Below are 43,243 nucleotides of genomic sequence, written 5' to 3' on the forward strand. Positions count from 1 at the left end.
CCCGCACAGCTTCCACGACAACAACTTCTGGGAGCTCACCGTCCCGGTCCAGCTCCGCAAGGGCAGCAACACGATCCGGTTCTCCTCGGCCGAACTGCCCAACTTCGACGGCACCACGTACGCGTCGAACGTGTGGCCGGGCATCCTGCTCCGCTCGGCGAATGCGCCGCTCCTCGATCGGCTGACGCTCGTTCCCTACCGCAAGCAGCTCCGCTGAACACGTAGGGTGCTTGTCAGTCCCACGGATTGGGGAGTGATGTGACGGTTTCGTTTGAAGATCTCCTGTTCTTCGACTGCTATGTGGATCAGGTCGGCCCGAGCGAGGACGGTTCGATCGCGATCCTGTTGTCCGACGTCAACGGAGAGTTCACCCAGGTCTGGTTCGGGGTGCTCGAAAACATCCGCCCGGCGGTGTTGCAGACCGCGCTGGCCGCCGTGCAGAACAACCTGACCTGCCGGGTCGCGCTGACCGGGACGGAAGAGAACAGCGAGCTCTACCGCATCCACGCCATCAACGCCGCGGCGAAGGGCGGCCGCGGCCGGTACTGATCGGGCGAGTCCCCCGGCGGCGAGCCGCCGGGGGACTATCTTGGCGGGGACGCCCATCACGAGGGGATTACCGCCATGGCGAAGATCATCTCTACCCTGTTCATCTCGGCCGACGGGGTGGCCGAGATCGACCCGGACTGGCACTTCCCGTACTTCGACGAGAACATGGGCCGCGCGGTCGGCGAGGACTACGAAACCGCCGACGTGCTGCTGATCGGGCGCGAGACCTACGACAGCTTCGCCGGCGCGTGGCCCGGCCGCGAGGAGGCCGGCGGCGAGGACGCGGGCTTCGCCAAGCAGCTCGGCGACATCCGCAAGGTGGTCGTCTCCCGGCAGCCGCTGGAGTTCACCTGGCGCAGCTCCGAGCTGATCGACGGTGACCTGGTCGCGGCGGCGGCCGCGCTCAAGGCCGACCCCGGCATCAAGGGCATCCTCATCCCCGGCTCGATCTCGGTGGTGCAGCAGCTGCTCGCGGCCGGCCTGATCGACGAGCTGCGGCTGCTGGTGCACCCGGTCGCCGCCCGCAAGGGCCGCCGTCTGTTCGACGACGGCGACACGCCCTATCACCTCGAGGTGGCCGCCACCGAGGCGTTCCCGACCGGTGTCATCCGGGTGATCTACACCCCGGCCGAGACCCCGGCCAAGGTCCAGTACGACGAGGTCAAAGACCTGACTCCCGGCAACGAGTAACACAACCGAAACCGTCGCCGTTGATCCTGCACCGATGAGTCGGCGCGGGCACATCATCGTCTGCGGGCTCGACGACGTCGGGCTGCGCACGGTCGAACAACTTCACCTCGCCGGTGTCCAGGTGGTCGTGGTCGAGGACGACGCCGACCCGCGGTTGGTCCGGGTGGTACGCGGCTGGGGCGTACCTATCGTGGTCGGCAGCCCCCGGCTGATCGAGACGCTGGACGAGGCCGGCCTGGCCGGCGCGGTCGCGGTGATCTGCGTGCTCGCCGACGACCTGCACACCATCGAGGCGGCCCTGCTGACCCGGGAGCACCGGCCCGACCTGCGGATCGTGGTGCAGCTGCGCAACCCCGCGGTCGGCCGGGCCCTGTCCGCCCTGTCGATCGCGGTGCTGGACGTGGCCGGCCTGTCCGCGCCGTCGCTGGTCGAGTCCTGCCTCGGCACCGGCACCCACGAGCTGGACCTGGACGGCCACCCGTTCGTGGCCACCCAGGTGGTGGCCGAGGCCGGCGGCCGGCTGCGCGCGCAGTTCGGGTCGCTGGCCCCGCTGGCGGTGACCGCCGCCGACGGCGGCGAGATGGTGGTCTGCCCCGGACGGGACCACCGGGTCCGCCCCGGCGACCTGGTCACCCTGTTCGGCACCGCCGCCGAACTGGCCGAGGCCGGCCTCCGCAGCCGCACCAGCGGCCCCACACCGGCCCGACCCGACCGATGGCACATGCTCCGCTCACTCCCGGCCGCGGTCGACCGCCGCCTGGCGTACGTCTTCGGCGGTCTCCTTCTTCTGGCCACCGCCGCGGTGGTCGTGCTGCGCCTGAACTACCAGGAACCGGACGGCACCCGGATGAGCGTCCTGGACGCCGCCTACTTCACCGTCGAGACGATCGCCACGGTCGGCTTCGGCGACTTCAACTTCCGCAGCCAGCAGCCCTGGCTGCGCCTGTTCGCGATCGCCCTGATGATCTGCGGCGTACTGCTGGCCACCACGTTCTTCGCCCTGCTCACCAACACGCTGGTCACCATCCGGATCGAGGAGGCGCTGGGCAACCGCCGCCTCAAACAGCTGACCGCCCACGTGGTGGTGATCGGCCTGGGCTCGGTCGGCGTGCGCGTGGTGGAACGCCTGGCCGCGACCGGCACGGACGTGGTGGTCATCGAACGCGACGAGAACAGCCGCTACGCCGCCCAGGTCCGAGACAGCGGCATTCCCGTCATCTTCGGCGACGCCACCCTCCCGCAGACCCTGCACCGGGTGCAGCTGGCGAGTGCCCGCGCGGTAGCCGTCCTGACCAGCGACGACCTGGTAAACCTGGAAACCGGCCTGGCCCTGCGCGACCAACTGGGCGACCGCTACGCCCAGGTCCCGGTGGTACTGCGCCTGTTCGACCGCACCCTGGCCACCACGGTGGACCGCAATTTCGGCCTGGGCCAGGCCCGCTCCACCGCCGCGCTGGCCGCACCGTGGTTCGTGGGCGCGGCTCTGGGCCTGGACGTGATCTCCACGTTCTACGTAGGCGCACAGTTGATGCTGGTAGGCCGCCTGACGGTAGCCCCCGGCGGCGGCCTGGACGGCCTGGCCATGCAGGACCTCTCGGCCCGAACCCGAGTGGTGGCAATCAGCCGAGCCACCGCCGGCACCCTGGAACATCCCCCACGCCGAGACACCAGATTCGCCGCCGGCGACCGCGCCTACCTGATAGGCCCCTACGAGGAGCTACTCCAGGTCCTACGCCGAGACACCCTCTCCCCCACCGGCCTAACCCATTAACCCTTTGCCTGTACGGCCATCGCCGCCCACAACCGCAACTACTCCCGACCGCCGCCACCCCGCGGCCACCGTGCAACCCCGGCGCGTGCCGCGCCTATCGCGCAACGAACCCCCACCCCTTGCTCTGCTCACGCACGCGCAAGGGCGTTTTGAGGGCTTTGTGCGACTTTCCGCACCGCCCTCCGCGTCGCGCTCCGCGCCAGCAAGTCGAGAGAAACTTTCTCTTGCCTCTGAAGTGAGGAGCGGGGTCGGAGCCCCTTCAGATGGCAGGGCGTTTTGCGGCTTTCGCCTCTCTCGTTCCGGCCAGATTGCGAGTCCGGGTTTCTCCGTCGCTCCGGCTCACCGACCTTGAAGGCTTACCGCTCGGAGCAAACAGGAACTCCGCAAGATCGCCCGCTTACCCGGGGTGCGCAGAGCAGCGCGTATTGGTGAGCAGAGCAAAGCCTCGGGTTTGGGTGTTCGGTTGCGCGAGCGGCGCGGCACGCGCCGGTGTTGCACCCTGGTCGCGCGGTGGCTGCGGTCGGGGGTAGTTGCGGTTGTCTACGGCGTCGCCCGTACCGGCAAAGGGTTTGATTGTCCGGAAAGGGCTTAGCTGGTGAAACCGCCGTCTACGTTGAGCGTTGCGCCGGTGATGTAGCGGGCTTCGGGGGTGGCCAGGAAGGCTACGGCGGCGGCGATGTCGGCTGGGGCGGCGTAATGGCCCAGGGCGGTGAAAGCGCTTATCGCCTCGGCGTTGGGGCCGTCGGCCGGGTTGGCGTCGGTGTCGGTCGGGCCCGGATTTACCAGGTTTACCGTTACGGCGCGCGGGCCGAGCTCGCGGCTCAAGGCCTTGGTCAGGCCGATCAGGGCGGTCTTGCTCATCGAGTACAGCGAGAAGCCCGGGAAGATCGCGCGCTCGGCCATGTTGCTGCCGATGTTGATGATCCGGCCACCGGCCGGCAGGTGCCGGACCGCCGCCTGGGACGCCACGAACGGCGCCCGGATGTTCACCGCCACGGTCTGCTCGACGTCCGCCGCGGTCAGCTGCTCGACCGGGCCGAGCAGGAAGGCGCCGGCGTTGTTGACCAGAATGTCGAGGCGCCCGCGGTCCGCCGCGACGCCGTCCACCGCGGCCGTGACCGCCGCCGGGTCGGCGCTGTCGGCGCGGACCGCGGTTGCCCGGCCGCCGTCGCGCCGGATGCGATCGGCGAGCGCGTCGGCCCGCTCCCGGTCGCTGCGGTAGGTCAGGGTGACGTCGGCGCCCATCGCGGCCAGCCGGGACGCGACCGCCGCGCCGATGCCCCGGCTTCCGCCGGTGACCAGTGCGACCTTGCCGTCCAATGTGTTTTCCATGGGACGAGCCTGGCGTGGACCGGCCTGCCGGTCTGGCGGTGATCGGACGTCTACTTCGGCAGGCGTTCGGCGATGGCGTGCAGGTCCACCTCCGGGTCGGGGTGGCCGTCCCGGCCGAAAACGATCAATTGCACCTTGCGGAGGTGGCGGCCGATGTCCTCGTTGAGGATCGAGCGCAGCGCCATCAAATTGAACAGCAGGGCCACCGAAACCGGCATGCCGCCGTGGCCCGCGCCCAATACCGGCATGACCAATTCGGTGCGCCGATTGGCGTTCATGGTCTCGATGATTCCCTGCAGCGCGGCATAGAGAAAATGCGGTTCGGCGCGCAGACCGGTGCCGATCCGTTCGGTGGTGGCCGACACCAGGATCACGGCCGGCGAATAACCGTTGATCTGGATCGCCTGGCCGACGCCGTAACTGTCGTCGACCCGGCGTTCGGCCCGGGCGACGCGCTGGACCGGGCGGTCGGCCAGGGTCTTGCGGACGTCGTCGATGAAGCGCTCGATCTGCTCGCCGAAGGCGGCCTGCACGAACGCGCCCAGCGAACTGCGGGTGTCGCGCAGGCAGGCGTCGTCGAAGTACTCGTTGGCCGGCAGGGCGACGACGGTGGCCGCGCTGTCGGTCCGGTGGTCTTCGATCCGGCCGAACGTCACCTCGACGTCGGCCCGGCCGATCCGCAGCGAGACCTGGTCGTGGCCGCCGGCCGGATCCCGGTCGGTCGGCAGGTTGGCGAGAAGTCGTTCCAGGTCACCGCTCATCCGCCGCATGGCCCGATCGAGCCGCGACTCGGACACCGGTTCGGTGACGCGGCGGCCGCGCACCCGGAGGATCTGCTCGCGGATCTGGTTGCAGGCCGACGCCACCGCAGGCCTGGGCTCCCGATCGACCCGCTCCGCGTCGTACCCGGCGCTGGCGAGGCCGGCCAGATCGCTCGGCAGGTGCGCCGCCGAGCCGCGCGGGACCAGCATGAAGGTGCGCTCCCGGCCGAGCCGGCCGATGAACATGCCCAACTCGAACAGCACGTTGTCGCGAACGCCCGGCCGCTCCGACCCTCTACTCACGACGATGTCGTCGGGCTTCAGCACGAAGATCCCGGCATCCGACGAATCGAGCACCTCGAGCAGGTTTTCAAGATTCGCCAGGGTGAGCTGAAAAACGTCCTGATTCCACACGGTGACGTCAAAGTCCCCGTCCAACTCCTGCTGGACGGCCCGGCTCACCCGGAGGCCTTCCGAGGAACTGCCGATAAAGATGCGCTGTTTCATGAACAACTCCCCACACCACGGCGCAGCGCCCACCATAACCGCCGCCGGTAGGGGATCTGCACTTCTCCCGGGGCTCATTCCGGGAGAAGTGCAAATCACTGGTTAGCAGACCTTGCGGAACTGGGCACTCTGGACGTTCGCCTTGACCTGGCCGGAGCCGGCGGTGCCGCTGTTGGAGGCGTAGGCGAACAGCTTGATGTGCACCTCGGTCTCGGTGTCGAGGATCAGGAAGGTGGAGATGGCCAGGGTCGGGTCCTGGGTCAGGGTGGCGCTGTCCGACTTGGGGATCATCACGCCGCCGGCGGTGACGTTGTTGGTGAAGCTCGAGTTGATCTCGGCGCCCTTGACCACGGTCATCGTGCCGGTCAGGAAGACGCCGGACGGCAGCCAGGTGTCGGTGTTGTTGAAGCCGGTGAAGCCGCCGATGACGCGGGCGTCATAGGTGCCGGCCGGCAGGGTCACGCTGCCGAAGTCGGTGGCGCCGGCCGGGGACGCGGCCCGGATGCTGCCGCCGACCTGGGTCAGCGTCTTGGTGCTGGGCGCGATCGTGGAGATGGTCGCGGTGCAGGTCGGCGCGGGCGGGGTCACCGTCGGCGTGGTGTACGACTGCAGCTGCAGGGTGAACTTGGTCCGGGCCGAGCTGTAGACGGAAAGCCGCCCCCGGCTGTCCAGCGGGACGGTGGCCGTGCCGGTCACGTTCTGGCCCCGCCGGTAACTGACGGTCGGGCTGCCGGGCCGGGTGCCGGTGGTGTAGACGGTCAGGACGCCCGAGGACGACGGGTTGACGCTGCTGAGCTTGACGACCGCGCCGGTGGCGTTGGCCGGCACCGCGGTGCCCGAGAAGGTGCGGCCGGCGACCTGGATCGCGGTGGCGTCACCGCTGCTCAGCGAGGCACCGGGCGGGGCGACGATGTACGGGTTCGACGGCGTGGGCGTGGTGTCCGCGTTGGCGATGCCCACGGCGGCAACACCGCCACCTGCGACGACGGCCACGACAGTGGCGGCGAGAGCGTAGCGCTTCACGTTCATGGGGGGTCAACCTCTTCCGGAATCGCACGAGCCGATCGGCCCGCGTCACCGTGAACAACGCGCGCCTAGCTGGCCCGGACTCGGGTCGCCTCCCCCATACGGTTCTTAAACCTCGACGTGTGAGCCCATGATTACCGTGTGATCACGCGGTAAAGCGAAGTGCTCGGCCGCGTCGGCGGTGATGTACGAAGTGGCGATGAACAGGCGTTTCCGCCACAGGGCCATGGTCGGTTCGTCGCCCCGGCGCAGGGTGATCTTGGAGAGAAAATAGGACGCGTCTTCCAGGTCCAGACGGCCCTCGGTCGTGGCCGGGTCGATCAGGCGCAGCGCCGCGGGTACGTCCTGGGTGTCGGCGTAACCGAAGCGCATGGTCACGAACATGATGCCGTCGTCGTCGTAACCGAGATCGTCCACCGAGACCCGTTCGGCGGCCGGCACCCGCGGCACCACCTGGGTCTCGATCGAGATGATCAGGACGTGTTCGTGCCGGACGTGGTTGTGCTCGACGTTGGCGCGCATGGCCAGCGGGGTGGTCTGCATGCCCCGGTTCAGGAACACCGCGGTTCCGGTCACCCGGGCGATCCGGCCGTCGTCGGAGCGCAGCTGCTCGACGAACTCCGGCAGGGAACCCTCACGCTTCTTGCGCTCGGCCGTGACGATCGCGCGGCCCCGCTGCCAGGTGGTCATCACGGTGAACGCGGTGACCCCGATCAGCAGCGGCAGCCAGGCGCCGTGCAGCAGCTTGGTCAGGTTGGCCGCCACGAACAGCAGGTCGATCGAGACCAGCACGCCCGCGCCCGCCGCGATCAGCCACGGCGGGATGGTCCAGCGCCATTGGGCGATGTAGAAGAACAGCAGGGTGGTGATGGTGATCGTGCCGGTCACGGCCATCCCGAAGGCGTACGCCAGGGCGGCCGAACTACGGAACGCGAAGACCAGGGTGAGCACCGAGACCAGCAGCAGCCAGTTGATGAACGGCACGTAGATCTGGCCGATCGCCGACTCGCTGGTGTGGGTGACCCGCAGCCGCGGCAGGTAACCGAGCTGGGCGGCCTGCGAGGTCACCGAGAACGCGCCGGTGATCACGGCCTGCGAGGCGATCACCGTGGCGGCGGTGGCCAGCAGCACCAGGGGCAGCCGCAGCCAGTCGGGCGCCAGCAGGAAGAACGGGCCGCTGATCTGGCTCGGGTCGTCGATGATCAGGGCGCCCTGGCCGAGGTAGCTGAGCACACAGGCGGGAAACACCAGGAACAGCCAGCCGCGGGTGATGGACCGGCGGCCGAAGTGGCCCATGTCCGCGTACAGGGCTTCGGCGCCGGTCACCGAGAGCACGATGGCGGCCAGCGCGAAGAACGCGATGCCGAAGTGCCCGGCCAGGAAGCTCACCGCGTACGTCGGGGAGAGCGCCTTGAGGATGGCGGGCTCGCGGGCGATGCCCGCGATGCCGAGGATGCCGATCGCACCGAACCAGGTGATCATGATCGGCCCGAAGACCTTGCCGATGGTGGCGGTCCCCCGCCGCTGCACCAGGAACAGCGCCACGATGATCACCGCGGTGATCGGCACCACCGCCTCGTCCAGCGACGGCTGGACGATTTTCAAACCCTCGACCGCGGAGAGTACGGAGATAGCCGGCGTGATCATGCTGTCGCCGAAGAACAGCGCCGCCCCGAAGATGCCGAGTCCCGCCAGCCACATGGCCCGTTTGCCGCCGTACCGGGTGCCGGACTGGCGGATCAGGGTGATCAGCGCCATCACGCCACCCTCGCCGTCGTTGTCGGCCCGCATGGCCAGCAGGACGTACGACACCGTCACGATGATCATGACGGACCAGAAGATCAGCGAGACGACGCCGTACACGTTGTCGGTGCTGACCGGGACCGGGTGCGGGTCGTCCGGGTTGAAGACGGTCTGCAGGGTGTAGATCGGGCTGGTCCCGATGTCGCCGAAGACCACGCCGAGGGCGCCGACCACGACGGCGAGCCGCACGCTGTCGTGCGGACCGGTATGCGCCACGGCTCCTCCTCGGCCCGAATGTCACCAGAACGGACATTACGGGCCGAGGGCGAGCTATAACCGGGAAATCAGCGGTGACGCTGGGTGGTGGCGGCGAGAGTCGAGGCCTGCGCCCCGGCCGGAGCGGGCCACGGGTTGACGGTCCAGTCCGGGTGACCCGGCATCGGCGGGGTTTTGGTGCCGTAGAGCCAGTCGGTCAGGAACGCCGTCAGGTTCTGGCCGGACACCTGCGAGGCGAGCCGGATGAAGTCGCCGGTGGAGGCCGACTTGTCCTTGTAGCGGCTCACCCAGGTGCGCTCGATCTGGGCGAACTTCGCGGCGCCGACCTTCTGCTGGAGGGCGTAGAGGACGAGCGCTCCCCCGTCGTACACGTTGGGGTTGAAGACGTCCCAGATCACGTCGGCCTTGAGCGGCGCAGCGGTCGGGCCGTAACGGGCCCGCCGCTCGTCGCCCCGGGCGTAGATCGCCTTGTACAGGTCGGTGAGGTTGTCGACGCCGGCGTAGTCGGGCAGGACACCGGTCTCGAGCGCGTACTCGTACTCGTACCAGGTGGCGTGGCCCTCGTTCTGCCAGACGTCACTCCACTCGTACGGCGCGACGCTGTCGCCGAACCACATGTGGGCCAGCTCGTGCGCGCCGACCGGGTTGAGCACGAACTCCGGCAGGCTGTACCACCAGGTGTCGAACAGCGACAGCGTCTGGGTCTCCAGCGCGAAGCCGAGCGTGGCGTCGATGACAAGCGTCCCGTAGTTCTCGAACGGGTATTTGCCGACCTTGCTCTGCATGAAGCGGATCTCGTTGACCTCGTCGGCCGCCTTCGGCAGAAGTTCGTCGGCCAGGCGGCGCGGCACCACGTCCCGGACCGGCACCCCGTCGACCGTGCCCCGGCTGAACGTGACGAAGTCACCGACCGCGACCTGGATCAGCTCGCTGGCCATCGGGTGGTTCTCCCGGTAGACCGAGACGACCTTGCCGTTCTTCTGCCGGGTGCTGACCTGCACGCCGTTGGCCGTGCCGGTCCAGCCCACCGGGTTGGTGATCCGGATCGTATAGGTGGCCTTGTCGCGCGGGTGGTCGTTGTTCGGGAAGAGCCCGTGCGCCTCGTCGGGCTGGGCGGCCACGATGGTGCCGTCCGGGGTCTTCACGAAGCCGGCCGGCGAGTCGGCGTTGGCCTCGATCGGCGTGGCCTTGAAGCCGGCCACCCGGACGGTGAACTTCCGGTGCGCCGGCAGCGCCTTCTTCGGCGTGATGACCAGCTCTTCGCCGGAGCGGACGAAGGCGGCGCGCTTGCCGTTCACCCAGACCTGGCCGACGGCGTCGCCGCTGAAGTCGAGGTCGAAGCGGGAGAGGTATTGCGTGGCGACCGCCGTGATGGTCACGTCGCCGGTGACCTGCTGAGCGGGGTCCTTCTGCGGATAGGTCAGCGAAAGGTCATAGTTCTGTACGTCGTAGCCCCCGTTGCCGAGCAGCGGGTACAGCCGGTCGCCGAGGCCGGCCGCGCCGGGAGTCGGACGATGCCCCGAGGCGGACGCGGGGCCGGCGGTGCTCACCACAACGCCGGCGAGGCTCAGGATCGTCGCCGATCCGAGCGCCACCAGGCGTGTTGGGACGTTACCCAATTCAGCTCTCATGGCGGCCGAGCGTAACAATATATCTAGATCTTTAAGTACCGCTTTTCGGTCGACCACCGTCGATGATCAGAGGGGCGGTGCCCCCCACTTCCGCTGAGCCTCCCCCTCTGGTTCAGCGGTGGCACCGCCCCCGGCTTGCCTATTCAGACTCCCCTGGGTAAGGAGCGCGAGCCAGGGCGGAAACCGGTACTTCATCGGTACTTTCAGCGCTGCGGGCGGTGCCGGAGAACGCAGTCGCCGCACGTGCCGCCACCCGGAATCCGGTAGTAGAGGCAGCAGTTGTTCCTGGTCAGCGCCCGTCCCCGGAGGGTGCCGGTGCCGGCCAGCGGCGGCAACGCGAGCATCCCGGCCAGCAGAGTGCCGGCCCGGTCGCCGGCCGCCGGATCGACTCTGCTGATCATCGCGGTGGCGCCGGCCAGCGCCGAGGTGACATTCCCCCACAAAACTTGGGGCGACAGGCGGAAACGGGTGCGGCAGGTGGTCAGGACCGGCTCCAGGATCGCCTCGACGGCGATCCCCCGGAGGGCCTCCGGCGAGGCGGGCACGGTCGCGCTCATTACGCCGTACGCCAAGGGAAGCGGTCCCGCCGGCACCGGCCGCCACCACAGCGTGGTTCTGCCGGCCACCGGCAGGTGGCCGGTCAGGGCGGCCGCGCCGAGCAGCGGGGAGAGCACCCGCGCGGCGTAACCGAGGAACGCGACCGACGCGACCACCCGCTCCGGCACCGCTTGTTCGGCGAGCCCGCCCATGGTCGCGAGAGCCGTCCGGGCAGCGGCGACCCGCTCGGCCAGCACGGCCGGTTCCGCCAGATCGGACCAGCGGTGCCAATCGGACAGATCGTCGACCTGTTCCCAGGCGAAGTACGGGCCCAGTTGGGCGGCCCGGGCCAGCGCCGTCCCCGCGTCGACTCCGCTCACCGCTCGAGGGTAGTGGACCAGGATCGGAACTTGACCGGAACTTTGGGTGTTGACCCTTGTTATCCCGCAAGTGACCACACCTGCGACCATTGCTGGACGTCGATGACGATTCTCGTGGGGAGTTCCGTGTTCGCTGACCTGGTGCGCGCTCACCGTCGGCGACTCGGCATGACCCAGGAAGACCTGGCCGAACGGGCCGGCGTCAGCGTGCGCAGCGTCGGCAAGTGGGAGGCCGGCAAGATCGCGGCGCCCCGGATGTGGACGATGCGGCTGCTCGCCGACGCGTTCCGGCTCGAGGGTGACGACCGGGAACGCTTCCTGCGCTCGGCCGCCGAGCCGGCCGTCCGCAGCACCGAGATCATCCCGGCCCAGCTGCCGTCCGACCCGTCCGGCTTCACCGGCCGCGACCAGGAACTCACCCGGCTCGACGAACTGCTGGCCGGCCCCGACCAGGCGGCCCGCGGCGTGATCATCTCGGCGGTGTCCGGCACCGCCGGGGTCGGCAAGACCACCCTGGCCATCCGCTGGGCGCACCGGGTGCGCGAGCGTTTCCCGGACGGCCAGCTCTACGTGAACCTGCGCGGCTTCGGCCCGGTCGGCCCGCCGCTGCCGGCCACCGAGGCCCTGCGCGGGCTGCTCGACGGGCTCGGCGTCGCCCCGCAGCGGATCCCGGCCGACCTGGAAGCGCGCGCCGCCCTGTACCGCAGCGCGCTGGCCGGGCAGCGGATGCTGATCCTGCTCGACAACGCCGGCGACGCCGAACAGGTGCGCCCCCTGCTGCCCGGCGTGCCCGGCTCGGTGGCCATCGTGACCAGCCGCGACCGGCTGGCCGGGCTGGCCGTCGCCGACGGCGCCCAGCTGCTGCTGCTCGACGTGCTCGACGCCCCCGCCGCCCGCGAGCTGCTGGCCCGGCGGATCGGCGCCGACCGGGTGCGGGCCGAGCCGCGCGCCGTCGACGACATCGTGCGGTCCTGCGCCCGGCTCCCTCTCGCCCTCGCCATCGCGGCCGCGCGGGCCGCCGCCAACCCGCAGTTCCCGCTCACCGCCATCGCCGCCGAGCTGCGCGAGGCCCGGACCCGGCTGGACGTACTGGCCGGCCCCGACCCGGCCACCGACGTACGCGGCGTCTTCTCCTGGTCCTATCGCAAGCTCGGCCCGGACGCGGCCCGGCTGTTCCGGCTGTCCGCCCTGCATCCGACGCCGGTGGCCGGCGCTCCGGCGCTGGCCAGCCTGGCCGGCCTGCCGGCCCGGCGCGTCCGGCCGGCGCTGCAGGAACTGGTCGCGGCCAACCTGGTCTCCGAACAACTACCCGGCCGGTACGGCTGCCACGACCTGCTCCGCGACTACGCCCGCGACCTGGCCGAGGAGATCGACTCGCCGGCCGAGCGGGAGGCGGCCACCCGGCGGTTGATCGACCACTACCTGCAGACCGCCCTCAGCGCCGACCAGTGCCTCAAGGCGTCGCGCAACCTCAGCGGCCGCCGTCCCACCGACGTCACCCCCGGCGCGGTCCCGGAGTCGTTCGGCGACGGCGTGCTCGCGCTGGCCTGGTTCTCGGCCGAGCAGCCGGCCCTGCGCGCCTGCGCCGACCTGGCCGTGGCCGCCGGGCTGGACACCAAGGCCTGGTGGATGGCCTGGGCGGTGCTCACCTACCTGGAGCGCCGGTGGGACCGGCGCAACTGGGTGACCTGGCAGATGCTCGCGGTCGCGGCGGCCGGGCGGGCCGGTGACATGCTGCTGCAGGCGGTCAGCCACTACAACGTCGGGTACGCGCATGCCGAACTCGGCGATCTCGGCCAGGGCCGGGCGCACCTGACCACGGCGCTCGCCCTCTACCGGGAACTCGGCAACGTCACCGGCATGGCCGACGTACACCTGAATTTGGGCATTGTCGCCCGCCGGGAGGGCCGCTATGCGGAAGCGTTGCAGGAGGGCGGGCGGGCCCTGGAATTGTCCCGGTCGGACGGTGACCGGGTCGGCGAGGCGCGGGCGATGAACAACATCGGCTGGTGCTATCTGACGATGGGTGACAACCGGCAGGCCCTCGACTACTGCCGGCGGGCCGTCACCGTGCACGAGGCGGCCGGCAACCGGATGGGCGCGGCCCACTCCTGGGACAGCGTCGGGATGGCCCACTTCCGCCTCGGCGAGCTCGCCGAGGCGGCGGCCTGCTACCGGCGGGCGGCGAACGCGTTCCGCGACGAGCACGACCAGCAATATCAAGCGATCGTCCTGGCCCACCTGGGTGACGCCGAGGAAGCGGGCGGCCGGCACCGGGCGGCCCGCGAGGCCTGGCGCAACTCCCTCGCGATCCTCACCGAGCTGGACCATCCGGACGCCGACGAGGTGCGGGCCAAGCTGACCGCGCGCGAGGTGCAGTCCCGGGCCGGTTGATCCGCTCTGCTTGGATCAACGGCATGGAATGGGTCGAAACGGTTGCGCTGCCAGGGCGCCGGGTGGTGTCGTCACGCGAGCTGACCGGCGGATACAGCAACCACAACGTCCTGCTCACGATGGACGACGGAAGCCGGTTCGTCCTGCGGCGGTATCTCGGGACCAACCGGTGCGCGGTGGAGGTGGCCCTCGCATCGCGGCTGCGCGGGGTGGTGCCGGTGCCCGAGGTGGTGGCCTTCTCCCCCTCCGACGGGCTGGTGCTCTCCGTTTTTGTGGACGGGCAGCCGCCGACTTCTGGCTACTCCGTCGGGGAGACGCTCGCCCGGATCGGGTCGGTGTCGTTTGACCTGCCTGGCTTCTTCGACTCCTCGCTCTCGCCGGACGGGGTCGAGCCGATCGGTGGGCTGGACGCGTTCGTCGAACGCTGCCTGCGCACCGGAAACGCGGTCGGCTATCTCAGCGACGTCGAACAGCGCTCGTTACTGCGACTCGCGTCCTCTTCGGACATTTCCGGATTGTCGGGCAGTCACCAGCTCGTGCACGCCGACTACAACCCGAAGAACCTGCTCGCCTCCGGGGACCGGGTCGTGGCCGTCCTGGACTGGGAGTTCGCGTTCAGCAGCTCGCCGCTCTTCGACGTCGGCAACATGCTGCGCTTCCCGCAGCCGGCCGGGTTCGCCGACGACTTCCTGCGTGGCTTCCGGGACGGCGGCGGCGACCTGCCCGCCGACTGGCGGGAGCTCAGCCAGGCCCTCGACCTGTACTCGCTGGCCGACTTCCTGACCCGGCCGGTCGAGCACCGGTACTTCGGGCGGGCCGTCACCCGGATCCGTGAGCTGGTGCGGTGAGGCGCCCGTACCCGCTGGTCCTGGTTTTTCTGCTGGCCGGATGCACCCAGGCCGGGCCGATTCCCCTGCCGTCGCCATCCGCCTCCGTCTCTGTTTCCGCCGCGCCCACCTGCCCGGCCGACGGCCTGCGCGTGGAACTCGGCACCGGCGACGCGGCGGCCGGGCTGCGCGTTCTCGACTTCTTCCTGGTCAACTGCGGGACGGCGGCGGCCAAGGTCAACGGCTATCCGGGCGTACGCCTCCTCGACGAGCAGCGCCGGAACGTGTCGGTGAACATCCTGCAGGGCACCTACGTGATCACCGGGCCGGTTCCGGACTGGAACAAACCGCCGCGCGAGGTGGTGCTCAAGCCGGGCGAGCGGGTCACGGCCGTCGTCGCCTGGCGGAGTACGTATGACAACCTCGCCGCGCCGCCGGTCAACGCCGCCTTCCTGGAGATCACCCCGACCGCCGGCGGGACCGCCCAGGTGCTCACCCCGCGCAGCGACATCGACCTGGGCAGCACCGGCCGCATCGGGGTGAGCTCCTGGCAGCCTATATTGGGCCGCTGAACTGGGATTCGGCGTACCGCTTCCGGGCCTGTTCGTCGCGATCGGAGCGCAGGAATTCCGTCCAGGCCTGGTGTTCGTGGGCCACCGCGCCGAATTCCCAGACGCACATCACGCCGCGGTGGGTGGTCTGCGGCATCAGGGCGAACGGCCCGTCGTCCTTCACGTAGACGGTCTCCCACATCTCGTTGTTGCCGCGCCAGGAGCAGACCAGCAGCAGGTGGACGTGTTCGCCGCTGAGGTGGTGGATGACGAACCCGATCTCCCCGATGTCGGCGATCTCCTCGGTGAGGAACGCTCTCGCCTCCCCTGAATCGATGCTCTGATCCGCGCGGCACACCTGATACCACTTCAGGTAGACGCCGGGCAGCACGAGCGGCGGCCCCGGCGTGATGACCTTGGTGATGTGGCGGTAATCGGCGTCGACGGTCATGCGCGGGTGAACTCCATGATCCAGTTGGACTCCCAGCTCTGCCCGCCGTCGGCCGAGAACTCCTGCTCCCAGCGGGCCTCGGTGGGCGTGATGCCGGACCAGATGAAGTGCGCCCGGATCGGCTTCCCGTCGTGGGTGTCGTCGCCGTAGAAGTCGCCGCGGCCGTCGGCGAACGTGCCCACCACCGGCGGGAAGAGCAGCCCGGACGTGCTGTTCGCCCAGTACAGCGACCATTCCTTCCGCTCGGTGTCGAACAGCCGCAGGGTGAAGCCGCGGCTGCCGAGCGTCGGAAAGTCGATCTCGTCGACGTTCCCACCGCCGCCGAAGATCGGCCGAGAGGTCGACGTGCCCGGGAAGCTGACCCACTCGTCGCCGCCGGCGAACAGCGTGGTCAAGCGGCGGCTGGCCACGTTCCACGAGCCGATCAAGAAGTCGAAATCGTTCATGCCGCAGATCCTGACGGGCTACCCCTGACAGCTTCTGTCAGTGGTCTGGCAGACTTCCGGAGGTGCGGGCCAGCCGACTGCTCTCCCTGCTGCTGTTGCTGCAGAACCGCGGCCGGATGAGTGCCGCCCGGCTGGCCACCGAGTTGGGCGTCACCAGCCGCACCATCTACCGCGACGTCGAGGCCCTGGCCGCCGCGGGCGTGCCGATCTACGCCGAGCCCGGCCCCACCGGCGGCTACCAGCTGATGGACGGCTACCGCACCAGGCTGACCGGCCTGACCGCCGACGAGGCCGAGTCGCTGTTTCTCACCGGCATGCCCCAGCCCGCCGCCGAGCTGGGCCTGGGCGCCCAGGTGGCCGCGGCCGAGCTGAAGCTGATGGCGGCGCTGCCGACCCCGTACCGGGAGGCGTCACTGCGGATCCGGCAGCGGTTCCACCTGGACGCCCCCGACTGGTACCGCGAGCCGGACGCGGTGCCGCACCTGCTGGCCGCGGCCGAGGCCCTCTGGCAGGACCGGGTGATCGAGGTCCGCTACCGCCGGTGGGCGCCCCGCCCCGGCGAGGTGACCCGCCGGCTGCAGCCGCTGGGCCTGGTCCTCAAGGCCGGGATTTGGTACCTGGTGGCGGCCGGCCCCCGCACCTACCGGGTGTCGTCCATCGTCGAGCTGCGCCCGCTGCCGGAGACCTTCACCCGCCCGGACGACTTCGACCTGGCCACCTTCTGGCAGGGCAACGTCGAACGCTACGAGCAGGCCGACACGGCCGAGGCCGCAGTCATCCGCCTCAGCCCGGCCGGGCTGGCCGCGCTGCCCGGCATCATCGGCCCGAAGGCCGCCCGGCAGGCGCAGAACAATTGCCAACCCCCCGACGCGTACGGCTGGCAGCAGACCACCATCCCCATGGAGAGCGTGCCCCACGCAGCCGCGATGCTGCTCCGCCTCGGCCCTGATGTGCAGGTCTTGGCGCCCGAGCCACTGGTCGCCCAGCTGACCGCCACGGTGCGCGCGATGGCCCGCCTCTACCCCGGGTAGTTCTTCTCCTCGTCGCGGTCCAGCGCCTCGTCGCGGTCCAGCGCCTCGTCGCGGTCCAGCGCCTCGTGGCGATCCAGCGCCTCGTGGCGATCCAGCGCCTCGTTGCGGGCCAGCGCCTCGTTGCGGGCCAGCGTGAAGGCGGCGAGCGCGGCGATGTCGCCGTCCAGGAACGGGAAGCGCGGGACCGGCGCCGGCGCCTCGGCGGCGGCCTGCACGTCGGCCAGCACGTCCGGGCCGGGGTGGTCCAGCAGTTGGGCCAGGGCGATCGCGGCGGCCCAGCGTTCGGCCAGGTTCTCGGCGTTCTTCCACCGGTCGGTAAGGGCCGCTTCGAGCGCCGGATCGTCCGTGCCGCGGGCGCAGATGCCGGCCGCTACCGCGGCGGTCGCAGCCACGATCGGATCCGCGCCGCCGATCAGCGAGATCAGCGCCGGCACCACCGTCGCGGCCTCCTCCGGGAAGTACGCCAGCAACTGCGCGGCGTAGAGCCGGGTGCCGGGGTCTTCCGCGAACAATGCCGCGACATAGACCGGCACGCCGGCCCGGACCGCGTCGTAGGCCTCGATGTCCCAGCGCTCGGCCTGCCGGTCATCCTCAACGTCCGAGAACAACGCCCGAAATTCCCGGGCCGCAAGCTCCTCCGGGTCAGCGGCCGCAGCAACCCAGGCCTCTTCCTCCGCCTCCAGCTCCTCGACGGTCAAGGCCGCCTTACGCGCCGCCTCACGCCGCAGATGTACGAAGTCCGGCCGCTCATCGAGGGTGAACTCCTCCTCACCAAGGGCGATCTGCAGCAGCACCTGGCAGGCAGCGAACCGGTCCGGAGCTTCCTGGTCGGCCACCACGTCGATGAGGAACGGAACGGCCGCGGCCGACGCCGGCGACCGAGAGCCCTGGTGGACAAGCAGCTCAGACAGGTCCTCGTAGGCACGTCGCCGCCGCCGCTGGTCGCTGGACCAGATCGCCTTCAGGCCCGCCGGAACCTCTTTGGCCCGGCCGAACACCCCCAGCGAGGCCCAGTCAACGGCCTTAACTTCGCCACGGCGCTCAGGCATGCCGGGACCATACCAACGGGCTGAGGGCAGTCGCCCCCTAACCCGTCGTCAACTAATCCACGTCGCCGCTCATAAGGCGCTTCCAGCTCTCCTTCTGCGCCGGATCCAGATCAAGCGACGGGAAGTCGGCCAGGTAACGATGGGCGAAGGAGACGACGTCCCGCAGAGATAGGTCTCGCAGCCGGTCGAAATCACGACGAGAAACATCCAGCGTGAAGCTGTGTTTGGAACGGTCCTCGAGCACAACCATGACCCAGCATCGGTAAACCGCCCCTTCTTCGAGGCCAAAGATCGTCATCACTACGTCGGAGACACGGTCCCGATGCTCCCGAAGCCAGTCCGGGCGGCCGTTGGCGCTCCACCGCCCGGATGCCACTCAGTAAGCCGCTCCAAATCCCGCACAGACAAAACCTTGATGTCTCCACGCGATCGCCCTCCGTAAACCGCAACCGAAGGCCACCTAACCCGACGACGCCCGGGAAACATGCCCATTTCGAACCACCATTACGAAATACGCGGCGAATTCCCTGCGGTGAGCCTCAAAACGCTCGCGACCAGTATCGAGGACATCCAAACGCGTTGGTTGCAGGTCAGGGTGAAGCTGCGGTCGGCCGCCTTGCCGAAGGTTTTGTAGCCGATGCGGGAGATCGGCACCGCCGGGGCCGGGGTGCCCCTTCGGCTCGCCGGGCCGTTGCTCGGTTCGGCTGACCCGGGCAGTGTCGGCCGGTATCGAGCTGCGAGAGCGACTCGAAGTCCTCGCCGACGCTGCCTCCTGAATCGGGTCAGGCCACGCCGAAGACTGTTCCTGGGGTTAGGAGCTGGCGGTCGTCGAAGTCGAACTCCAGGTTGTCGCGCACCTCGACCACGCCGGCTACCTGGCGGGTCAGGCGGTCGGCCATGTCGGCTGTCGACCAGCGGCCGACTCGGCCGGTCAGGGTCACCACGCCCCCGGTCACCTCGACGGTTACGTTTTCGGCCTCCTCGGCCAGGAAGACGGCCACCACGCCGTTTACCACGTCGGTGCGGATCTCGTCGTCGGGGCGCAGGTGCACCTTCAGGACGTCGCCTCGGGTGACTATGCCGACCAGGCGGCCCAGGTCGTCTACGACCGGGAGGCGTTTGACATGCTCGGCGTCCATCAGCCGGGCCGCCGCCGCCAGTGACGTGCCGACCAGCGCCAGGACCGGTGGGCTGCTCATCAGGTCGGCGGCCGTGCCGGCTCGTGCCTTGGCCCGCTCGCCGCGCCGGCGGCGGTTGTCGAACAGCCGCGGGGACTCTTCGCCGGCATATTCGATCTTGCGGAGCAGGTCGGCCTCCGAGACCACGCCCTGCACCCGCTGGAACGCGTCCACCACCGGGACCGCGCTGAATCGGTGGGCGATCAGCAGGTCGACCAGGGAACGGTAGGAGGCGGTCAGCTCCACCGACACGACCGCCTGGGTCATCACGTCGTCAACTTTCCAGGTCCTCATTACAGCCTCCTTGCTGCTCACCTCCACGTTAGGAGCGAGAGGTCCGGCGGGTCAGGGCCATTGGTCCCGCAGCGAGGAAACGGGCATCCGGGCCTGGCCAGAAGAGCTGCCGCGGAGGAGGGTTCGGCAGGTGTCCACTGCCAACCAGCTGCACACGGATCTGTTGCACCGGATGCTCGTGGCCCGTCATTTCGCTGAGCGCGGGGTGGCCGTACCCGTGCTGGAAGATCTTGACTTTGTCATTGACCTTGGCGAGGAAGCGGTGCTGATCGGGTTGTCGGCGGCGCTCGCGCACACCGATGCGCTGGTCCGAGACCCTGCAAAGGTCGATCTTGCCGCCGTTCCCGGATCGCTGGTCGTCTGCGTTCGAAAGCTCCCGGGGCGACTTCCCGTGTCGTTCCGGCCGGCCTCAGAGGGCACCGCAATGGAGTCGGGCGCGGGCGAGTCGGTCGACGGGCTTGACGTCGAGGCCGTGCTGGCCTGCGCCGGCCGGGCCGCGAGGGCGGTGCGCGCCGACGGCGGCGTTCGGTGGATGGACCTCGATGTTTCCGGGGCGGTGGATCCGATCGAGATTCTGACGGTACGGATGCGGGCCGCTCACGAGCTCGACGACAACGCCCTGCTGGCCATCGACCGGCATGCGACCCGGCAGGTGCTCGCGGCTCTGCAGTAGAGGGTCGATCGGCCCTGCCGGGCGGCTCCGGGGCGGTGGATCGTGAGGGCATGACGCTGATCTTGCTGCTTATCGCCCTACCCACCCTGTTCCTGCTGGCCGGACTGATCGTCAGCCAGATCCAGCGCAGCGAGCTGAACCCGGACGAGCCTGATCGGGCACATGTCTGAGCGACTCGATCAGGCGCGTTCGGTCAGACCGCGACGTCGATGTAGACGCGGTCGGACAGTTCGGCGACGTTGAACCTCTGCTTGCCGCTGACGCCCAGCGCGATCGTCACATAGCCCTCGTAGTCGCCGACGACGGCGTAGGCCATGATGCCGGCGAGGCCGGTGCGATGGATGCCGCTCACCGTCGGGGTGCCGTCGTCCCGGTGCGCCTGGGCCGGGTGCAGGACGATCTGAATGAAGGCGTACCCGGGCATGGTCACCTTGTCGCCGGAGCCGTCACGGCGTACTTCGGTCACGTACTTGGCCGAGTAACCGGGGAGGGCGCCGGGAATGTCCAGCACCAGGCGGTCGAAGCCGTCCTTGTGCCCGGCATAGCGAATCCCGGTGATCACCGGAACCGGCGGGACGGGCGGCGTGTGCTTGACCGTGTAGGGCCCCGTCCCCCAGGGGGAGGTGGCCGGAGCCGCGACCTGGCGCGCCTCCGTCGTGTGTGGTGTGGTGGTGGCCGGCGCGCTGGTAGCGGCCGCACGGGGAGTGGCGTGACCGCAACCGCCGACAAGGGCGAGAGCGGTAAGAAAGATCAGTGCTTTGGTTCCCTTCATGGCCGTGGCCTCCGTCAATGTTGCAGCGTGAGACCACGCTAGGCGCTCCCCATCTCGTTGTAGTCCCGGTTTCGTGCCGTCCCGGACACTCAGCGTGAGGGCGCGAAGGACCAAACGTAGGCCAGTGCCGCGTTCAGCGCCGCCCGGAGCGGGCGGGTGTCCCGCCAGGTCTGACTGAGGAGCGTCCCGCCCTGCAGGGCGGTGAGCAGGGCGAGCGACAACTCGTCCAGGTCGGCGTCGGCGCGCAGCTCGCCGCGGTCCCGCATGGCGAGCAGGCTGGACTGCAGCAGCGACTGCCAGCGCAGGAACCCGTTGCTGAGGTCCTCGCGCGACTGCTCGTCAGTCGCGCCGAGTTCGCCCGCCAGGGAGCCGAGCGTGCATTCCCCGCGGCGACCTCGGCCGCGCCGGTCGGGGCGGCCTACGGCGCGTCGAAGGCGGCGGTGGAGCTGCTCACCCGCTCCTGGGCCACCGAGTTCGGGGCGGCCGGCGTGCGGGTCAACGGCGTCTCGCCCGGCCCGGTCCGCACCGCCGGGACCGAGCAGATGCTGGGCGAGAACGTCGAGGTCCTCGGCCAGGCCAACATCCGCGGCCAGGTCGGCGAACCCGAGGAGATCGCCGAGGTCGTCCTGTTCCTGGTGGACGACCGCAGCAGCTACATCAACGGCACGGTGGTGGTGGCCAACGGCGGCGAACGCAGCGCGCTTCCGGGCTGAGCCGGTCAGGCCAGGTAACGGCCGCCGTTGGCGCTCAGCGACTGGCCGGTGACGTAACCGGCCTCCTCGGAGGCCAGGTAGGCCACGGCGTACGCGATGTCCTCGGGTTTTCCGGCCCTTTTCATCGGCATGGTGGCGGCCACCGCGTCGACGTCGACCGGGCCCTCGCGCACCAGCGGGGTGTCGACGAAGCCCGGCGGCACGTGGTTGACGGTGATGCCCTTCCCGGCATACTCGATGGCCAGCGCCTTGGTCAGGCCGACCACGCCGCCCTTGGACGACACGTAGTGGGCCATCGCGGGCGCGCCGGTCTGCGCGGACGACGACGAGATGTTGATGATGCGGCCCCAGCCGGCGGTCAGCATGTCCGGCACGAGTTCGCGGGTGACCAGGAACGGGCCCTTGAGGTTGATCCGGATCAGCCGGTCCCAGGACTCCTCGGTGATGCTGGTGAACGGCTCGTACGCGCTGGTCCCGGCGTTGTTGACCAGGATCGTCACCGAGCCGAGCTCGTCCCGGGTGCGCACCGCGGCCCGGGCCACATCGGTGGCGTCGGCCGCGTCGCCGGCCACCGCGATGGCCCGGCCACCCGCGTCGGCGATCTCGGCCGCGGTCTGTTTCGCGGTCTGCCCGTCCAGGTCCCAGACCGCGACGGCGGCCCCCTGCCGGGCCAGCACCAGGGCGATGGCCTTACCGATCCCCCGGCCGCCGCCGGTGACGACCGCGACCTTCCCGTCCAATGACATGACGACTCCTCAGCGGGTGAGCGCGGCCCGGGCCGCGGTGCGGGCCGCCGTGGCGGCGGGGAAGCCGGCGTAACCGGCGGCGTGGTAGATGACCTCGGCGATCTCGTCCTCGGTCAGCCCGTTGGTGAGCCCGACCCGCACGTGGGTCTTGAGCTCGGCCTCGGCGCCGAGCGCGATGAGCAGGCTGATCGTGACCAGGCTGCGGTCGCGAGGGCTGAGGCCGGGCCGGGCCCAGAGCGAGCCCCAGACGCTGGTGAGGCCGATGTCGACGAGTTCGCCGGCGAAACCGCCGTCGTTCAGGTCGAGGTCGTCGCCGTCGGGGAAGACGCCGGGCAGCGCGGCACGCATCGCCGCGAGACCGGTGGCGCGCAGGTCGTTGGTGGTCACGTCACGAAAGTTAGACCAATCGGTCGGTACAAGCAACGGTTCCGAAACAAACTCCGAAGCCTTAGAGTGCCGCTAGACCGACCGGTCGAAACAATAGGAGGCGCACATGAGCGAAATCGACGTTCTGGTCGTCGGGGCCGGGGTCACCGGCATCTACCAGCTGTACCGGGCCCGGGAGGCCGGCTTCTCGGCCCGCCTGCTCGAGGCCGGTGACGGTGTCGGCGGCACCTGGTTCTGGAACCGTTACCCCGAGGCGCGCTTCGACTCGGAGAGCTACACCTACGGCTACCTGTTCTCCCAGGAGTTGTGGGAGGAGTGGGAGTGGTCGGAGCAGTTCGCCGGCCAGCCCGAGATCGAGCGCTACTTCAACCACGTCGCCGACCGGTTCGACCTGCGGAAAGACATGGTCTTCGACGCCAAGGTGACCTCGGCGGTGTTCGACGAGTCGGCCGCGATCTGGACCGTGCGCACCGAGGACGGCACCGAACACCGGGCCCGGTTCGTGGTCGCTGCGACCGGCATCCTCTCGGTGCCGTTCATCCCGGCGATCCCCGGCCGCGACGACTTCCGGGGCGCGCAGTACCACACCGGACGCTGGCCGACGACGCCGATCGACTTCACCGGCCTGCGGGTCGCGCAGATCGGCACCGGCTCCAGCGGGGTGCAGATCGTGCCGGCCATCGCCGGGGACGTAGCCGCGCTGACCGTTTTCCAGAAGGTCGCCGACTGGGCCACGCCGCTGAACAACCGGCCGATCACCGACGAGGAGCAGGCCGATCTCAAGGCCCGCTACGAGTCCATCCGGGACACGCTGAACACCTCGCCGAGCGGCTTCCTGCACGAGCTTCCCTCCCGCCGGGGTGCCGAGGAGAGCGCCGAGCAGCGCCGTGAGTTCTACGAGAAGCTGTGGAACGGCCCCGGCTTCACCAAGCTCAGCCAGACCTATCTCGACATGACCACCGATCCGGCGATCAACGCCGAGTGGTGCGCGTTCATCGCCGAGAAGGTGCGCGCCATCGTCACCGATCCAGCCACGGCCGAACGCCTGCTGCCCAAGGACCACGGCTACGGCGGCCGTCGCCCGCCGTTCGTGACCGGTTACTACGAGGCCTTCAACAACCCGGCCGTCGATCTCGTCGACCTCAACGAGACCCCGATCATCAAAATCACCAGCAACGGCATAGAGACCACCGCGGGCGTACGCGAATACGACGTGATCATCTGGGCGACCGGGTACGACTTCGGTACCGGCGCGCTGAACCGCCTCGGCGTGCGTGGCCGGGACGGGCTGGCCCTGGAGAAGCACTGGGCGGACGGGCCGCAGACGTTTCTCGGCATCATGACGGCCGGCTTCCCGAACTTCTTCTTCCCGGGCGGCCCGCACGGCGCGCTCGGCAACAACCCGCGCTACTCCGGCGACCAGGTCGATTTCGTCATCGACGCGCTGGTCCGCACCCGCGCGCAAGGCAACCGGACGATCGAGGTGACGCCGGAGGCGGAGAAGGAGTGGACCGACCTGATGGACGGCAGCAGCAACCACTCCTCGTTCTTGACCAGCAGCTACTTCTACGGCGCCAACATCCCCGGCAAGCCGGTGAAGCAGCTGCTCAACCCGACCGGCCGGTGGAACCTGCAGCAGATGATCGCCGGGGTCACCGCCGACGACTACGCGGCCTTCCGGTTCGCGTGACCGCTGATCGGAGCCGGGCCACGATGGCCCGGCTCCGATGACGCTCAGAGGATCGTGGTGACCCGCCGCTCGAACAGCCACGAGTCCCCGTGCCGGCGCAGCGTGTCGTCGTAACGGCCGATCAGCTGCAACGCCCAGCCCTCGGCGCCGCGCTGGAAGAAGGCGAGGTCACTGACCGCGGTCGCCTCGTCCGGGCCGGCCGGGGTGATCACCGTGTTGGCCACCAGGTGCAGTTGCGGCGCGGCCGGCACCAGCGCGGCGTACCCGGCCTGGAGTTCCTCCTGCCCCGCGAAGGTGCCCAGTCCGACGATCTCGGAGACCCCGCCGGGGGCGAACAACGCAACCACCTCGGCCGTACGCCCGGCGTCCAGCGCATGCGCGTACCCAGAGACAGCCGCACCGATCGACGTAGCCATCGCCCCTCCTAAGCCTGGTAGGTGGTGATGCGGCGCTGAAAGCGCCAGCCGTCGCCGTCGTCGCGCAGCGTGTCGTCGTAGCGACCGACCACCAGCGGCTGCCAGCCGGCCTCGCCGCGCTGGAAGAAGACGACGTCGCTGACCGCGGTCGCCGCGCCGTCCGCGCCGACCGTGATCACGGTGTTGCCGACCAGGTGTTTCTGCGGCTGGGCCGGCGCCCAGCCGGCGAACGCGGCCCGCAGCGCGTCGTGCCCGATGACCGGGTCCATGCCCGGGATCTCCAGCACCGCGTCCTTGCCGTACAGGGCCACCACCTCGTCGGTGCGGCCGGCGTCCTGCGCCTGGGTGTGCGCGCCGAGCAATGCGCGCACGGCGGCCTCGACAGATTCGCTCATCGTTCCTCCACGTCCCGTTGTTGACCAGGCCGCGAGTCTATTGACCGATCGGTACAAACGGCAATAGCATCGGCGACCAGCGGTTACGTGCGGGAAAGGGAGACGAAACAATGACGAAGCGTTGGCAGCAGCGGCCCCCCGGCTCCACGTGGGGCGACTGGGGCGATGACGACGAGCTCGGCCGGATCAACCTGCTCACCCCGGAGAAGGTGCTGCAGGGCGTCCGCGAGGTCACCGACGGCGTCACCTTCAGCCTGAGCCTGCCGCTCGACTATCCCGGCGGCACCTCCCTCAACCAGCGGCGCTATCCGCCGATCCTGCGCCCGACCGAGGACCTGGAACACAAGCAGGACGTCTTCTACAACGTGGTGGCCAGCCAGCAGATCGCCCCGGTGCTCACCGACGTCTGGTCGGACGATGTGGTCACCCTCTGGCTGCAGTACTCGACGCAATGGGACGCCCTCGCCCACCAGGGCGCCGAGTTCGACGCCGACGGTGACGGCGTGGCCGAGCCGATCTACTACAACGGCTACCGGCCCGGCATCGACATCATCGGCCCGCAGGAGGACGCCAAGGGCGACGGCAGCGGCAGCCTCAGCTTCGCCAAGCACCTCGGCCTCGAGCACATGGCCGAGCACGGCGTGCAGGGCCGCGGTGTCCTGATCGACCTGGCCCACCACCTGGGCACCGCCTGGCAGCCGGTCAACCTGGCCACGCTCCAGGAGATCATGGCGGCCGACAAGGTGGTGGTCGAGCCGGGCGACATGCTGCTGCTGCGCACCGGCTTCGCCGAGCAGATCCTGGCCTGGGAGAAGAACCCCGACCCGGTCGCCATCCAGGCCTACGCGCCCTATCTCGACGGCCACGACCCGGCGCTGCTGGAGTGGATCGCCGAGTCGCAGATCTCGGCGCTGGTCGCCGACAACTACGCCGTCGAGGGCCTCGACGGACACCAGGACCCGGAACCGCACACCCTGCTGCCGATCCATAATCTGTGCCTGTTCAAGCTCGGCGTGCCGCTCGGCGAGCTCTGGTACCTGGAGAAGCTGGCCGGCTGGCTGCGCGCGCACGACCGCAGCCGCTTCCTGCTCACCGCTCCCCCGCTCAACCTGCCCGGCACCCAGGGCAGCCCGCTGACCCCGGTCGCCACGGTCTGACCAGCTCCGGCCCGCCTCGCGTCGCGGGGCGGGCCCGGCTGATCGTGTAACGTGGCCCCGATGTCACCCACGGCTTCGAAGAACGAGGAGAAGCCCTCGACGCGGCGCGCGCGCGGCAAGACCGAGCGCTACTGGCGCATGCGCGACCAGGTCATCGACATCGCCGTCGAGCTGTTCTCGAAGAACGGTTACGCCAGCACCGGGGTCGCCGACATCGGCGAGGCCGCCGGCCTGGCCCGCGGGGCGCTCTACTACTACATCAAGTCCAAGGAAGCGCTGCTCGCCGAGATCCACGACCGCGTCATGGATCCGCTGCTCAAGGAGGCCGCGGCGATCGCCGCCCTCGACCTGAGCTTCCCGGCACGCCTGCGGCTGATGTCCGAGTCGCTGCTCTGGCAGGTCATCAACCGGCACGACCACGTGTGGGTGTTCCTGCATGAATACCGCCAGCTGGAGGGCGAGTTCCGCACCCTGTTCAAGGCGAAGCGGGACACCTTCGAGCAGAGCATCCAGGCCGTCCTGGAGCAGGGTCAGCGCGAAGGGCTGCTGCGCCCGCTCGACCTGGAACTGACCAAGCTGACGTTCCTCAACATGCACAACTACACGTACCAGTGGGTCGCCACCAAGGACGTGAAGGTCGAGGACCTCTCCGGCCTGTACTGCGAGATCTTCCTGAACGGCATCCTGACCAGCCCCGCCACCCAGGACTCCGCCTCGGCGGAGCTGGAGCACGGCCGAGCCGTACTCCAGTCCCTGCGCGACGCGCCGGCGGTCAGCCGAACTGATGCCTGAGGAAAGATCCAGACCAGGCAAGAAGATCTGACGGTACGTAGTAGCCGGTCTCGTCGTTGATGGTGGACCAGTTGGCGGCCACGTCCTCGATCGACGGTGCGCCCTTGTCGTGCAGGTAGCCCTCGGTCGAGCCGAGGAAGACGCGGGCGAAGCGGCCGGCGCCGGCCGTGTAGATCTCGCCGCTCACCGGGCAGCTCTCGTGGGCCAGGTAGGCCGCCATCGGGGCCACCGCGTCCGGCGGCATGACCGACGGGCCGGCGTCGCCCTGCAGGTTCTCCGCCTCGCCACCGGCCATCCGGGTCTGCGCGGCCGGCGCGATCAGGTTGACCTTGATGCCGTGCGGTTCGCCGGCCACCTTGGCGCTGCGGGCCAGGCCGACCACACCGGCTTTGGCGGCCGCGTAGCCGAGGTTGTTGTCCAGGCCGAAGATGCCGCTCGAGGTGGTCAGCACCGCGCGGCCGTAACCCTGCTCGACGAAGTGCGGCCAGGCCGCCCGCAGCACGGTGAACGTGCCGATCAGGTGGACGGCCAGGTGCCGTTCGAGGTTGTCCAGGTCGGCCTCGGGCAGGCCGGCCCAGCGGATGATGCCGGCGTTGGCGACCACCGCGTCGATCCGGCCGAAGTGTTCGAGGGCGGTGCCGACGATCGCCTCGCCGCCCTCGGTGGTGGACACGTCGTGGGTGTCGGCGACGGCGGTGCCGCCGGCCGCGACGATCTCGTCGACCACGGCCTGGGCCGGGCCGGTGTCGGTGCCGTCGCCCTCCATCGACCCGCCGAGGTCGTTGACCACGACCTTGGCGCCCCGCTGGGCGAGCAACCGGGCGTAGGCGCGGCCGATACCGCGGCCGGCCCCGGTGACCACCGCGACGCGTCCTTCGAAACTGAGCTCGCTCATGCGCGACTCCTTTGAGATGAGGGTGCGCACGACATTAGACCGATCGGTCGATACAGACAAGAAACAACTGGTCAACGGCCTTGAAACGTGGCCCGGCGGGGGCCATTGGCGACGAAACTGCGCAGGCCGGCGCGGGCGTCCGCGCTCGCGAAACAGGTGGCGATCAGGTCGGCCTCCAGGGCCAGCCCGGCCTCGATCGGCAGGTCGGCGTCGATCGCCTGCTTCGCGTAGCGCAGCGCGAGCGGGCCCCGTGCGAAGCCCAGACCCTGCTCCACCGCCGCACCGAAGGCGTCGTCGACCACCCGATCGACCAGGCCGATAGCCAGGGCCTCGTCGGCCGGCACCGGGCGGCCGGTGAGGATCAGGTCCTTGGCGCGGGCCGCCCCGACCGCCCGGCGCAGGCGCTGCGTGCCGCCGGAGCCTGGGATGATCCCGAGGGTGATCTCGGGCAGCCCGAACACGGCACTGCGCCCGGCGATCCGGAAGTCGGCGGCCAGCGCGAGCTCGCAGCCGCCGCCCAGCGCGTAGCCGTCGATCGCGGCGACGGTGATCTGCGGCGCGGTTGCCAGGGCCTGGAACGCGCCCTGCAGCACCCGGTTACGCCGATCGAAGTCGGCCGGGCTCAGGTCGATCAGCTCGGTGACGTCGGCGCCGGCCGCGAAGTGCCGGGGCCCGCCGGTGAGCACCACGGCCCGGTACGGCGAGCCGTCGTCGTGCAGGCCGGCCGCCACCGCGGCGAGGTCGTCCCACATGGACTGGTCGAGCGCGTTGACCGGCGGGCGGTCGAGCCGCAGGACGCCGAGGCGGGGGTCGGCGGGGTGCGGTTCGAGCCGTACCCGGGCCGGATTCGAGGGACTGGTCACTGTTCCGCACCTCCTGGTTGGCGCTATGCTGCGGCCAAGAATGTACCGACCGGTCTACACATTGAAACACCCGGGAGTGCCGATGGACTTCACCCTCACCGAACTCGAGCGCGACCTGCTCGACCTGGGCCGCACCTACGCCGAGCGGGAGATCGCGCCGATCGCGGCGCAGGCCTGGCACGAGGAGCGCTGCCCCACCGACGTGCTGCGCGGCCTCGGCGAACTCGGCCTGCTCGGGCTGCTCGTGCCGGAGAAGTGGGGTGGCATCGACGCCTCGACCGTCGGTTACGTCGCGCTGCTGGAGGCCCTCGCCGCGGTCGACCCGTCGGTCGCCGCCGCCTGGCAGGCGCACTCGACCATCGGCACCATGCCGCTGCTGCTGTTCGGCTCGGACGACCAGCGCGAGCGGTGGCTGCGCCCGCTGGCCGAGGGCCGGCAGCTGGCCGCGTTCGGGCTGACCGAGCCGTCGGCCGGCTCCGACGTGCGGTCGCTGCGAACCAAGGCGACCCGGGCGGCCGGCGGCTGGGTGCTCAACGGGCAGAAGGCGTTCATCTCCAACGCCGGCACCGACATGAGCTTCGGGGTCACCGTGCTGGCCCGGCTGGCCGACGGTGGCTTCGGCAGCTTCATCGTCGAGCGCGGCGCCACCGGCTACACCGAGGGCCCCAAGCTGCGCGGCATCGGCTGGCACGGCCTGGACACCCGGGACCTGTTCTTCGACGACGTGTTCGTCCCGGACGACCAGGTGGTCGGCGAGCCCGGCAAGGGCCTCGGGCAGTTCCTCAGCGCCCTGGAGGTGGGCCGGATCTCGGTGGCGGCGCTGGCACTGGGCACCGCGCAGGGCGCCCTGAACCTGGCCCTGGAGTACGCCGGGCAGCGCGAGCAGTTCGGCGCGAAGCTCTCCAGCTTCCAGGCCATCCAGTTCAAGCTGGCCGACATGGCGACCCAGATCGAGGCCGCTCGCTGGCTGACCTACTACGCGGCCTCCCTGCGGGACGCCGGTAAACCCTTCAAGAAGGAGGCGGCGATGGCCAAGCTCCAGGCCAGTCGGGTGGCCACCGCGGTGACCAGCGAGGCGGTGCAGATCTTCGGCGGCACCGGTTACATGCTGGAGAGCCCGGTCGCCCGCTTCTACTGCGACGCCAAGGTCCTGGAGATCGGCGAGGGCACCAACGAGATCCAGCACCTGGTGATCGCCCGCGAACTGGGCTGCGCATGAGCGACCTGGCCGGCCGGCGGGTGGTCATCACCGGCGCCGGGCGTGGGATCGGCCGGGTTCTCGCCGCCGCGTTCGACGCCGCGGGCGCCCAACTCGCCCTGGTGGCCCGCGGCGAGACCGCGCTCAAGGAGGTGGCCGAGGGTCTGCACGGCGACCCGCTGATCTGCCCGGGCGACGTCCGCGACGCCGCGTTCAACGACGGGGTGGCGGCCGACATGGTCGAGCGGTTCGGTGGGGTGGACGTGTGGATCTGCAACGCCGGGGTGTCGCCCGAGTTCGCGGACGCCACCGAGACCTCCCCGGAGACCTGGCGGGAGATCGTCGACACCAACCTGACCGGGGCGTTCCTGGGCGCCCGGGCCGGAGCCGCGGTGATGGGCGCGGGCGGCCGGATCATCGTGACCGGCTCGGTTCTCGGGCACCGGCCGCGCGGCGGGCTGGCCGCCTACTCGGCGTCCAAGAGCGGGGCGCACTCGCTGGTCGCCGCGATGGCGCAGGAGCTCGGGCCGCGCGGCATCACGGTCAACGCGGTCGCGCTCGGCTGGTTCGAAACGGGGGTGGGCACGCACTGGCGGCGCGACGCCGAGCGGTCCACCGCGATCGCCGAGCACACCGCGCTCGGCCGCTGGGGCACCCCGGACGACCTGCCCGGCGTGTTCCTGTTCCTGGCCTCGGCCGGCTCGGCCTACGTGACCGGGGCGACGCTCACCGTCGACGGGGGGTACTCGTTGTTATGAAGGGACAGACCATGCTCGCGGCCGTCTGGCACGGTGCCAAGGACGTACGCGTCGAAGAAGTGGCCGCGCCGGGCGCACCGCGCCCCGGCGAGGTCGTCGTCGCGGTCGACCTCGCGTGTATTTGCGCCTCTGACCTGGCCGAATACCGCGACGGCCCGCACGTCATCCCGGTCCGCCGGCCGCACCGGCTGACCGGCCGCACCGCCCCGGTGATCCTCGGCCACGAGTTCGTCGGCCGGGTCCTGGAGGCGGGCGACTCCGGCCTGACCGCCGGTGACCGGGTGTGCGGCGACGCCTGCCTGCGCTGCGGCGTCTGCTTCTGGTGCCGGCGCGGCGAGTACAACATCTGCGAGTCCGGCGGGTCGATCGGCCTGCACACCGACGGTGCGTTCGCCCGCTACCTGACCGTTCCCGGCTACACCCTGCACCGGGTGCCGGACGCGGTGGACGACCGCGCCGCCGCGATCGTCGAACCGCTCGCGGTCGGCCTGCACGGCCTGCGCCGCGGCCGGTTCGAGGCCGGCGAGACGGTCACCGTTGTCGGCTTCGGCATGGTCGGCGCCGCGGTCACCCTCCTCGCGGCGGCCATCGGCGCCGGCCGGGTCATCGTCGTCGAGGCCGCCCCCGACCGAGCCGAGGCGGCCCGCCAGGCCGGCGCGACCGACGTGCTCGCCCCGGGCGACACCCTGCGCGGCGCGGTGCGGGAGCTGACCGAGGGCCGGGGCTCCGACCTGGTGCTCGACTGCACCGGCCGGGCCGACGTGCTGCCGGTCAGCGTCGAGCTGTCCCGGCGCGGCGGCCGGGTGGTCGTCTGCGGACTCGCCCACGAACCGTCGGCGATCCGCGCCGACCGGCTGGTCTACTTCGAGCGGGAGGTGATCGGCTCGCTCGGCTACCGGTACGACCACGAGGCGGTCCTGCGCCTGCTGGCCAGCGGGCGCCTGGACGTGAGCCGGCTGTTCGCGCCGGCCATCCGCCTCGAGGACATCGTCACCGACGGCTTCGAGGCCACCAACACCAGCAAGCTTCGGATACCGGTCGCGATAGGAGAGGCGTGAGCATGTTCAACCTTGCCGGGGTGCTGGATCGGAATGCCGACCGAGCGCCCGACGCCGACGCGGTCATCTTCCGCGACACCCACCTGACCCACCGGCAGCTGCACGCGCGGGTCAACGCGCTCGCCGCCGCCCTGCGCGAGCAGGGCATCGGTAAGGGCGACGTGGTGGCGATCCTGCTCAGCAACCGGCCCGAGTTCCTGGAGGCGGCGCTGGCCGCCAACCGGCTCGGCGCCGCGTTCCTGCCGCTCAACACCCGGCTCGCCAAACCCGAGCTGGACTACATCCTCGGGCACGCCGGGGCCGGCGTGGTGGTCACCGAGGACGCCTTCGCGGCCGCGGTCGGCCGGGCCACGATCCAGGTCGGCGACGAGTACGAAGCACTGGTCACCGCCCACCACGGCGAGATCGTGCCGGCCGTCGACGTCGCCGAGACCGACGTGCACCGGCTGATGTACACCTCCGGGACGACCGCGCACCCCAAGGGTGTGCCGATCACCTACCGGAACTTCTACTGGAAGACCATCGCGCACGTCGCCGAGTTCGGGCTCACCCAGGCCGACTCGACCGCCATGGTCGGCCCGCTCTACCACGTCGGCGCGTTCGACCTGCCCGGCATCGGCACCTGGTGGGTCGGCGGCAGCCTGATCATCGTGCCCAAGTTCGACGTGCCCGACCTGCTGGCCACCATCGTCCGGGAACGGCCCACCAACATCTGGCTCGCCCCGGCCATGGTCAACGCGATCCTGCAGGAGCCGCGGCTGGCCGAGTTCGACACCACGAGCGTCCGGTTCGTCATCGGCGGCGGCGAAAAGATGCCCCTCACGCTTATCGAACGCCTGCTGGCCGCGTTTCCCTCGGCCCGATTCGCCGACGCGTACGGGCTGACCGAAACCGTCTCCGGCGACACCTTCCTGGACCAGGCGCACACCCTGTCGAAAATCGGTTCGGTCGGTAAACCGGTGGTCAACCTGGAGGTCCGGATCACCGGCCTGGACGACCAGCCGGTCGAGCCGGGCCGGTCCGGCGAGATCCTGCTGCGCGGCCCCAAGGTGGTCGGCGGCTACTGGAACGACCCGCAGTCCACGGCGGCGGCGTTCACCACCGACGGCTGGTTCCGCACCGGCGACGTCGGGCACCTGGACGCCGACGGCTACCTCTACATCGACGACCGCAAGAAGGACATGATCGTGTCCGGCGGGGAGAACGTGTCGGCCACCGAGGTCGAACGGGTCCTCTACGAGCACGACGCCGTCCTCGAGGTGGCCGTGGTCGCGCTGCCCGATCCGAAGTGGGGTGAGGTGCCCCGGGCGTTCGTGGTGCTCAAACCGGGCCGCGAGCACACCGCCGAGGACCTGATCGCGCACTGCCGGGAACGGCTGGCCCGGTACAAGGCGCCCAAGCAGATCACCTTCCTCGACGAGCTGCCGCGCAACCCGTCCGGCAAGATCCTCAAGCGCGTCCTGCGGGAACGCCCGTCGGCCACCGGCGAGCGCCCGCCCCTGCCGACCGAGCAACTGCTGGAGGCGTACCGCCGGATTGTTTTGATCCGAGAATTTGAATCGCGGATCTCGGCGCTGTACCGCAACAGCGAGATCCCCGGCTTCGTGCACCTGTCGATCGGGCAGGAGGCCTCGGCGGTCGGCGCCTGCTGGCCGCTGACCCCGGCCGACGTGATCACCTCGAATCACCGCGGGCACGGGCATGTGCTGGCCAAGGGCCTCGACCCGGAGAGCATGATGGCCGAGCTGTTCGGCCGGTCCACCGGCAGCAACCGAGGGCTCGGCGGCTCGATGCACATGGCCGACCCGGGCCTGGGCATCTTCGGCGCGAACGGCATCGTGGCGGCCGGCGTCCCGATCGCCGACGGCGCCGCGCTGGCCGGCCGGCTGCGCGGCGAACAGAATGTCGCGGTCGCGTTCTTCGGCGACGGTGCCGTCGCCCAGGGCGCCTTCCACGAGGCCGCCAACCTGGCCTCGCTGTGGAAGCTGCCGGTGGTGCTGTTCTGCGAGAACAACGGCTACGCCGAGTTCTCCCCCGCCGCCGACCAGCACCCGGTCGACCTCGCGACCCGCGCCGCCGGGTACGGCCTCGAGTACGTCACCGTCGACGGCAACGACGTCGAGGCCGTCATCGCGGTGATGACCGACGTGGTCGAACGGATCCGCGGCGGCTCCGGGCCGGTCTTCGTGGAGGCGCTCACCTACCGCTGGCACGGTCACTACGAGGGCGACCCGGAGCGCTACCGGTCCAAGGACGAGCGGGAGGAGTGGCGGGCCGACCGGGACCCGCGCGTACTCACCCGGACCCGGCTGCTGGAACGCGGCCTCGGCGCCGGCGTGCTCGACTCGATCGACGCCGAGATCCGGGCCCGCATCGACGCGGCGGTCGAGACGGCCCGGCAGGCGCCGCTGCCGTCGCCGTCGGTCTCGGCCACCTCGCTGTATGCCCCACGGCCGGTGATCGCCGAGCCGGACTGGTCGAGCACCGAGGTGTTCCGCACCATGGACGCCGTGCGCCTGGCCCTGGAGCACGAGCTGGAGGCCGACCCGGACGTGTTCGTGGCCGGCATCGACGTCGGCAAGGGCGGCAACGTCTTCGCGCTCACCCGCAACCTGTACGAGCGCTGGCCGGACCGGCTGCTGGACACCCCGATCTCGGAGACCGCGGTGATGGGTCTCGGCGTAGGCGCGGCGATGGCCGGACTGCGCCCGGTGGTCGAGCTGATGTACCTGGACTTCCTGGGCGTCTGCTTCGACCAGATCTACAACCAGGCCGCCAAGATGCGGTTCATGACCGGCGGCCGGGCGCCGATGGCGCTGACCATCCGCACCCAGTTCGGGGCGGGCCGCTCCTCGGGCAGCCAGCACTCGCAGAGCCTGGAAGCCCTGCTGGCGCACATCCCCGGCCTGACCGTGGTGATGCCGTCCACCCCGGCCGACACGTACGGCCTGCTGCGGGCCGCGATCCGCGACCCCAACCCGGTCGTCTTCATCGAAAACCGGCTGCTGTACGGCCAGAAGGGCCCGAAGCCACCGGCCGACCATCTCATCCCGCTCGGCAAGGCCAAGATCGTGCGGCCCGGCCGGGACGTGACAGTGGTGAGCGTGTCCCGGATGGTCCACGAGAGCGTCGCGGCGGCCGAGGCCCTGTCCGCTAAGGGGATCGAGGCCGAGGTCATCGACCTGCGCACGGTCGCGCCCCTGGACACCGCGACGATCCTGGAGTCGCTGTCGCGCACCGGGCGACTACTGATCGCGCACGAGGCGGTCACCGACTTCGGCATCGGCGCGGAGATCGCCGCGGTCGCCGCCTCGGAAGGCTTCGGCAACCTGGTCGCGCCGATCACCCGGGTGGGTGCGGCCGCGACTCCCGCCCCGTACGCCCCGAATTTGGAACAGGAGTGGCTGCCGGACCGGCACGACATAGAGCAGGCCATCGAAAAGCTCGTCCGGCTCTAGAAACGGAACGGGCCCCGGCGATTTCGCCGGGGCCCGTTCTTTCAGTCTTTTATGTGGATCGCCAGGGCGGGACAGACCGCCGCGGCCGTGCGCACCTCTTCGGCCAGTTCGTCCGGTGGGTTGTCGGTGAGCAGGACGACGATGCCGTCCTCGTCCCGCTGGTCGAAAACGTCCATGGCGGCGGACACGCAGTTCCCGGCCGCGACACACTTGTCCTGCTCGACGGCGACCTTCATGCCGGCTCTCCTAGGGTGATCTCGGCCCGGCGCAACCGGGCCTGCTTGGGCATGTTCCAGCCGAGGACGCCGGTGACCCGGCCGGCCTCGCGGTAGACGGCGACGAAGCGCCGGGCGGCCGGGTCGCCCTCGACGACCTGGACTTCCGCGGCGGCCGGGAGAACCCCGTACATCTGCAGCTTCGCGTCGAACTGGTCGGTCCAGAAATAAGGGATCGGGGTGTACGCGGCGGGGTCACCCAGGATCGCGCCGGCCACCGCGATGGCCTGCTCGGTGACGTTGGTGCGGTTCTCCAGGCGCACCCGGCGGCCGAGTCCCTCGTGCTGCCAGCGGGCGACGTCACCGACCGCCCAGACGCCCTCGGCGGCCCGGCAGCGGGCGTCGCAGACCACCCCGTTGTCGAGTTCCAGGCCGCTGCCGGCCAGCCAGTCGGTGGTCGGGATCGCACCGATCGCGACCACCACGACCTCGGCCGGCAGCACCTCGCCGGTGGCCAGCCGCACCCCGGTGACCCGGCCGGCGGCGTGTTCGAGGCCGGCGACGCCGCTGCCCAGCCGCAGTCGCACGCCGCGCTCCTCGTGGAGTTCTTTCAGGAGGCCGGAGATCAGCGGTCCCACCTGCAGCGCCATCGGCGCGGCGAGCGGCCCGGCCAGGGTCACGTCCAGGCCCAGGGTGCGCGCGGTGGCGGCGATCTCGGAGCCGAGCACGCCCTCCCCCACGACCACGAGGCGGCCGCCGGAGAGGAGGTCCTTGCGCAGCGCCAGGGCGTCGTCGAGGGTGCGCAGCACGTGCACGCCGGCCAGGCCGTCCTGTTCGGGCAGTCGCCGCGGGCGCACCCCGGTCGCGATCACCACCGCGTCGGCCCGCACGTCCCGGCCGGACCGGGTGCGCACGGTCCGGCTCGCCGGATCGAGCCCGGTCGCGTGCTCGCCGAGCCGGAGGTCGAGGTCGAGCCCGGACAGGTGCTCCTCGGTGCGCAGCGCGGCCCGCTCGGGTTCCCAGGTGCCGGACAGCACCTGCTTGGAGAGCGGCGGCCGATCGTACGGCGGGTGCAGTTCGTCGCCGAGGACCGTGATCCGGCCCGGGAAACCCTTGCGGCGCAACGCCTCCGCGGTGGACAGGCCGGCCGCCGAGGCGCCGACCACCAGCACGTCTCTCCTGCTCCGAAGCATGCTCCGAAGTTAGACCAATCGGTCGGTACAAGCAACGCGCCGGAAACCTTGAGTTGTACCGACCGATTGGTCTAATCTCCGCTGAGACCTGGACCACAGCCCCCGATCGTTCAGCGAAGGAGCGGCTATGACCGAGCTCCCCGAATTCCCGACCCCGCGCGACGGCAAGTGCCCGTTCGCACCCCCACCCGGCCTGCTGGCGCTGCACGACCCCGAGCGGCCCGTCCAGCGGGTGCGCACCTGGGACGGCACCACGCCCTGGCTGATCACCAGCCACGCCACCCAGCGGCAGGTGATGACCGACCCGCGGCTCAGCGCCGACATCGGCACCCCCGGTTACCCGCACACCACCGCGGCCATGAAGGAACACGCGGCGCACATCCAGCCGTCCATCAACAACACCGACGGCGACGAGCACGCCCGCTGGCGGCGCATGCTGACCAGCTCGTTCACCCGCAACCGGATGGCCAAGCTGCGGCCCGCCATCCAGTCGATCACCGACGAGCTGATCGACAAGCTCCTCGCCGGGCCGAAACCCGCCGACCTCAACGAGGCGCTGTCCCTCGCCCTGCCCTCGCTGATGATCTGCGAGCTGCTCGGCGTGCCCTACGAGGACCACGGGTTCTTCCAGGAGCACGCCGGCGCCACCAACGCCCGCTACCTGACCGCCGAGCAGTCCGCGGCCAGCACGGCCGAGCTGCGCGCGTACATCGCCGTGCTCATCGAGAAGAAGATGCGCGAGCCCGGCGAGGACGTGCTCACCGACCTGGCCACCCGGGTGCAGTCCGGCGAGATCACGATGGCCGAGGCCGCGCCGCTCGGGCACATCCTGCTGGTCGCCGGGCACGACACCAGCGCCAACATGATCACCCTGAGCACCGCGCTGCTGCTGCGCGACACCGACCAGCTCGCGCTGCTGCGGGAACACTCCGACGACCCCAAGGTGGTGGCCGGGGCGGTCGAGGAGTTGCTGCGCTACCTGACCATCCCGCACCTGCTGGCCCGCCGGGTCGCGGTCGAGGACATCGAGATCGGCGGCGAGACCGTCCGGGCCGGCGAGGGGGTCATCGCGTCGCTGCCCGCGGCCAACTGGGACCCGGACGCCTTCCCCGAGCCGGAACGACTCGACCTCACCCGGCCGGCCGCGCACCACCACGCGTTCGGCTGGGGGCCGCACCAGTGCGTCGGGCAGCAGCTGGCCCGGGTGGAACTGCAGGTCGTCTTCAGCACGCTGTTCCGCCGCATCCCGACCCTGCAACTGGCGGTCGGCTTCGACGAGCTGAAATTCAAAGAGGACTCCCAGGCGTACGGGATCTACGAGTTGCCGGTGACCTGGTGACCACGGTCGTCGGGGCTCCCGCTCTGCCCCGGGTCAGCCGGCGGTTCATCACCGCGCTGGTGCTCGCCACGGTCGGCGTCTCGATGGCCTACGTGACGCCGATGGGTTACTCCCTCGCCCTGCGGCTCGCCGACATCGCGCCCGGCCACGACGAGTACCTCGGGTACATCAACAGTGCCGGCGCGGTCGCGTACATCCTGTCGGCGCCCCTGCTCGGCGCGTTCAGCGACCGGACCCGATCACCACTCGGCCGGCGCCGCCCGTACCTCCTGGGCGGCGCGGCCGTCGGGGTCCTCGCCCTGATCGTCCTGGCCCTGGCCGGCAACATCGCGATGCTCACCGTCGGCTGGATGCTGGCGATGCTCGGCTGGGCCAACGCGCTCGGCGCGCTCAACAACCTGATGGCCGACCGGCTCCCGATGGCCCAGCGGGGCCGGGTCGCCGGACTCACCGGCTTCGCCAACATGGCCGCGCCGGTCATCGGCATCGTCATCGTCGGCGCGGTCAGCTCCAACAACGTCCTGCTGTTCCTGATCCCCGGCGCCATCGGCGTACTCACGGTGATCTTCCTGCTCCGCAGCCTCGGCCCGGCCGACGACCGCCCGGCGCCACCGGACGCCGAGCGGCCCAGCCTGCGCGCGGTTGTCGCCGCCTACCGGTTCAGCCCGCGCGCCTTTCCCGACTTCGCCTGGAACTGGGCCGGCCGGTTCGTGTTCTTCGCCGGCCTGAGCCTGAACACCACGTTCATCGCCTTCTTCTACGCCCAGCGGCTCGGCCTCACCGTCGAGGACGCGGCCGGCAGCGTGGCCCTGATCGCCGGGGTCAGCATCATCGCCACCATGGCCGGCGCGATCGGCGGCGGCTACCTCACCGACCGGCTCGGCCGCCGCAAGATCTTCGTCGTCGGCAGCGCGGTGATCTTCCTGGTCAGCGGCGTGGTCTCGGCACTGTTCGCGCACGACGTGCCACTTCTCATGCTCGGCAACCTGCTGGCGTCGCTCGGCATGGGCGGCTTCTCCTCGGTCGACCAGGCCATCGTCCTGGACATCCTGCCGCACCGGGAGACCGACGCCGGCCGCTTCATGGCCATCATGCAGCTGGCCCAGCAGATCCCCGGCGTCCTGGCGCCACTCGCGGCGCCGCTGCTGCTGACCGCCGGCGTAGCCGGCGACACCAAGAACTACACCCTGCTCTACCTGGTAGGCGGCTCTCTCACCCTGGTCGGCGGCTTGTTCATCCAGTTCGGCGTACGGGCAGTCCGCTAGCGCCCCTCGACTAGCGTGGCTGCGCGTGACCCACGACGGCCCCGACATCACCTCGGACCTGGTCCGGGCGCTGGTTCGCGACCAGCACCCGGACCTCGCCGATCGCCCGGTCCGGCTGGGCGCCCGCGGCTGGGACAACCAGGTCTGGCGGCTCGGCGACGACCTGGCCGTCCGGCTTCCCTGGGCGACCGAGGCCGCCGACGACCTGCTCCGCAAGGAGCATGCTTGGTTGCCGTCGCTGGCCCCGCGGCTTCCCCTGCCGGTTCCCGTCCCGCTGCGGTTCGGCGAGCCGTCGGCCCGGTTCGCCCGGCCCTGGCTGATCACCACCTGGGTTCCCGGCACCCCCGCCGACCAGGCCCCGGTCACCCGCGGCGCCGAGGCGGCCACCGCCCTCGCTGCTTTCCTGACCGCCCTGCACCAGCCTGCCCCGCCCGACGCGCCGATCGGCAGCGACCGCGGCGGGCCGCTGGCCGACCGGGCCGAGGCCTTCGCCGGCGGGGTCGCCGCCACCGCCGAGCGCGGCCTGATCCCCGACCCGGACGCGGTCCTGGCCGTCTGGCACGACGCGGTCACCGCGCCCACCTGGACCGGCCCGCCCATCTGGATCCACGCCGACATGCACCCGGCCAACGTCGTCACCGTCGACGGCACCCTCGGCGGCGTGATCGACTTCGGCGCCCTCTGCGCCGGCGACCCGGCCTACGACCTCTCCGCCGCCTGGCTGCTGCTGCCGGACGACACCGCCGACCGGTTCTACGCGGCCTACCGACCGACGGCGGACGCGGCCACCCGGCGGCGGGCCCGGGGCTGGGCCATGGCTCGAGCGCTGAGCGGCATCCTCATCGGCGACGCCGGCCGGCAAGGCCGCCCCGGCGGCAAAGAGAGCTGGGCCGCACCCGCCCACGCCGCCCTGCAGCGCCTCATCGCCACGGATTCACCTCGGAGTGCCACCGCCCGGCCGCACTGACCTGGCCGGCCTCATCGCCACGACCCCCCACAGCGTGCCACCGTCCAGCGGTGCCACGGATTCCTCGCTGCGTGCCACACCCGGCCACGCTGACCTGCTCTGTTCCCCACGATCGCCGACCGCGAAGCAGCGCACCGAGTGGAGACGGTCGTCCGGGTGACCAGCGCCGCCACAATCGCTGCTGCTGGACTGGCTCGCCGCGGCCCGGCCTCCTCAGGTCATGCTCTCCGTCGCCCGCGGATGATGACGGCCTGCGGCTTGTCGAGTTGGCTGAGGTCGGTGCGCGGGTCGGCGTCGAACACCACTGCGTCGGCCGGGGCGCCGTCCACCAGGCCGGGCAGTCCCAGGTAGGCCCGGGCGCTCCAGGACGCGGCGGCCAGCGCCGTATGCGGGGACAGGCCGGCCGCCACCAGTGACCGGATCTCCAGGGCGATGCCGCCGTGCGGCCGGGTGTCGGTGCCGGCCAGCACGGTGACCCCGGCTTCGACTGCCGCGGCGGTCAGCCCCGCGTGCGCGCTGGCACCCGGCGCGTACCAGCTTCGCTTGCTGCGTTCCGGATCGGCGTTGATCTGTGCCAGGGCGCCGGTGATCGCCGCCAGCGTCGGGGTCAGCGCGGTGCCCTGCGCGGCCATCCGGGGCAGCAGCGCCGGGTCCAGGCCCATGCCGTGCTCGATGGAGTCCACGCCGGCCTCGACCGCGACCGCCCCACCGGCCGAGTGCTGTGAGTGCACCGCGAGGCGCCCACCGACGGCGTGCACCTGCCGGACCGCCTCCCGCAGCACGTCCACCGGCACGACGGGGTCGCTCAGCTTCCAGTCGATGACCACTTTGGCCCATCCGGTCCGCGCGGCCTGTTCGGCCGCGACGGCGGGCAGGTCGGCGTGCTCGGGCCGGCGTCCCCACCCGTCCATGAACTGCCCGTGCTGAGCGATCCACGGCCCGGCGTGAAAGGCGCGTGGGCTGTCCTCGGCCTGCCCGAACCAGTCGGGCGGGTCACCGGCCAGGCCGGGCGCCCGGATGAGCGTGACGCCCGAGTCCAGATGCGCCTGAAGATCGGCCTTCAGAACCCCGGCATCCAGCGGCTGACCGGGCGCCTCGGCTCCCGGGTGGGTGTGTGCGTCGACGAGTCCGGGCAGGATCCAGCCCTCGGCGACAAGCTCAGCCCCCGGCACCGGATCCGATGTCCACCGGTCCCCATCGGCATACAGATCAACCGGTTCCCCGTCGGGAAGCCCGAACCCGCGAACCCGCAACACCGCCACTACGGAACCCCCGTACCGAATGCCATCCACGCGGATGGATGACCAGCATGCCACCTTCGGGCTCCCGGATAGGCTCCCGCTCCATGGCGAGCCGAATCGGTGACATCATCGTCGACTGCAGCGATCCGGAGTTGCTTGCGAGCTTCTGGTCCGAGGTCCTGGGCTACCGGATCTTCGCCCGGGACGAGACCGGGGTGGCGATCCGCGGCGCGACGACCAGCCCGGACATCCTGTTCATCATCGTCAGCGAGCCGAAGGCGACTAAGAACCGCCTGCACTTCGACGTGTGCCCCACCGACCGCGGCCAGGACGAGGAACTCTTGCGGTTGCTCGGTCTAGGCGCCAAACGGTCGAGCATCACCGGCAGCGGCTCCTGGGTGGTCCTGGAAGATCCGGAAGGAAACGAGTTCTGCCTGATGTCCAAGCAGATCCCCGCCGAACCGACCCCGTTCCACGACGCGTAGTCGCAGCGTCCGCCGGCCGGTGCTCAGCCGGCCGGTACTCGGCCGACCGGCCCTCGGCCGACTTTCGAGACCTCGACACGTCGTGGGCACGCCAGCCGAGCAGACTGATGTGCGTCGCTCCGAGTCGAAGGCGGTGCACGCCGGAGCCGAGCCTGCGCCCGGCGGTCGTCAGTCGATCGACGTGCGGAGGGCGCCGCGTCGGCGGTTCTCAGTTCTATGGACGAGGGCCGAGAGGGCGCTGAACCGCCCTCGGCGGAGGGGATGCCCGGCGCGGCTGTGGCGACCTTCGTAACCACGCAGGTCGGACGGCTGGACCAGACGCTCGAGCTCAACTGTCGAAGTCATAGGCGGAAACCTATGAACTGGCCACCGTCCCCCGCTTGAGTCGCCGTACTCAACCGTGCCTGAGCACGGGCCCGCGCGCACGCCAGCCACCTCCGCTTCCCGGTAGGGAATGGCCTATTTGATTCGTCAGGCAACTGATTCAATTGGCTCCGGATGGCCTCCGCGATTTGGCATGATCCAATGTTAGCGGCGCGGGTCGGGGCGCGAGAAAATATAGGCATGCGATACCAGCAGCTTCAGCTATTCACCCGAGACACAACGGCTGCGCTGCGGGACCGCACAAAAGCGCGTAACTATTCGCCCGAGAAAGACGAGTTCCGCCGTGACCACACGCGTCGGCGGCAGTGGTGGCTCCCCCGCCGTTACGCGTGGAAGCGGTGCCGCTCGCAGGGCTGCTCGCGGGAGTGCGGCGAGCTGGGGCTGCACGATGAGGCCGACGCGGTCCCGCCGTTGATCTGGCCGGAGGAGGCGACCTGCCTGCAGCGGCCGTCACCCGCGATGCTCAGCCGCGCTGTTCCGGCCGACCATGCCGTTTCGGCGGGTGGTGAGCAGTTGCCCGGCCGGTCCTTCCCATCCAGCCAGGTGGCATCCCCGGGCCGGATGGAAACGGTGGCGTGCCCCGCCCCCGCACACCAGGCGGATACACCTGCTCGAACTGACCCCGCGCAAGCGAAAGACGCTGCTCAGGCCAGAGCCGGAGCCGAGCCTGAGCGGCAGACCGAGACCGGTCGGCAAGCTGAGGTCGACCCGCAGGCCGAGGTCAGGCCGCAGGTGGCGGCCGGGCAGCAGGTGGCGACC

General features: G+C 70.4%; 44 protein-coding genes (1 of these 44 only partly in view). 22 read left to right on the forward strand and 22 right to left on the reverse strand.

The genetic code is table 11. From position 1 onward, the window contains the following. From Ate02nite_RS40955 to Ate02nite_RS40970, 4 genes are all read left to right on the forward strand, one after another. Positions 1–217: the end of a LamG-like jellyroll fold domain-containing protein gene (locus Ate02nite_RS40955; protein ID WP_239148081.1), read on the forward strand. Its footprint begins 3,251 nt before the window's first position; 217 of the gene's 3,468 nt are visible here — the last part of the coding sequence; the start codon falls outside the window, past its left edge; its stop codon occupies positions 215–217. Between the two features lie 41 nt (positions 218–258). Continuing rightward, positions 259–549 carry a hypothetical protein gene (locus tag Ate02nite_RS40960; RefSeq protein ID WP_203813312.1) on the forward strand — a complete coding sequence of 97 codons (291 nt, stop codon included), beginning with the start codon at positions 259–261 and terminating at the stop codon, positions 547–549. A gap of 75 nt (positions 550–624) precedes the next feature. After that, complete coding sequence (locus Ate02nite_RS40965) at positions 625–1,239, forward strand: dihydrofolate reductase family protein (RefSeq protein WP_203813313.1); 615 nt, start codon at positions 625–627, stop codon at positions 1,237–1,239. A gap of 34 nt (positions 1,240–1,273) precedes the next feature. Continuing rightward, positions 1,274–3,010: an NAD-binding protein gene (locus Ate02nite_RS40970; protein WP_203813314.1), complete on the forward strand. Its 1,737-nt coding sequence runs from the start codon at positions 1,274–1,276 to the stop codon at positions 3,008–3,010. Between the two features lie 588 nt (positions 3,011–3,598). Here the strand turns inward: Ate02nite_RS40970 and Ate02nite_RS40975 are convergent. The 6 genes from Ate02nite_RS40975 to Ate02nite_RS41000 form a co-directional block, all read right to left on the reverse strand. Further along, a complete protein-coding gene (locus Ate02nite_RS40975; RefSeq protein ID WP_203813315.1) occupies positions 3,599–4,342 on the reverse strand; it encodes an SDR family NAD(P)-dependent oxidoreductase in 744 nt (247 codons plus the stop codon). Between the two features lie 50 nt (positions 4,343–4,392). Beyond that, positions 4,393–5,610: a TIR domain-containing protein gene (locus tag Ate02nite_RS40980; protein WP_203813316.1), complete on the reverse strand. Its 1,218-nt coding sequence runs from the start codon at positions 5,608–5,610 to the stop codon at positions 4,393–4,395. Between the two features lie 102 nt (positions 5,611–5,712). Next, positions 5,713–6,639 (reverse strand): hypothetical protein, encoded by a 927-nt coding sequence (locus Ate02nite_RS40985; RefSeq protein WP_203813317.1) that lies wholly within the window; start codon positions 6,637–6,639, stop codon positions 5,713–5,715. Positions 6,640–6,744: 105 nt separating this feature from the next. Next, a complete protein-coding gene (locus Ate02nite_RS40990) occupies positions 6,745–8,655 on the reverse strand; it encodes a potassium transporter Kup (protein WP_203813318.1) in 1,911 nt (636 codons plus the stop codon). Between the two features lie 68 nt (positions 8,656–8,723). After that, positions 8,724–10,286, reverse strand: coding sequence for a M1 family metallopeptidase (locus Ate02nite_RS40995; protein WP_239148082.1), 1,563 nt, complete (start codon positions 10,284–10,286; stop codon positions 8,724–8,726). Positions 10,287–10,489: 203 nt separating this feature from the next. After that, positions 10,490–11,203: a (2Fe-2S)-binding protein gene (locus tag Ate02nite_RS41000; protein WP_239148083.1), complete on the reverse strand. Its 714-nt coding sequence runs from the start codon at positions 11,201–11,203 to the stop codon at positions 10,490–10,492. 126 nt (positions 11,204–11,329) lie between these two features. Between Ate02nite_RS41000 and Ate02nite_RS41005 the strand changes: the two genes are divergently transcribed. From Ate02nite_RS41005 to Ate02nite_RS41015, 3 genes are read left to right on the forward strand one after another with little or no spacing between them, the layout of a single operon-like run. Further along, positions 11,330–13,597 carry an ATP-binding protein gene (locus Ate02nite_RS41005; RefSeq protein WP_203813320.1) on the forward strand — a complete coding sequence of 756 codons (2,268 nt, stop codon included), beginning with the start codon at positions 11,330–11,332 and terminating at the stop codon, positions 13,595–13,597. Positions 13,598–13,620: 23 nt separating this feature from the next. Further along, positions 13,621–14,445 (forward strand): phosphotransferase family protein, encoded by an 825-nt coding sequence (locus Ate02nite_RS41010; RefSeq protein WP_203813321.1) that lies wholly within the window; start codon positions 13,621–13,623, stop codon positions 14,443–14,445. Beyond that, positions 14,442–14,996: a DUF4232 domain-containing protein gene (locus Ate02nite_RS41015; RefSeq protein ID WP_203813322.1), complete on the forward strand. Its 555-nt coding sequence runs from the start codon at positions 14,442–14,444 to the stop codon at positions 14,994–14,996. Before Ate02nite_RS41010 ends, Ate02nite_RS41015 begins: the two co-directional genes overlap by 4 nt. Here Ate02nite_RS41015 and Ate02nite_RS41020 read toward each other — a convergent pair. Both Ate02nite_RS41020 and Ate02nite_RS41025 read right to left on the reverse strand, forming a co-directional pair. Next, positions 14,980–15,426, reverse strand: coding sequence for a hypothetical protein (locus Ate02nite_RS41020; RefSeq protein WP_203813323.1), 447 nt, complete (start codon positions 15,424–15,426; stop codon positions 14,980–14,982). The two genes, Ate02nite_RS41015 and Ate02nite_RS41020, sit on opposite strands and share 17 nt — an antisense overlap. After that, positions 15,423–15,872 carry a hypothetical protein gene (locus tag Ate02nite_RS41025; RefSeq protein ID WP_203813324.1) on the reverse strand — a complete coding sequence of 150 codons (450 nt, stop codon included), beginning with the start codon at positions 15,870–15,872 and terminating at the stop codon, positions 15,423–15,425. Before Ate02nite_RS41025 ends, Ate02nite_RS41020 begins: the two co-directional genes overlap by 4 nt. 62 nt (positions 15,873–15,934) lie before the next feature. On the opposite strand from Ate02nite_RS41025, the gene Ate02nite_RS41030 reads away from it, so the two are divergent. After that, entirely contained in the window at positions 15,935–16,903 is a 969-nt protein-coding gene (locus Ate02nite_RS41030) for a helix-turn-helix transcriptional regulator (RefSeq protein ID WP_203813325.1), read from the forward strand. Here Ate02nite_RS41030 and Ate02nite_RS41035 read toward each other — a convergent pair. The 3 genes from Ate02nite_RS41035 to Ate02nite_RS41045 form a co-directional block, all read right to left on the reverse strand. Beyond that, positions 16,891–17,952, reverse strand: a complete 1,062-nt coding sequence (locus tag Ate02nite_RS41035; RefSeq protein WP_203813326.1) for a HEAT repeat domain-containing protein — start codon at positions 17,950–17,952, stop codon at positions 16,891–16,893. The genes Ate02nite_RS41030 and Ate02nite_RS41035 overlap by 13 nt on opposite strands. 52 nt (positions 17,953–18,004) lie before the next feature. After that, on the reverse strand, positions 18,005–18,202 hold the full coding sequence (locus tag Ate02nite_RS41040) for a hypothetical protein (RefSeq protein ID WP_203813327.1): 198 nt from the start codon (positions 18,200–18,202) through the stop codon (positions 18,005–18,007). A gap of 532 nt (positions 18,203–18,734) precedes the next feature. After that, the gene (locus tag Ate02nite_RS41045; protein WP_203813328.1) at positions 18,735–19,424 is read right to left on the reverse strand and encodes a CBS domain-containing protein; all 690 of its coding nucleotides are present in this window, start codon (positions 19,422–19,424) and stop codon (positions 18,735–18,737) included. Positions 19,425–19,554: 130 nt separating this feature from the next. On the opposite strand from Ate02nite_RS41045, the gene Ate02nite_RS41050 reads away from it, so the two are divergent. Further along, positions 19,555–20,097 carry a hypothetical protein gene (locus Ate02nite_RS41050; protein ID WP_203813329.1) on the forward strand — a complete coding sequence of 181 codons (543 nt, stop codon included), beginning with the start codon at positions 19,555–19,557 and terminating at the stop codon, positions 20,095–20,097. Between the two features lie 193 nt (positions 20,098–20,290). Here Ate02nite_RS41050 and Ate02nite_RS41055 read toward each other — a convergent pair whose 3' ends face one another. Together Ate02nite_RS41055 and Ate02nite_RS49610 are read right to left on the reverse strand one after the other, a co-directional pair. Next, positions 20,291–20,869 carry an AMIN-like domain-containing (lipo)protein gene (locus Ate02nite_RS41055; protein WP_203813330.1) on the reverse strand — a complete coding sequence of 193 codons (579 nt, stop codon included), beginning with the start codon at positions 20,867–20,869 and terminating at the stop codon, positions 20,291–20,293. 89 nt (positions 20,870–20,958) lie between these two features. Then, on the reverse strand, positions 20,959–21,411 hold the full coding sequence (locus Ate02nite_RS49610) for a TetR family transcriptional regulator C-terminal domain-containing protein (protein ID WP_275422996.1): 453 nt from the start codon (positions 21,409–21,411) through the stop codon (positions 20,959–20,961). Here Ate02nite_RS49610 and Ate02nite_RS49260 point away from each other — a divergent pair. Further along, positions 21,310–21,582, forward strand: coding sequence for an SDR family NAD(P)-dependent oxidoreductase (locus Ate02nite_RS49260; RefSeq protein ID WP_239148084.1), 273 nt, complete (start codon positions 21,310–21,312; stop codon positions 21,580–21,582). The two genes, Ate02nite_RS49610 and Ate02nite_RS49260, sit on opposite strands and share 102 nt — an antisense overlap. A gap of 5 nt (positions 21,583–21,587) precedes the next feature. On the opposite strand, the gene Ate02nite_RS41065 is transcribed toward Ate02nite_RS49260, so the two are convergent. Beyond that, entirely contained in the window at positions 21,588–22,328 is a 741-nt protein-coding gene (locus tag Ate02nite_RS41065; protein WP_203813331.1) for an SDR family NAD(P)-dependent oxidoreductase, read from the reverse strand. Positions 22,329–22,337: 9 nt separating this feature from the next. Next, positions 22,338–22,715 carry a carboxymuconolactone decarboxylase family protein gene (locus Ate02nite_RS41070; RefSeq protein ID WP_203813332.1) on the reverse strand — a complete coding sequence of 126 codons (378 nt, stop codon included), beginning with the start codon at positions 22,713–22,715 and terminating at the stop codon, positions 22,338–22,340. A gap of 106 nt (positions 22,716–22,821) precedes the next feature. Here Ate02nite_RS41070 and Ate02nite_RS41075 point away from each other — a divergent pair, with 106 nt between their 5' ends. Beyond that, entirely contained in the window at positions 22,822–24,405 is a 1,584-nt protein-coding gene (locus Ate02nite_RS41075) for a flavin-containing monooxygenase (RefSeq protein ID WP_203813333.1), read from the forward strand. A gap of 44 nt (positions 24,406–24,449) precedes the next feature. Here the strand turns inward: Ate02nite_RS41075 and Ate02nite_RS41080 are convergent, their stop codons facing one another. Then, a complete protein-coding gene (locus Ate02nite_RS41080) occupies positions 24,450–24,821 on the reverse strand; it encodes a nuclear transport factor 2 family protein (RefSeq protein WP_203813334.1) in 372 nt (123 codons plus the stop codon). A gap of 8 nt (positions 24,822–24,829) precedes the next feature. Continuing rightward, on the reverse strand, positions 24,830–25,216 hold the full coding sequence (locus Ate02nite_RS41085) for a nuclear transport factor 2 family protein (protein WP_203813335.1): 387 nt from the start codon (positions 25,214–25,216) through the stop codon (positions 24,830–24,832). A gap of 110 nt (positions 25,217–25,326) precedes the next feature. Between Ate02nite_RS41085 and Ate02nite_RS41090 the strand changes: the two genes are divergently transcribed. Then, complete coding sequence (locus tag Ate02nite_RS41090) at positions 25,327–26,373, forward strand: cyclase family protein (protein WP_203813336.1); 1,047 nt, start codon at positions 25,327–25,329, stop codon at positions 26,371–26,373. Between the two features lie 60 nt (positions 26,374–26,433). Next, a complete protein-coding gene (locus Ate02nite_RS41095; protein ID WP_203813337.1) occupies positions 26,434–27,165 on the forward strand; it encodes a TetR/AcrR family transcriptional regulator in 732 nt (243 codons plus the stop codon). On the opposite strand, the gene Ate02nite_RS41100 is transcribed toward Ate02nite_RS41095, so the two are convergent. Together Ate02nite_RS41100 and Ate02nite_RS41105 are read right to left on the reverse strand one after the other, a co-directional pair. Continuing rightward, positions 27,146–28,060, reverse strand: a complete 915-nt coding sequence (locus Ate02nite_RS41100) for an SDR family NAD(P)-dependent oxidoreductase (protein WP_203813338.1) — start codon at positions 28,058–28,060, stop codon at positions 27,146–27,148. The two genes, Ate02nite_RS41095 and Ate02nite_RS41100, sit on opposite strands and share 20 nt — an antisense overlap. Positions 28,061–28,131: 71 nt before the next feature. Next, entirely contained in the window at positions 28,132–28,923 is a 792-nt protein-coding gene (locus Ate02nite_RS41105) for an enoyl-CoA hydratase/isomerase family protein (protein ID WP_203813339.1), read from the reverse strand. 82 nt (positions 28,924–29,005) lie between these two features. Here Ate02nite_RS41105 and Ate02nite_RS41110 point away from each other — a divergent pair, with 82 nt between their 5' ends. The 4 genes from Ate02nite_RS41110 to Ate02nite_RS41125 are packed head-to-tail and all read left to right on the forward strand — an operon-like array spanning position 29,006 to position 35,395. After that, positions 29,006–30,142 carry an acyl-CoA dehydrogenase family protein gene (locus Ate02nite_RS41110; protein WP_203813340.1) on the forward strand — a complete coding sequence of 379 codons (1,137 nt, stop codon included), beginning with the start codon at positions 29,006–29,008 and terminating at the stop codon, positions 30,140–30,142. Continuing rightward, on the forward strand, positions 30,139–30,879 hold the full coding sequence (locus Ate02nite_RS41115) for an SDR family NAD(P)-dependent oxidoreductase (RefSeq protein ID WP_203813341.1): 741 nt from the start codon (positions 30,139–30,141) through the stop codon (positions 30,877–30,879). Before Ate02nite_RS41110 ends, Ate02nite_RS41115 begins: the two co-directional genes overlap by 4 nt. 11 nt (positions 30,880–30,890) lie before the next feature. Next, positions 30,891–31,937, forward strand: coding sequence for a zinc-binding dehydrogenase (locus Ate02nite_RS41120; protein WP_203813342.1), 1,047 nt, complete (start codon positions 30,891–30,893; stop codon positions 31,935–31,937). 2 nt (positions 31,938–31,939) lie between these two features. Next, positions 31,940–35,395 (forward strand): pyruvate dehydrogenase complex E1 component subunit beta, encoded by a 3,456-nt coding sequence (locus tag Ate02nite_RS41125; protein ID WP_239148092.1) that lies wholly within the window; start codon positions 31,940–31,942, stop codon positions 35,393–35,395. A 41-nt stretch (positions 35,396–35,436) separates the two neighbouring features. Here the strand turns inward: Ate02nite_RS41125 and Ate02nite_RS41130 are convergent, their stop codons facing one another. Together Ate02nite_RS41130 and Ate02nite_RS41135 are read right to left on the reverse strand one after the other, a co-directional pair. Further along, positions 35,437–35,631 (reverse strand): ferredoxin, encoded by a 195-nt coding sequence (locus Ate02nite_RS41130; protein WP_203813344.1) that lies wholly within the window; start codon positions 35,629–35,631, stop codon positions 35,437–35,439. Beyond that, the gene (locus Ate02nite_RS41135) at positions 35,628–36,803 is read right to left on the reverse strand and encodes an NAD(P)/FAD-dependent oxidoreductase (RefSeq protein ID WP_203813345.1); all 1,176 of its coding nucleotides are present in this window, start codon (positions 36,801–36,803) and stop codon (positions 35,628–35,630) included. Before Ate02nite_RS41135 ends, Ate02nite_RS41130 begins: the two co-directional genes overlap by 4 nt. 127 nt (positions 36,804–36,930) lie before the next feature. Between Ate02nite_RS41135 and Ate02nite_RS41140 the strand changes: the two genes are divergently transcribed. Genes Ate02nite_RS41140 through Ate02nite_RS41150 form a run of 3 tightly spaced genes read left to right on the forward strand, consistent with a single transcriptional unit; the run spans position 36,931 to position 40,374 of the window. Next, the gene (locus tag Ate02nite_RS41140; RefSeq protein ID WP_203813346.1) at positions 36,931–38,142 is read left to right on the forward strand and encodes a cytochrome P450; all 1,212 of its coding nucleotides are present in this window, start codon (positions 36,931–36,933) and stop codon (positions 38,140–38,142) included. Then, entirely contained in the window at positions 38,139–39,407 is a 1,269-nt protein-coding gene (locus tag Ate02nite_RS41145) for an MFS transporter (RefSeq protein WP_203813347.1), read from the forward strand. The genes Ate02nite_RS41140 and Ate02nite_RS41145 overlap by 4 nt, the downstream gene beginning before the upstream one ends. 25 nt (positions 39,408–39,432) lie before the next feature. Beyond that, positions 39,433–40,374 (forward strand): phosphotransferase, encoded by a 942-nt coding sequence (locus Ate02nite_RS41150; RefSeq protein ID WP_203813348.1) that lies wholly within the window; start codon positions 39,433–39,435, stop codon positions 40,372–40,374. 218 nt (positions 40,375–40,592) lie between these two features. On the opposite strand, the gene Ate02nite_RS41155 is transcribed toward Ate02nite_RS41150, so the two are convergent. Further along, on the reverse strand, positions 40,593–41,546 hold the full coding sequence (locus tag Ate02nite_RS41155; protein ID WP_239148085.1) for an amidohydrolase family protein: 954 nt from the start codon (positions 41,544–41,546) through the stop codon (positions 40,593–40,595). Between the two features lie 173 nt (positions 41,547–41,719). On the opposite strand from Ate02nite_RS41155, the gene Ate02nite_RS41160 reads away from it, so the two are divergent. Both Ate02nite_RS41160 and Ate02nite_RS41165 read left to right on the forward strand, forming a co-directional pair. Then, the gene (locus tag Ate02nite_RS41160; RefSeq protein WP_203813350.1) at positions 41,720–42,100 is read left to right on the forward strand and encodes a VOC family protein; all 381 of its coding nucleotides are present in this window, start codon (positions 41,720–41,722) and stop codon (positions 42,098–42,100) included. A gap of 564 nt (positions 42,101–42,664) precedes the next feature. Further along, on the forward strand, positions 42,665–43,243 hold a 579-nt coding region (locus Ate02nite_RS41165), incomplete at its 3' end, for a hypothetical protein (protein ID WP_203813351.1).

It is taken from the genome of Paractinoplanes tereljensis, from assembly GCF_016862435.1.
Lineage (GTDB): Bacteria > Actinomycetota > Actinomycetes > Mycobacteriales > Micromonosporaceae > Actinoplanes > Actinoplanes tereljensis.

What these genes read in the sequence shown, in the direction of transcription:
- Ate02nite_RS40965 (WP_203813313.1), top strand. Translation starts at nt 625, where the DNA reads ATGGCGAAGATCATCTCTACCCTGTTCATCTCGGCCGACGGGGTGGCC.
- Ate02nite_RS40970 (WP_203813314.1), top strand. Translation starts at nt 1,274, where the DNA reads ATGAGTCGGCGCGGGCACATCATCGTCTGCGGGCTCGACGACGTCGGG.
- Ate02nite_RS40975 (WP_203813315.1), bottom strand. Translation starts at nt 4,342, where the DNA reads ATGGAAAACACATTGGACGGCAAGGTCGCACTGGTCACCGGCGGAAGC.
- Ate02nite_RS40980 (WP_203813316.1), bottom strand. Translation starts at nt 5,610, where the DNA reads ATGAAACAGCGCATCTTTATCGGCAGTTCCTCGGAAGGCCTCCGGGTG.
- Ate02nite_RS40985 (WP_203813317.1), bottom strand. Translation starts at nt 6,639, where the DNA reads ATGAACGTGAAGCGCTACGCTCTCGCCGCCACTGTCGTGGCCGTCGTC.
- Ate02nite_RS40995 (WP_239148082.1), bottom strand. Translation starts at nt 10,286, where the DNA reads ATGAGAGCTGAATTGGGTAACGTCCCAACACGCCTGGTGGCGCTCGGA.
- Ate02nite_RS41010 (WP_203813321.1), top strand. Translation starts at nt 13,621, where the DNA reads ATGGAATGGGTCGAAACGGTTGCGCTGCCAGGGCGCCGGGTGGTGTCG.
- Ate02nite_RS41020 (WP_203813323.1), bottom strand. Translation starts at nt 15,426, where the DNA reads ATGACCGTCGACGCCGATTACCGCCACATCACCAAGGTCATCACGCCG.
- Ate02nite_RS41025 (WP_203813324.1), bottom strand. Translation starts at nt 15,872, where the DNA reads ATGAACGATTTCGACTTCTTGATCGGCTCGTGGAACGTGGCCAGCCGC.
- Ate02nite_RS41035 (WP_203813326.1), bottom strand. Translation starts at nt 17,952, where the DNA reads ATGCCTGAGCGCCGTGGCGAAGTTAAGGCCGTTGACTGGGCCTCGCTG.
- Ate02nite_RS41040 (WP_203813327.1), bottom strand. Translation starts at nt 18,202, where the DNA reads ATGGTTGTGCTCGAGGACCGTTCCAAACACAGCTTCACGCTGGATGTT.
- Ate02nite_RS41045 (WP_203813328.1), bottom strand. Translation starts at nt 19,424, where the DNA reads ATGAGGACCTGGAAAGTTGACGACGTGATGACCCAGGCGGTCGTGTCG.
- Ate02nite_RS41055 (WP_203813330.1), bottom strand. Translation starts at nt 20,869, where the DNA reads ATGAAGGGAACCAAAGCACTGATCTTTCTTACCGCTCTCGCCCTTGTC.
- Ate02nite_RS41065 (WP_203813331.1), bottom strand. Translation starts at nt 22,328, where the DNA reads ATGTCATTGGACGGGAAGGTCGCGGTCGTCACCGGCGGCGGCCGGGGG.
- Ate02nite_RS41075 (WP_203813333.1), top strand. Translation starts at nt 22,822, where the DNA reads ATGAGCGAAATCGACGTTCTGGTCGTCGGGGCCGGGGTCACCGGCATC.
- Ate02nite_RS41080 (WP_203813334.1), bottom strand. Translation starts at nt 24,821, where the DNA reads ATGGCTACGTCGATCGGTGCGGCTGTCTCTGGGTACGCGCATGCGCTG.
- Ate02nite_RS41085 (WP_203813335.1), bottom strand. Translation starts at nt 25,216, where the DNA reads ATGAGCGAATCTGTCGAGGCCGCCGTGCGCGCATTGCTCGGCGCGCAC.
- Ate02nite_RS41090 (WP_203813336.1), top strand. Translation starts at nt 25,327, where the DNA reads ATGACGAAGCGTTGGCAGCAGCGGCCCCCCGGCTCCACGTGGGGCGAC.
- Ate02nite_RS41095 (WP_203813337.1), top strand. Translation starts at nt 26,434, where the DNA reads ATGTCACCCACGGCTTCGAAGAACGAGGAGAAGCCCTCGACGCGGCGC.
- Ate02nite_RS41100 (WP_203813338.1), bottom strand. Translation starts at nt 28,060, where the DNA reads ATGAGCGAGCTCAGTTTCGAAGGACGCGTCGCGGTGGTCACCGGGGCC.
- Ate02nite_RS41110 (WP_203813340.1), top strand. Translation starts at nt 29,006, where the DNA reads ATGGACTTCACCCTCACCGAACTCGAGCGCGACCTGCTCGACCTGGGC.
- Ate02nite_RS41115 (WP_203813341.1), top strand. Translation starts at nt 30,139, where the DNA reads ATGAGCGACCTGGCCGGCCGGCGGGTGGTCATCACCGGCGCCGGGCGT.
- Ate02nite_RS41120 (WP_203813342.1), top strand. Translation starts at nt 30,891, where the DNA reads ATGCTCGCGGCCGTCTGGCACGGTGCCAAGGACGTACGCGTCGAAGAA.
- Ate02nite_RS41125 (WP_239148092.1), top strand. Translation starts at nt 31,940, where the DNA reads ATGTTCAACCTTGCCGGGGTGCTGGATCGGAATGCCGACCGAGCGCCC.
- Ate02nite_RS41130 (WP_203813344.1), bottom strand. Translation starts at nt 35,631, where the DNA reads ATGAAGGTCGCCGTCGAGCAGGACAAGTGTGTCGCGGCCGGGAACTGC.
- Ate02nite_RS41135 (WP_203813345.1), bottom strand. Translation starts at nt 36,803, where the DNA reads ATGCTTCGGAGCAGGAGAGACGTGCTGGTGGTCGGCGCCTCGGCGGCC.
- Ate02nite_RS41140 (WP_203813346.1), top strand. Translation starts at nt 36,931, where the DNA reads ATGACCGAGCTCCCCGAATTCCCGACCCCGCGCGACGGCAAGTGCCCG.
- Ate02nite_RS41160 (WP_203813350.1), top strand. Translation starts at nt 41,720, where the DNA reads ATGGCGAGCCGAATCGGTGACATCATCGTCGACTGCAGCGATCCGGAG.